The organism is Fictibacillus sp. 5RED26 (assembly GCF_015903895.1).
In the GTDB taxonomy this organism is placed as follows: domain Bacteria; phylum Bacillota; class Bacilli; order Bacillales; family Fictibacillaceae; genus Fictibacillus; species Fictibacillus phosphorivorans.
In genome coordinates, this window is the sequence record NZ_JACZDU010000001.1 from 860,735 (window position 1) to 917,120 (window position 56,386).

At 37.5% G+C, this 56,386-nt stretch carries 67 protein-coding genes and 1 other annotated feature (2 of these 68 cut by a window edge); of the genes, 42 read left to right on the forward strand and 25 right to left on the reverse strand.

What is annotated here, in order from left to right:
• A protein-coding gene (locus tag IHV10_RS04520) for an HNH endonuclease (RefSeq protein ID WP_197127514.1) crosses the window boundary here: on the reverse strand, positions 1-247 show its 5' portion. The gene continues 47 nt to the left of window position 1, outside the view; the window shows 247 of its 294 coding nt (coding positions 1-247); its start codon is at positions 245-247; its stop codon lies beyond the left edge, outside the window.
• 97 nt (positions 248-344) lie between these two features.
• On the opposite strand from IHV10_RS04520, the gene IHV10_RS04525 reads away from it, so the two are divergent.
• Positions 345-668: a hypothetical protein gene (locus IHV10_RS04525; RefSeq protein WP_197127515.1), complete on the forward strand. Its 324-nt coding sequence runs from the start codon at positions 345-347 to the stop codon at positions 666-668.
• A gap of 90 nt (positions 669-758) precedes the next feature.
• A complete protein-coding gene (locus IHV10_RS04530; RefSeq protein ID WP_137789873.1) occupies positions 759-938 on the forward strand; it encodes a YjzC family protein in 180 nt (59 codons plus the stop codon).
• 38 nt (positions 939-976) lie between these two features.
• On the opposite strand, the gene IHV10_RS04535 is transcribed toward IHV10_RS04530, so the two are convergent.
• A complete protein-coding gene (locus IHV10_RS04535; protein ID WP_197127516.1) occupies positions 977-1,156 on the reverse strand; it encodes a YjzD family protein in 180 nt (59 codons plus the stop codon).
• Positions 1,157-1,549: 393 nt separating this feature from the next.
• Here IHV10_RS04535 and IHV10_RS04540 point away from each other — a divergent pair, with 393 nt between their 5' ends.
• The 3 genes from IHV10_RS04540 (at position 1,550) to IHV10_RS04550 (ending at position 3,859) form a co-directional block, all read left to right on the forward strand.
• Positions 1,550-2,287 (forward strand): alpha/beta hydrolase, encoded by a 738-nt coding sequence (locus IHV10_RS04540; RefSeq protein WP_197127517.1) that lies wholly within the window; start codon positions 1,550-1,552, stop codon positions 2,285-2,287.
• 113 nt (positions 2,288-2,400) lie between these two features.
• Positions 2,401-3,312 carry an NAD-dependent epimerase/dehydratase family protein gene (locus IHV10_RS04545; protein ID WP_197127518.1) on the forward strand — a complete coding sequence of 304 codons (912 nt, stop codon included), beginning with the start codon at positions 2,401-2,403 and terminating at the stop codon, positions 3,310-3,312.
• Between the two features lie 367 nt (positions 3,313-3,679).
• Entirely contained in the window at positions 3,680-3,859 is a 180-nt protein-coding gene (locus tag IHV10_RS04550; protein WP_197127519.1) for a ComZ family protein, read from the forward strand.
• A 35-nt stretch (positions 3,860-3,894) separates the two neighbouring features.
• Here the strand turns inward: IHV10_RS04550 and IHV10_RS04555 are convergent, their stop codons facing one another.
• Entirely contained in the window at positions 3,895-4,197 is a 303-nt protein-coding gene (locus IHV10_RS04555; RefSeq protein WP_197127520.1) for a YppG family protein, read from the reverse strand.
• Positions 4,198-4,477: 280 nt separating this feature from the next.
• On the opposite strand from IHV10_RS04555, the gene IHV10_RS04560 reads away from it, so the two are divergent.
• From IHV10_RS04560 to IHV10_RS04570, 3 genes are all read left to right on the forward strand, one after another.
• Entirely contained in the window at positions 4,478-5,410 is a 933-nt protein-coding gene (locus IHV10_RS04560) for a beta-ketoacyl-ACP synthase III (protein ID WP_197127521.1), read from the forward strand.
• 44 nt (positions 5,411-5,454) lie between these two features.
• Positions 5,455-6,693, forward strand: a complete 1,239-nt coding sequence (gene fabF / locus IHV10_RS04565) for a beta-ketoacyl-ACP synthase II (protein ID WP_144701151.1) — start codon at positions 5,455-5,457, stop codon at positions 6,691-6,693.
• A 137-nt stretch (positions 6,694-6,830) separates the two neighbouring features.
• A complete protein-coding gene (locus IHV10_RS04570) occupies positions 6,831-7,577 on the forward strand; it encodes a YjbA family protein (protein WP_197127522.1) in 747 nt (248 codons plus the stop codon).
• Positions 7,578-7,680: 103 nt separating this feature from the next.
• Here the strand turns inward: IHV10_RS04570 and trpS are convergent, their stop codons facing one another.
• Together trpS and IHV10_RS04580 are read right to left on the reverse strand one after the other, a co-directional pair.
• A complete protein-coding gene (gene trpS / locus IHV10_RS04575) occupies positions 7,681-8,670 on the reverse strand; it encodes a tryptophan--tRNA ligase (RefSeq protein WP_197127523.1) in 990 nt (329 codons plus the stop codon).
• A 58-nt stretch (positions 8,671-8,728) separates the two neighbouring features.
• Positions 8,729-8,979, reverse strand: a binding site (T-box leader).
• A 26-nt stretch (positions 8,980-9,005) separates the two neighbouring features.
• Positions 9,006-9,377, reverse strand: a complete 372-nt coding sequence (locus IHV10_RS04580) for a DUF3899 domain-containing protein (RefSeq protein ID WP_197127524.1) — start codon at positions 9,375-9,377, stop codon at positions 9,006-9,008.
• 431 nt (positions 9,378-9,808) lie between these two features.
• On the opposite strand from IHV10_RS04580, the gene IHV10_RS04585 reads away from it, so the two are divergent.
• The 6 genes from IHV10_RS04585 (at position 9,809) to IHV10_RS04610 (ending at position 16,699) form a co-directional block, all read left to right on the forward strand.
• Positions 9,809-11,491 carry a peptide ABC transporter substrate-binding protein gene (locus IHV10_RS04585; RefSeq protein ID WP_197127525.1) on the forward strand — a complete coding sequence of 561 codons (1,683 nt, stop codon included), beginning with the start codon at positions 9,809-9,811 and terminating at the stop codon, positions 11,489-11,491.
• Positions 11,492-11,731: 240 nt separating this feature from the next.
• Positions 11,732-12,661, forward strand: coding sequence for an oligopeptide ABC transporter permease (gene opp3b, locus IHV10_RS04590; protein WP_197127526.1), 930 nt, complete (start codon positions 11,732-11,734; stop codon positions 12,659-12,661).
• Entirely contained in the window at positions 12,661-13,683 is a 1,023-nt protein-coding gene (gene opp3C / locus IHV10_RS04595; RefSeq protein ID WP_197127527.1) for an oligopeptide ABC transporter permease, read from the forward strand. Before opp3b ends, opp3C begins: the two co-directional genes overlap by 1 nt.
• 16 nt (positions 13,684-13,699) lie before the next feature.
• On the forward strand, positions 13,700-14,719 hold the full coding sequence (locus tag IHV10_RS04600; RefSeq protein WP_197127528.1) for an ABC transporter ATP-binding protein: 1,020 nt from the start codon (positions 13,700-13,702) through the stop codon (positions 14,717-14,719).
• The gene (locus IHV10_RS04605) at positions 14,719-15,717 is read left to right on the forward strand and encodes an ABC transporter ATP-binding protein (RefSeq protein ID WP_197127529.1); all 999 of its coding nucleotides are present in this window, start codon (positions 14,719-14,721) and stop codon (positions 15,715-15,717) included. The genes IHV10_RS04600 and IHV10_RS04605 overlap by 1 nt, the downstream gene beginning before the upstream one ends.
• 130 nt (positions 15,718-15,847) lie before the next feature.
• The gene (locus tag IHV10_RS04610) at positions 15,848-16,699 is read left to right on the forward strand and encodes a DegV family protein (protein ID WP_197127530.1); all 852 of its coding nucleotides are present in this window, start codon (positions 15,848-15,850) and stop codon (positions 16,697-16,699) included.
• A gap of 39 nt (positions 16,700-16,738) precedes the next feature.
• Here the strand turns inward: IHV10_RS04610 and IHV10_RS04615 are convergent, their stop codons facing one another.
• The 3 genes from IHV10_RS04615 to IHV10_RS04625 all read right to left on the reverse strand — a co-directional run bounded on the left by IHV10_RS04615 (position 16,739) and on the right by IHV10_RS04625 (position 19,443).
• A complete protein-coding gene (locus IHV10_RS04615; protein ID WP_197127531.1) occupies positions 16,739-17,278 on the reverse strand; it encodes an HD domain-containing protein in 540 nt (179 codons plus the stop codon).
• A gap of 129 nt (positions 17,279-17,407) precedes the next feature.
• Positions 17,408-19,168 (reverse strand): UbiD family decarboxylase, encoded by a 1,761-nt coding sequence (locus IHV10_RS04620; RefSeq protein WP_197127532.1) that lies wholly within the window; start codon positions 19,166-19,168, stop codon positions 17,408-17,410.
• 95 nt (positions 19,169-19,263) lie between these two features.
• Positions 19,264-19,443, reverse strand: coding sequence for a hypothetical protein (locus IHV10_RS04625; RefSeq protein WP_144701128.1), 180 nt, complete (start codon positions 19,441-19,443; stop codon positions 19,264-19,266).
• Between the two features lie 130 nt (positions 19,444-19,573).
• Here IHV10_RS04625 and IHV10_RS04630 point away from each other — a divergent pair, with 130 nt between their 5' ends.
• From IHV10_RS04630 to spxA, 3 genes are all read left to right on the forward strand, one after another.
• Entirely contained in the window at positions 19,574-20,188 is a 615-nt protein-coding gene (locus IHV10_RS04630) for a GNAT family N-acetyltransferase (protein ID WP_197127533.1), read from the forward strand.
• Positions 20,189-20,222: 34 nt separating this feature from the next.
• On the forward strand, positions 20,223-20,357 hold the full coding sequence (locus IHV10_RS22925) for a hypothetical protein (protein ID WP_255520066.1): 135 nt from the start codon (positions 20,223-20,225) through the stop codon (positions 20,355-20,357).
• A 381-nt stretch (positions 20,358-20,738) separates the two neighbouring features.
• Positions 20,739-21,137 carry a transcriptional regulator SpxA gene (spxA, locus tag IHV10_RS04635; RefSeq protein WP_066245987.1) on the forward strand — a complete coding sequence of 133 codons (399 nt, stop codon included), beginning with the start codon at positions 20,739-20,741 and terminating at the stop codon, positions 21,135-21,137.
• A gap of 93 nt (positions 21,138-21,230) precedes the next feature.
• Here spxA and IHV10_RS04640 read toward each other — a convergent pair whose 3' ends face one another.
• Positions 21,231-21,899, reverse strand: coding sequence for a TerC family protein (locus tag IHV10_RS04640; protein ID WP_197127534.1), 669 nt, complete (start codon positions 21,897-21,899; stop codon positions 21,231-21,233).
• A gap of 323 nt (positions 21,900-22,222) precedes the next feature.
• Between IHV10_RS04640 and mecA the strand changes: the two genes are divergently transcribed.
• From mecA to pepF, 3 genes are all read left to right on the forward strand, one after another.
• Positions 22,223-22,891, forward strand: a complete 669-nt coding sequence (gene mecA, locus IHV10_RS04645; RefSeq protein ID WP_197127535.1) for an adaptor protein MecA — start codon at positions 22,223-22,225, stop codon at positions 22,889-22,891.
• Positions 22,892-23,047: 156 nt separating this feature from the next.
• Positions 23,048-24,220 (forward strand): competence protein CoiA, encoded by a 1,173-nt coding sequence (locus tag IHV10_RS04650; RefSeq protein ID WP_197127536.1) that lies wholly within the window; start codon positions 23,048-23,050, stop codon positions 24,218-24,220.
• Positions 24,221-24,316: 96 nt separating this feature from the next.
• Positions 24,317-26,134: an oligoendopeptidase F gene (pepF, locus tag IHV10_RS04655; RefSeq protein WP_197127537.1), complete on the forward strand. Its 1,818-nt coding sequence runs from the start codon at positions 24,317-24,319 to the stop codon at positions 26,132-26,134.
• Between the two features lie 50 nt (positions 26,135-26,184).
• Here pepF and IHV10_RS04660 read toward each other — a convergent pair whose 3' ends face one another.
• The 5 genes from IHV10_RS04660 to IHV10_RS04680 all read right to left on the reverse strand — a co-directional run bounded on the left by IHV10_RS04660 (position 26,185) and on the right by IHV10_RS04680 (position 29,363).
• The gene (locus tag IHV10_RS04660; protein ID WP_197127538.1) at positions 26,185-26,361 is read right to left on the reverse strand and encodes a hypothetical protein; all 177 of its coding nucleotides are present in this window, start codon (positions 26,359-26,361) and stop codon (positions 26,185-26,187) included.
• Between the two features lie 254 nt (positions 26,362-26,615).
• Positions 26,616-27,518 carry a ClpXP adapter SpxH family protein gene (locus tag IHV10_RS04665; RefSeq protein WP_197127539.1) on the reverse strand — a complete coding sequence of 301 codons (903 nt, stop codon included), beginning with the start codon at positions 27,516-27,518 and terminating at the stop codon, positions 26,616-26,618.
• Positions 27,502-27,915 carry a globin gene (locus IHV10_RS04670; RefSeq protein WP_197127540.1) on the reverse strand — a complete coding sequence of 138 codons (414 nt, stop codon included), beginning with the start codon at positions 27,913-27,915 and terminating at the stop codon, positions 27,502-27,504. The genes IHV10_RS04665 and IHV10_RS04670 overlap by 17 nt, the downstream gene beginning before the upstream one ends.
• A gap of 166 nt (positions 27,916-28,081) precedes the next feature.
• A complete protein-coding gene (locus IHV10_RS22930; protein ID WP_255550942.1) occupies positions 28,082-28,753 on the reverse strand; it encodes a lytic transglycosylase domain-containing protein in 672 nt (223 codons plus the stop codon).
• A 28-nt stretch (positions 28,754-28,781) separates the two neighbouring features.
• Positions 28,782-29,363, reverse strand: a complete 582-nt coding sequence (locus tag IHV10_RS04680; RefSeq protein ID WP_197127541.1) for a CYTH domain-containing protein — start codon at positions 29,361-29,363, stop codon at positions 28,782-28,784.
• 126 nt (positions 29,364-29,489) lie between these two features.
• Between IHV10_RS04680 and IHV10_RS04685 the strand changes: the two genes are divergently transcribed.
• Genes IHV10_RS04685 through IHV10_RS04700 form a run of 4 tightly spaced genes read left to right on the forward strand, consistent with a single transcriptional unit; the run spans position 29,490 to position 32,239 of the window.
• Positions 29,490-29,888 (forward strand): hypothetical protein, encoded by a 399-nt coding sequence (locus tag IHV10_RS04685; RefSeq protein ID WP_197127542.1) that lies wholly within the window; start codon positions 29,490-29,492, stop codon positions 29,886-29,888.
• A 2-nt stretch (positions 29,889-29,890) separates the two neighbouring features.
• Positions 29,891-30,532, forward strand: a complete 642-nt coding sequence (locus IHV10_RS04690; RefSeq protein WP_197128202.1) for a GTP pyrophosphokinase — start codon at positions 29,891-29,893, stop codon at positions 30,530-30,532.
• Between the two features lie 14 nt (positions 30,533-30,546).
• Complete coding sequence (locus IHV10_RS04695) at positions 30,547-31,341, forward strand: NAD kinase (RefSeq protein WP_197127543.1); 795 nt, start codon at positions 30,547-30,549, stop codon at positions 31,339-31,341.
• Between the two features lies 1 nt (position 31,342).
• Complete coding sequence (locus IHV10_RS04700) at positions 31,343-32,239, forward strand: RluA family pseudouridine synthase (protein WP_197127544.1); 897 nt, start codon at positions 31,343-31,345, stop codon at positions 32,237-32,239.
• A gap of 60 nt (positions 32,240-32,299) precedes the next feature.
• Here IHV10_RS04700 and prpE read toward each other — a convergent pair whose 3' ends face one another.
• Positions 32,300-33,040 (reverse strand): bis(5'-nucleosyl)-tetraphosphatase PrpE, encoded by a 741-nt coding sequence (gene prpE, locus IHV10_RS04705; protein WP_197127545.1) that lies wholly within the window; start codon positions 33,038-33,040, stop codon positions 32,300-32,302.
• A gap of 67 nt (positions 33,041-33,107) precedes the next feature.
• Positions 33,108-34,265, reverse strand: coding sequence for an FtsW/RodA/SpoVE family cell cycle protein (locus tag IHV10_RS04710; RefSeq protein WP_197127546.1), 1,158 nt, complete (start codon positions 34,263-34,265; stop codon positions 33,108-33,110).
• 149 nt (positions 34,266-34,414) lie between these two features.
• On the opposite strand from IHV10_RS04710, the gene IHV10_RS04715 reads away from it, so the two are divergent.
• The 3 genes from IHV10_RS04715 to fabI all read left to right on the forward strand — a co-directional run bounded on the left by IHV10_RS04715 (position 34,415) and on the right by fabI (position 37,406).
• Positions 34,415-36,259 (forward strand): monovalent cation:proton antiporter family protein, encoded by a 1,845-nt coding sequence (locus IHV10_RS04715; RefSeq protein ID WP_197127547.1) that lies wholly within the window; start codon positions 34,415-34,417, stop codon positions 36,257-36,259.
• Positions 36,260-36,378: 119 nt separating this feature from the next.
• A complete protein-coding gene (locus tag IHV10_RS04720; protein ID WP_197127548.1) occupies positions 36,379-36,525 on the forward strand; it encodes a hypothetical protein in 147 nt (48 codons plus the stop codon).
• A gap of 101 nt (positions 36,526-36,626) precedes the next feature.
• Positions 36,627-37,406: an enoyl-ACP reductase FabI gene (gene fabI / locus IHV10_RS04725; protein ID WP_066393169.1), complete on the forward strand. Its 780-nt coding sequence runs from the start codon at positions 36,627-36,629 to the stop codon at positions 37,404-37,406.
• Between the two features lie 113 nt (positions 37,407-37,519).
• Here fabI and IHV10_RS04730 read toward each other — a convergent pair whose 3' ends face one another.
• On the reverse strand, positions 37,520-37,897 hold the full coding sequence (locus IHV10_RS04730; protein ID WP_197127549.1) for a hypothetical protein: 378 nt from the start codon (positions 37,895-37,897) through the stop codon (positions 37,520-37,522).
• A gap of 275 nt (positions 37,898-38,172) precedes the next feature.
• Here IHV10_RS04730 and IHV10_RS04735 point away from each other — a divergent pair, with 275 nt between their 5' ends.
• From IHV10_RS04735 to IHV10_RS04750, 4 genes are read left to right on the forward strand one after another with little or no spacing between them, the layout of a single operon-like run.
• Entirely contained in the window at positions 38,173-38,406 is a 234-nt protein-coding gene (locus IHV10_RS04735) for a hypothetical protein (RefSeq protein ID WP_197127550.1), read from the forward strand.
• A gap of 28 nt (positions 38,407-38,434) precedes the next feature.
• The gene (locus tag IHV10_RS04740; protein WP_197127551.1) at positions 38,435-38,644 is read left to right on the forward strand and encodes a hypothetical protein; all 210 of its coding nucleotides are present in this window, start codon (positions 38,435-38,437) and stop codon (positions 38,642-38,644) included.
• A 60-nt stretch (positions 38,645-38,704) separates the two neighbouring features.
• The gene (locus tag IHV10_RS04745) at positions 38,705-39,637 is read left to right on the forward strand and encodes a glycosyltransferase (RefSeq protein WP_197127552.1); all 933 of its coding nucleotides are present in this window, start codon (positions 38,705-38,707) and stop codon (positions 39,635-39,637) included.
• On the forward strand, positions 39,638-40,357 hold the full coding sequence (locus tag IHV10_RS04750) for a glycosyltransferase (RefSeq protein ID WP_197127553.1): 720 nt from the start codon (positions 39,638-39,640) through the stop codon (positions 40,355-40,357).
• A 52-nt stretch (positions 40,358-40,409) separates the two neighbouring features.
• On the opposite strand, the gene IHV10_RS04755 is transcribed toward IHV10_RS04750, so the two are convergent.
• On the reverse strand, positions 40,410-41,468 hold the full coding sequence (locus IHV10_RS04755; RefSeq protein WP_197127554.1) for a glycosyltransferase family 4 protein: 1,059 nt from the start codon (positions 41,466-41,468) through the stop codon (positions 40,410-40,412).
• A 179-nt stretch (positions 41,469-41,647) separates the two neighbouring features.
• On the opposite strand from IHV10_RS04755, the gene wecB reads away from it, so the two are divergent.
• The 4 genes from wecB to IHV10_RS04775 are packed head-to-tail and all read left to right on the forward strand — an operon-like array spanning position 41,648 to position 45,396.
• Positions 41,648-42,739, forward strand: coding sequence for a non-hydrolyzing UDP-N-acetylglucosamine 2-epimerase (wecB, locus tag IHV10_RS04760; protein ID WP_197127555.1), 1,092 nt, complete (start codon positions 41,648-41,650; stop codon positions 42,737-42,739).
• Positions 42,732-43,718, forward strand: coding sequence for a polysaccharide biosynthesis protein (locus tag IHV10_RS04765; RefSeq protein ID WP_197127556.1), 987 nt, complete (start codon positions 42,732-42,734; stop codon positions 43,716-43,718). The genes wecB and IHV10_RS04765 overlap by 8 nt, the downstream gene beginning before the upstream one ends.
• Before the next feature lie 5 nt (positions 43,719-43,723).
• Positions 43,724-44,530, forward strand: a complete 807-nt coding sequence (locus IHV10_RS04770) for a dTDP-4-dehydrorhamnose reductase family protein (RefSeq protein ID WP_370629656.1) — start codon at positions 43,724-43,726, stop codon at positions 44,528-44,530.
• Positions 44,527-45,396 (forward strand): NAD-dependent epimerase/dehydratase family protein, encoded by an 870-nt coding sequence (locus IHV10_RS04775; protein WP_197127558.1) that lies wholly within the window; start codon positions 44,527-44,529, stop codon positions 45,394-45,396. The genes IHV10_RS04770 and IHV10_RS04775 overlap by 4 nt, the downstream gene beginning before the upstream one ends.
• Positions 45,397-45,449: 53 nt before the next feature.
• Here the strand turns inward: IHV10_RS04775 and IHV10_RS04780 are convergent, their stop codons facing one another.
• On the reverse strand, positions 45,450-46,778 hold the full coding sequence (locus IHV10_RS04780) for a glycosyltransferase family 2 protein (RefSeq protein WP_197127559.1): 1,329 nt from the start codon (positions 46,776-46,778) through the stop codon (positions 45,450-45,452).
• Between the two features lie 356 nt (positions 46,779-47,134).
• On the opposite strand from IHV10_RS04780, the gene sat reads away from it, so the two are divergent.
• Positions 47,135-48,265 (forward strand): sulfate adenylyltransferase, encoded by a 1,131-nt coding sequence (gene sat, locus IHV10_RS04785; protein WP_197127560.1) that lies wholly within the window; start codon positions 47,135-47,137, stop codon positions 48,263-48,265.
• A 21-nt stretch (positions 48,266-48,286) separates the two neighbouring features.
• Positions 48,287-48,892, forward strand: coding sequence for an adenylyl-sulfate kinase (gene cysC, locus IHV10_RS04790; protein ID WP_255550949.1), 606 nt, complete (start codon positions 48,287-48,289; stop codon positions 48,890-48,892).
• Positions 48,893-48,924: 32 nt separating this feature from the next.
• Here cysC and IHV10_RS04795 read toward each other — a convergent pair whose 3' ends face one another.
• Together IHV10_RS04795 and IHV10_RS04800 are read right to left on the reverse strand one after the other, a co-directional pair.
• Positions 48,925-49,077 carry a hypothetical protein gene (locus IHV10_RS04795; RefSeq protein WP_153238649.1) on the reverse strand — a complete coding sequence of 51 codons (153 nt, stop codon included), beginning with the start codon at positions 49,075-49,077 and terminating at the stop codon, positions 48,925-48,927.
• Positions 49,078-49,127: 50 nt separating this feature from the next.
• On the reverse strand, positions 49,128-50,102 hold the full coding sequence (locus IHV10_RS04800; RefSeq protein WP_197127562.1) for a hypothetical protein: 975 nt from the start codon (positions 50,100-50,102) through the stop codon (positions 49,128-49,130).
• Between the two features lie 120 nt (positions 50,103-50,222).
• Between IHV10_RS04800 and IHV10_RS04805 the strand changes: the two genes are divergently transcribed.
• The 5 genes from IHV10_RS04805 (at position 50,223) to IHV10_RS04825 (ending at position 54,105) form a co-directional block, all read left to right on the forward strand.
• Positions 50,223-51,341, forward strand: a complete 1,119-nt coding sequence (locus IHV10_RS04805) for a hypothetical protein (protein WP_197127563.1) — start codon at positions 50,223-50,225, stop codon at positions 51,339-51,341.
• A 135-nt stretch (positions 51,342-51,476) separates the two neighbouring features.
• A complete protein-coding gene (locus IHV10_RS04810) occupies positions 51,477-52,367 on the forward strand; it encodes a hypothetical protein (RefSeq protein WP_197127564.1) in 891 nt (296 codons plus the stop codon).
• Positions 52,368-52,430: 63 nt separating this feature from the next.
• Complete coding sequence (locus IHV10_RS04815) at positions 52,431-52,790, forward strand: hypothetical protein (RefSeq protein ID WP_197127565.1); 360 nt, start codon at positions 52,431-52,433, stop codon at positions 52,788-52,790.
• 128 nt (positions 52,791-52,918) lie between these two features.
• On the forward strand, positions 52,919-53,146 hold the full coding sequence (locus IHV10_RS04820) for a hypothetical protein (protein ID WP_197127566.1): 228 nt from the start codon (positions 52,919-52,921) through the stop codon (positions 53,144-53,146).
• Positions 53,147-53,190: 44 nt separating this feature from the next.
• Positions 53,191-54,105 carry an MBL fold metallo-hydrolase gene (locus IHV10_RS04825; protein WP_197127567.1) on the forward strand — a complete coding sequence of 305 codons (915 nt, stop codon included), beginning with the start codon at positions 53,191-53,193 and terminating at the stop codon, positions 54,103-54,105.
• Here the strand turns inward: IHV10_RS04825 and IHV10_RS04830 are convergent.
• The 4 genes from IHV10_RS04830 to IHV10_RS04845 form a co-directional block, all read right to left on the reverse strand.
• Positions 54,077-54,772, reverse strand: a complete 696-nt coding sequence (locus IHV10_RS04830) for a YetF domain-containing protein (protein WP_197127568.1) — start codon at positions 54,770-54,772, stop codon at positions 54,077-54,079. The two genes, IHV10_RS04825 and IHV10_RS04830, sit on opposite strands and share 29 nt — an antisense overlap.
• An 82-nt stretch (positions 54,773-54,854) precedes the next feature.
• Positions 54,855-55,289: a GNAT family N-acetyltransferase gene (locus tag IHV10_RS04835; RefSeq protein ID WP_197127569.1), complete on the reverse strand. Its 435-nt coding sequence runs from the start codon at positions 55,287-55,289 to the stop codon at positions 54,855-54,857.
• 5 nt (positions 55,290-55,294) lie between these two features.
• Positions 55,295-55,810, reverse strand: coding sequence for a YjcG family protein (locus IHV10_RS04840; protein ID WP_197127570.1), 516 nt, complete (start codon positions 55,808-55,810; stop codon positions 55,295-55,297).
• 59 nt (positions 55,811-55,869) lie between these two features.
• A protein-coding gene (locus IHV10_RS04845) for an alpha/beta hydrolase (protein ID WP_197127571.1) crosses the window boundary here: on the reverse strand, positions 55,870-56,386 show its 3' portion. The gene runs 215 nt beyond the window's last position; 517 of the gene's 732 nt are visible here — the last part of the coding sequence; its start codon lies off the right edge, out of view — the gene reads right to left on this strand; it ends in the stop codon at positions 55,870-55,872.

Consider the following 56,386-nt stretch of genomic DNA (forward strand, 5'->3'; position numbering starts at 1 on the left):
CTGATGAGGGCTGTTTACGTAGCCATTTTAAGAATTTTTTTAGTTCTGGCGCATCTCTTAACTTTTCAACCGTGTTGTAAAGTAACGCTAGCTCAGAATTTGTATACAAAAAGTGAATCTGCTTATGACAAGGGATACATAGGTTTGCGGTGGCAGAGAATCTGCCGCCTTCTTCTTTAGGTATTAGGTGATGAACGGTTAATTCGAGTGGTTCTCTTCTACAAAGCTCACATGTACCTTTCTCCAAGGTTTTTCACAATCCCTTCAACTTAGAATATCTGTCTATAGATATATGTACCATCTTCTTTTCCTTTGAATAGGATGTGGTAGAAGGAGGGGGTAATATGTATCCGCAACCATATCCGTATGGAGGATCACAAAATTTTGGTGGGCAATCGGCGGGAATGGGTCGATCCCCATTTAAAAAAATGTATAAAACATGCTTAAAAAACAGAAATCAGCATGTGCAATTAATGTTGATGGATGGTGCAACTTATACAGGATTTATTGAATATGTCGACCAACAAAACGTTTATTTTGCTATCCCTTATGTAGAAGAAGCTCAAGAAAATCGCAACTCAGAAGCGCAATATGATGTAAGAGGATATCAGATCTATCGATGTATGTTTCCGCTTCATGCTGTGGCAGGAGTAAACGGAGCGTTTTAAGGGAAATTTTGATGGAATCCTTCTTTTTTTAGCAAGAGTTATCAGTGTAAGCGCGGGTAACCTATAGAAGAAAGGAGGGTACATCAACGTATGGGGCAAAATAAACATTTTAAACATGGCCAGAAAGCACCAAATAACGGGATGTATGTAGAAATTGGTGAAACAGGAAGTATGGTAAATGATCCGCAACAGGTCCATTTATCAGCCGGTGACCGATTTCCAGAGACAACGAATCATAATAGAGTTTGGACATATAAAAGAAAGCCATAGCAAAAATAAAAACCCGGTAACTAACCCGGGTTTTTATTTTATATTTCTTCGCTTTTTGCTGGTAATAACTCACCAAGAATAGAAATAATGACTGTAAATACTACTCCAAAAATACAAGCTGTTACGAAATCGAATGTTCCGCCTTGCATTGAAACGAGCACATAAAAAATCATATTACTTAATAATAAAGACCATATTAACGTCCAAATATAACGCATGCCACATTCACCTCTTTATGTAAACGAATTCTTTACCCTTCTGTATAGTAACAAAAGTTGAGATAAAGGGAAAGATTCTTTGTGTAAATAATCGATCAATAATCCATAAATGTTAGAAATTTTCATAAATTGTTCAAGCTTAACAGGATAAGGAATGAGTACGAAGAAGAAAGTACATATAAAACAGACATTAATATTCGGAGGGATGAAAGATGGAAGAAAAGTTGGATGAATTGAAAGCGTTAGAAGAACAAGAAGAAAAGAATTTGACTTCTGAAGGAAAACAAACGTTAGAACAATTGAAAAAAGAACTTAATTCTTAGGCAGATAACTTTAGCTAATTTGTTTCCCCTGCATACATTGGTTAAGAAAAGCGAATTCGAGGGGAGAAATGTGAGTATCGACAAACGCACTTTCCAGATAGACAATCAATGGAATATTATACACCTACCGAAGCAGCCGAACGGTTTTGGCGTCATGATCATCGGCGATTGCAGTCATTATGTTGATGAGCATACAAGTCTTTGGAAACAAAACACTGAACGTGCAAATCTCATTCAAGCCCTCAAGAATCAAGGATATACCATCTTTTATTCTAACTTATACGGAAGACATTGGGGCAGTCCGAGAGCAGTCATTCTTGCAAAGCGACTATACCACTATGTTATGAAGCATGAAATATTAAACCCGAATATTCATTTGATCGCAGAGGGTATGGGATCACTTGTTGCACTGCAGCTTATGGAGGATATGGAAAAAAATATTCGCTCCGCCTTATTTATAAACCCTTGTATAGACCTGCAGCATCATTTTAATCATGAAAGACAGAACCGGTTATTTTTTAAACGGCTGAAAAGAGAAATTATTTCTGCTTACAACTCGGAAGAAGATATTGATTCATTTATAGATAAACTACCTCAAACAGAACAACTTACAGCGAAAACTCCTGTTCAGATATGGCATGCGGCACGCGGTGTTGCATTTAATTTTAAAGAACACAGCAGGCCATATGAGAAGAGAAGACAAGAGATTGATGCGCCTATATCATTATCTATTCATGTACCTGAAGCTACGTTTAATCCGGCAAGGGCCTTTCAAGAATATTTTAAAAACCATGAAAAAGTGTTATAGAAACTCCATTACCGTAGTACGTGATGGGGTTTTTGTGTGCAAAAAAAGTATCGTATTCTCTCGAGTATCACCATAGGATAGTAAGAGGAGAAAAATGGACTGGAGGCTCTTACATGAAAAAGGCATTTGTAACAGGAGCGGCAGGGTTTATCGGTTACCATTTGTGCAGCCGTTTGTTGGATGAAGAAGTGGACGTCGTCGGCATTGATATGGCAGAATCTCCAGACCGGATTGATTTTATTGCACGTCATGCCGGATTTCAATATCTTCCTTATGATATTAATGAAACGGATCTTCAACCACATTCAAACGGCTGCGATGTTATTTTCCACCTAGCTTGCTCAGTCAAACCAACAGCACCGTGGGCGAATATTGAAGATGAAGTGCAAAGAAACGTATCCGTTCTTAAAAAAGTCGCTTCATTAGCTAATAGTGAAACAAAATTAATTTATGTATCTTCCTATGATGTATATGGTAAAAGACAGGGTGATGTTTTGGAGACTTCACCAAAAAATCCAGAATCCCTTTTTGGTCTAATAAAGCTAACGGAAGAAAATATTGTAAAACAACTTGCTGAACAGCATGATTTTCCGTTTGTAATCATGAGACTTCCTACTGTCTATGGACCCGGACAGCCCGAACATCATACGTACCAACAGGTGATTTCAATAGAGGACCAAGACCAGAATAGGAATGATTCGATCTCCAAAGATTCTGTTACAGAAGACGTATTGTTCGTTGATGACGCAGCTGAGGCATTATTCTTGGCAGGTAAATCAACCGCGAAAAATGAGATCTATAACATATCTAGTGGCAACCAGAACCAATGGCTAGAAGGATTAACAGAATTAAAAGCAGATCAATTAACATTTAAAGAAAAAAGAAAGATGCGGATTAAAGGCGAAAAAGCGGAGACTGAGCTCGGGTTTCGTGCGAAAACGAAAATAAAAGAAGGCATCATGAAACAAATAATGCATTTTAGAAATAGAAACAAAAAATCAAAGCCGAATTCTAAAGAGATTTAGATAAAAAAGGTGGTCCTGAAGATTTTTGGGAGCACCTTTTTAGATGTTTAGGGAAGTTTACGGACTAAATGAATGGTAGTGGAGGACAGGGTATTTTGTAGTTTATCAATGTCGAGGTATGTCGCCTCGCAAGTAAATGAGAAAAGCTCGCTAAATTATTGCAAAAACTCGCCGGAATAAGTTTCACATTTCTAGGATTATTTCAAAAATTTCTTGAATTAATTGTATGGATACCCTAGCCAGTATAATCGAAATCATAGTTGGCTTGAAAATTAATCACAAAACGTTTTATCCACCGAACATTTTTCTTTATAATAGAAAATGGGTTAAAAACCGTTTACATAATGTAAGGGAGGAACTTAAGAAGATGGATACAGAACGCAATATGAAATTTATGCAGATCGCTATGTCACATCTGCCAGAAGCACAAGCTTTTTTAGAGAAAAAAGGAATTGAGCTTGGCATGGAGGATGTGCAGCCGATGCTTCAGCTTTTGATGAACGTAATGAACGATGCATACGAACTTGGAAAAGAAGAGGGTAAGTAAACAAAGAAAAGCCAACCAGCTCGGGTTGGCTTTTTTTACTTCTTCTTAAACGCAGAAAAGATAGGTGAGATCTGTTGTGCGACTTTTACTGATTGGTCGATAACAGCAAAAATTTTATTATAGTCTAGAGAACCTTCCTGCGTTCGAAAAGAATGTAGAAATGGTCGAGGCATCGGTTGATGAAACGGTGGTGCCGGCATGCCTCTGAATCCAGGGCCGCCAAAATGTTGAGGTGGTGGAAACCCTTGCTGCATATGCTGCTGGTTTTGGCCCATTGGAAAACGTCCAGGAAACTGCGGAGGATACATTGGTTGCTGTCTAGCTTGAGGATTATGCATGTTGAACCACTCCTAATATCAATTTCACTAAACTTACATTTTTCTTCCATACAGGATATGCCCTACGGCTTATATTGGTGAAAAGAAAAGAACTTTAACTAGACAAAATATAAGAGATATCATAAAATTAGTACCAGGTCATAATATTTGATTATAAAGATTCTACAATTACTTCTTTCCTTTTAGGAAGTAATAAATTGTAGTTGCAAGTTGCTCACCTAAACGGGAACGATGGAAAAGATTTTCATTGAAAATAAACTAAAGCCAAAGGGGTAATGTTATGAATGCAGGAATCATAGGGATGGGAAGTTATATCCCTGAAAAAATTCTAGCGAACTCCGACCTGGAAAAGATGGTTGATACAAGTGACGAGTGGATTCGAACTCGAACAGGGATCGTAGAACGCAGAATTGCAGACGAATCGGTAAAAACGTCTCATATGGCTAGATATGCAGCGGAAGAAGCAATAAAAGATGCTGGCATCTCTGCAGAAGAAATTGATCTAATCGTGGTCGCAACCGTTACACCAGACAATCCATTCCCATCAGTAGCATGCCAATTACAAGAATCACTAGGTGCGAAGAACGCCGTAGGTATGGATGTAAGTGCAGCATGTGCAGGATTTATTTATGGTTTGGTGGTAGGAAAGCAATTTATTGAAACGGGAACATATAAAAATGTTCTAGTCGTTGGTGCTGAAAAGCTATCTAAGATAACAGATTGGAAAGATCGTAATACAGCTGTGCTTTTCGGAGACGGAGCTGGAGCTGCTATCCTTTCAAATGTTAGTGAAGGTAGAGGCATCCTTTCATTTGAGCTTGGTTCAGACGGAACAGGAGCAAAACATTTGTACCAAGACGAATTTATCCATATGAACGGCAGAGAAGTTTTTAAATTTGCTGTGCGTCAGATGGGTGAGACTTCATTAAATGTCGTTCATAAAGCAGGTTTGACGAAAGAAGACGTTGATTTCTTAATTCCGCATCAAGCGAATATAAGAATCATGGAAGCTTCACGAGAACGTTTAGAGCTTCCGAAAGAAAAAATGGTCATGACGATTGACAAGTTTGGTAATACATCATCTGCTTCAATACCAATGGCATTAAAAGAAGCCCTGAAAGATGGTAGAATAAAAGAAGATCATACAATCGTACTTGTTGGATTTGGTGGAGGACTAACCTGGGGTGCTGTTGCGCTTCGTTGGGGACGATAAATCATCAATTACAACAATGTGTACAAAGGAGAGTTGGTTTTACAATGAAAAAGAGAGTAGTCGTAACCGGTCTAGGAGCCGTAACACCTCTTGGAAACAGCGTAGAAGAAACATGGAAAAAGATTGTTGAAGGTCAAAGTGGTGTAGGTCCACTTACAAGAAGAGATAAAGAAAAGTTTCCGGTTAAAGTTGCTGCAGAAGCAACAGAATTTAATCCGGAAGATTTTATGGATAAAAGAGAAGCACGCCGTATGGATCGTTTTACGCAGTTTGCGGTAGCAGCATCTATTATGGCTGTTAAAGATGCGAATTTAGATATCACGGAAGAAATTGCACCTCGCGTAGGAGTATGGATTGGTTCTGGTATTGGTGGAATGGATACTCATGAAGAACAATTCCGTATATTTGAAGCGAAAGGTGTAAGACGCGTTAGTCCATTTTTCGTACCGATGATGATTCCGGATATGGCATCTGGTCAAGTTTCAATTACAATTGGTGCTAAAGGTATGAACTCATGTACCGTAACGGCTTGTGCATCAGGAGCAAACTCAATCGGAGATGCATTCAAAGTGATCCAGCGCGGAGATGCAGATGTAATGGTTACAGGTGGAACAGAAGCACCGATCACAGACATGGCACTAGCAGGATTCTGCCAAGCAGGAGCACTATCAACGAATCCAGATCCAAAAACAGCTAGCCGTCCGTTCGATAAAGACAGAACTGGATTTATCATCGGTGAAGGAGCTGGGATTCTAGTTCTAGAAGAATACGAATTTGCGAAAAAACGCGGAGCTAAAATTTACGCAGAAATCGTAGGGTACGGAGCTACAGGTGATGCTTATCATATCACTCAACCTGCTCCAGGCGGTGAAGGCGGAGCACGTGCCATGAGACAAGCTGTTGAAGATAGCGGTCTAGCTCCAGAAGAAATCTCTTACATTAACGCGCATGGTACAAGTACGGATTACAACGATAAGTTTGAAACAGCTGCCATTAAAGCTGTGTTTAATGAGCATGCTTATAAGATTCCGGTCAGCTCTACAAAATCAATGACAGGCCACTTATTAGGAGCTGCAGGTGGAATTGAAGCAATCTTCTCTGTAAAAGCGATTCAGGAAAGTATTCTTCCTCCAACAATTAACTATGAAACACCAGATGAAGAGTGCGATCTAGATTATGTTCCAAATACGGCAAGACAGGCAGAAGTGAAAGCTGTTCTTAGTAACTCACTAGGTTTCGGTGGACATAATGCATCATTAGTCTTTAAAAAAATAGAAGAATAATTCGTTGTCAAACCCCGTTTTCTTTTGAAAGCGGGGTTTTGCATACTTCGAGTTAATTACCTTTATTTAGAATAAAAAGGACAACCTCTGACTATACTGATTTTAAATACAAATCGGCAAAGAAGTGAGGGGTACAGATGTTATATTTACGTGATGTTTGGGTCAACTGGTTTGAAGGAGAAGAGAACGGCTATAACGTTTGTGAGTTTCATGAATGGAGAAAAGACGACTATATTGAATTATTGGATCAAGTACCCATTATTAAAATAGAATCCACACTCTTTCATTATATCGAGAATGATTTGAATGATCTGCCGGATTCCCTACTTGAAGAGGTGCACCAGAAAGCTTACGTTAGAAAGAACAACCAAAGGGTGCAACTCGAACATTGCTTTATCATCACGGATGAAAAGAAATCTCTCATCATAGATACGATGGGTTATAGAATACCAATCCGTAAGAGCAGACTCATACCAAGACAAGAACAGCTAGTATTTGAGATGGCAGAGCAGACGGAGACAAACGTCTATACGTTCAGTGAAAAGCAGTTAAGTAAGGAATATCACATCCTATCTCCGAATCCAGACAGCATGCGAGGGTTAACTCGCAAAGAGAGACAGTTGAAGCAACTCTTATTCATGGCTTTAGATCAGCTTCATTCAACAAAAAATGTTGCTGAGATGAGATATTGGTGTACAGAGTGGATGCCAGAGCAATATGGAAGAATTCAGCGGATGGATTTTGACGAAGCATGGGATGCGTTATACTGTGAATTAAAAAGCGGATGGTCCAAACAACATGTGGATATGTGTGAGAGGCTAGTAAAAGGACAACCGTATTTTGAAAAGATCTGGGAGCTTGAGAACGGTACACAAGTGAACTAGGTATCGTTTCTAAAATAAGAAAAACCAGCAGTTGATCAAAGAATCAGTTCTGCTGGTTTTTTTGTGTGTTCAATTTTTTATAGAGTTCGAAAAATCGATAAAATTAAACACGTTTACGAGCTAATCCCATTGCTCGCTCCGCTTTGTTCAACGTTTTATTCGCCACACGATTTGCTTTTTCTGCACCAGAATCAAGAATGTCATCTAACTCAGTTGATGCTAAATATTCTTTATAACGGTCCTGGATAGGTTTAAGAGCATGAATGACAGCTTCTGCCACACCTTGTTTAAAGTCACCATACCCTTTGCCCTCATACTTTTCTACGAGCGATTTGATGCTTTCTCCTGATAACTGTGAATAGATCGTTAATAGGTTTGAAATGCCTGGCTTATTTTCTTTGTCATAAGCAACTACACCTTCTGAGTCAGTAGTAGCACGCTTAATCTTCTTTAAGATTACAGATTCGTCATCAAGCATAGAGATAAATGAATTTTGATTAGGATCAGACTTGCTCATCTTTTTCTCAGGATCCACAAGTGACATGATTCTTGCACCTTCCGAAGCAATACGAGGCTCTGGAACCACAAAGACTTCACGATACTTCTTATTAAAGCGTTCAGCGATATCTCGAGTTAACTCAAGATGCTGCTTTTGATCATCTCCAACTGGAACGATACTCGTGTTATAAAGAAGGATATCTGCTGCCATAAGAGGTGGATAGGTTAGTAACCCAGCAGATACAGCTTCTTTTCCAGTTGATTTATCTTTGAACTGTGTCATGCGCTCTAATTCACCAATATACGTAACACATTGCATCATCCATCCCATCTTCGTATGAGCTGGAACTTCAGATTGAATGAATATTGTCGATTTTTCAGGATTGATACCTGCTGCTAAATACAAAGCAGCTAAATTTCTGCTGTTTTTTTTCAATTCAACAGGATCTTGTGCCACCGTAATGGCGTGCTGATTAACAACGCAGAAATAACATTCGTGTTCATTTTGAAGTTCAACAAAATGCCTCATCGCTCCAATGTAGTTACCGATCGTTAAATTTCCGCTCGGCTGAATGCCTGAGAAGATTACAGACATGATTCATCTCTCCTTTGTTTTTAAAAATCAATATAAAAAGGCCCACTCGTCGCCTCATGCAAGGGACGAATGGACCGCGGTGCCACCCTTATAATTTTCATACATACCGAAAATCACTTTGACACGTACAGGTAAAGTACCGATACGCTGTCCATTATATCGTGCGGACATCTACACGCCTGAGCCTACTAGTAAGGTTCGGTCAGAATGCTCAAAAGCCCATTCCATCATGATTCACTACCTGTTCTCACCAACCACAGGCTCTCTGAGAGCTTCACATCATGTACTCTTCTTTCTCATCGCATATAACATTTATTTTTTGTAGTATACACAAATTATAGAAGATATGCAACGGCAATCGTGATGAAAGATAAAAGAAGGCCACTGAATAAAAACGACTTCATATATGAGACATTTATTCGTTCTGATACTTGAAAGTTTGTCTTAAATGAAACCACATCATCGATCTCTGGATGTCTTGATAATGATCGAGCTACTTTTTTAAAGCTGTACGTTATAAAATCAAAGAATCCCCCTTTTGCTACGTATAAAGCAATGCCAATAAGCGCAATCGACAATGAAAAATAAAATAAAGTATTTATATATTTTTCAAGGGTAAAAGGTCCGGAAGATATCAAACTAACACCAAATGCTATCACAATAGGGAACGCTGATATAATCAGGATTCTCTTAAAAAGTAAGTTCATCTTATGAAGCCTCCATCTAGTAATAATTACACCATAAACATAAAGAAATGTAACATATTTTTTGAATTATACCGTCAGACTTTACTCCTATTGTAACAAATGAAATATAAAAATGACGAATTATCTTACAAAGTGAAGCATGTCTTATCCTCACAAAAAATCGAGAATGTAATATTCATGCTAGTTTACACATAATTTTGGTAAAATTTGTAGAATTATCAGAAAATAAACCCTGTTCAGTAATAGGTAAATATACCTATTTTTTGTTAAGGAAAAGTAAATATAATAGGCTTTTTGTAAAACTCTTAAAAAAAATAAATGCACAATTGTTTGAAAACTTGTATAATCGAACTTGTAGATGAAAATGTCTGATAATTCTTGATGCTTTTATCTGCTAACAATTTAACAGGATAAAAAGGGGAGGTCGACTCATGAAGAAGTCAAAATGGTCATTGCTTCTTACATTAGTACTTGTACTAAGCATGTTCTTAGCTGCATGTAGTGGCGGAGACAAAGACAAGGCAAGCGATTCTAAAGGCGGCGAAGGCGAGAAAGCAACTGAAAAGCCAAATGAGCCACAAGTACTTAATCTTGTTGATTCAACGGAGATTCCATCAATGGATTCTTCACAAGCGACAGATGCAGTTTCATTTGAAGTAATGAACAACGTGTTCGAAGGATTATATCGTCTTGATAAAGACAATCAACCAACTGAAGGTGTTGCTGAAAGCCACGAAGTAAACGAAGATGGCACAGTTTACACGTTCAAATTAAATCCAGACGCTAAATGGAGCGATGGTTCTCAAGTAGTAGCGAAAGATTTCGTTTACGCTTGGCAAAAAGCATTACACCCAGATACTCTTTCTGAGTATGCTTACATCATGGGACCTGTTAAGAACGCAAACGCGATCCAAACTGATGGTGACCCATTATACGGTAAAGTAGAAGAGTTAGGTGTTAAAGCAGTTGATGAAACGACTCTTGAAGTAACTCTTGAAGCTCCAGCTCCTTATTTCCTAGGACTAACTGGATTTGCAACGTTCTACCCGCAAAAAGAAGAATATGTTAAATCTCAAGGTGATAAGTTCTCCCTTGAAGCTAACACAATGATCTACAATGGTCCTTTCGTTCTTTCTGAGTGGAAGCATAACGAAGGATGGCAAATGAAGAAGAACGATCAATATTGGGACAAAGACACTGTGAAGCTTGACGAAGTTAACGTAAAAATCGTTAAAGACGTAGCTACAGGTGTTAACTTATATGAAACAGGTCAAGTCGATACGGTTGGATTAAACTCTGAGTTTGTTGATCAGTTCCAAGGTAACGAAGATCTTTACACTCGTGGAGAAGCAACTGTGTTCTTCCTACGTATCAACCAAAAAAGAGAAGAACTTAAAAACGTAAATATCCGTAAGGCAATTGATATGGCTTACGATAAAAAAGCCCTAGTTGATGTATTACTTAACAACGGATCTACTCCAGCTTACTACTTAGTACCTGGTGAGTTCACGTTCAGCCCTGAAGGTAACGAAGATTTCCGTAAAACGAACGGAGACTTTGGTAAATTTGATCCTGAAGAAGCGAAAAAGCTTTGGGAAAAAGGACTTAAAGAAATTGGTAAGAAAGAAGTTGCTATTGAGTTCTTGAACTACGATTCTGATGGTGCTAAGAAAGACGGAGAATACATTAAGAACCAATTAGAAAAGAACCTACCTGGTTTGAAAGTTTCTATTAAAGCTCAACCGTTCAAGCAAAAACTTGAGCTAGAGTCTAAAGGTGAGTATGACATTTCTTATGCTGGTTGGGGTCCTGACTATCAAGATCCAATGACATTCATCGACATGTTCGTAACTGGTGGAGCTCATAACCAAATGGAATATTCTAACCCTAAGTATGACGAGCTAGTTAATAACGCGAAGAAAGAAACTGACGTTAACAAGCGTTGGGATATGATGCTTGAAGCAGAAAAAGTACTTTTTGAAGATCAAGCAATCTCTCCAATTTACCAAAGAGGTGTAACTGGACTTCGTAAACCTTATGTAAAAGGTGTAGTTAACCACTTATTTGGTGCAGATGTTTCTTACAAGTGGATCTATATCGATGGTAAACAGTAATAATTGTGCTATTGAAAAATAGTAAATAGTTTTTCTCAGGAGAGTACATGTGTTCCTGACATGTACTCTCTTTTTTGCCATGAAAAGGGCAGTTGGGAATTTTTATAATGTAAAAAGAAATCAGAAAATGTCGAAAAAAGAATATTTTCTATTGATATAAAATATTTTGTCCCTTAAGATAGATATTACAGAAAGATTTCAAAATATTAAGGCTTGAAACATTTGGGGGAGGTGTTTGTAATGTTGCGCTATATTACACAGCGAATTCTATATATGCTTTTAACTTTGCTGATCATTGCAACGATTACATTCTTTTTAATGAAGCTGTTACCGGGTTCTCCATTTAACAATCAAGATAAGTTAACGGAAACTCAAAGGTACGCATTAAATGAAAAATACGGGTTAAATGACCCGGTGCCTGTTCAGTACATCAACTATATTACGAAATTGGCACAGGGTGATTTAGGATATACGTTTCAGTTTGATGGACGTACCGTCAATTCATTGATTGTCAATGGTATGGGACCATCAGCTACTGTTGGTTTTGAAGCGTTATTGTTCGGGACTATTGTCGGACTGTTGCTGGGTATTTTGGCTGCGTTAAGGCATAATACATTCTTGGATTACGGGGCTATGGTTATAGCTGTATTCGGAATAGCAATACCATCGTTTGTATTTGCAGGACTTTTGCAATACTACGTAGGTGTTAAACTTGGATGGCTTCCAGTTGCATTCTGGAACGGTCCGGAATACCACATCATGCCAGCATTCTCTTTATCCGTTGGAGTTATTGCTACAGTAGCTCGTTTCATGCGTACTGAAATGCTAGAGATACTAGGAACAGATTACATCCTTATGGCACGTTCAAAAGGAGTAAGCAAATCCGCTGTAATATTTAAACACTCAGTAAGAAATAGTTTAATACCTATCGTAACAATTCTCGGGCCAATGGCAATCGGTCTAATTACAGGATCTTTAGTAATTGAAAATATTTTTGCGATACCTGGTATTGGAGAACAGTTTGTTAAAGCTATTACGGTAAATGATTACCCAGTAATTATGGGTACTACTATTTTTTATAGTTTCTTAATCGTTTCCATTATTTTAATTGTAGATATCTTATACGGCATCATTGATCCACGTATTCGTGTAGCAGGAGGTAAATCATAATGAGTATGTCAGAACGCAAACTAACACCAGATTTATTCCGCCCAGCGAATCTTAATTCAGACAAAGCAGAAGAAATTTCTAAACCAAGCTTAAGCTTTTGGCAAGATGCCTTTAGACGTCTTAAACAAAACAAAGGTGCAATGTTAGGCCTTTTCGCTATCGTGTTCATCATTGTGTTTTCATTGATTGCACCTACATTTACAAAGTATGGAATAGATGATCAAGAACTAATGAGATCTAACTTACCACCCAAAATTCCTGGGCTTGAAAAAATTGAGTTTCTTGGAGTAAATGGTGTAGACATTAGAGATGTGAATCAATATGAAATGAAGAATGTTCCGAAAGATGACTACTTCTGGTTCGGTACAGATAGCTTAGGACGAGATCAGTGGACTAGGGTTTGGAAAGGGACGCAGATTTCTTTATACATTGCATTTTTAGCATCAGCAATTGAATTAATTATCGGAGTTGTTTATGGTGGGGTTTCTGCATTTTACGGTGGAAGAACAGATGACATCATGCAGCGTATCGTAGAAATTTTATATGGTATTCCTAACTTGGTGGTAATCATCTTGTTCATCATCATACTAGACCCAGGGATACTCTCTATAACACTCGCATTAGTAATTACAGGTTGGATAGGTATGTCACGTATCGTACGGGCACAGATCATATCATTAAAGAATCGTGAGTTTGTTTTAGCATCCAGAACACTCGGATCAACTAATGGTAGATTAATTTCTAAGCATCTATTACCAAACACACTAGGTGCAATTATCGTTACAAGTACGTTCACTATTCCTGGGGCAATATTCTTTGAATCATTCTTAAGCTTTATCGGTTTAGGAATTCAGCCGCCGATCGCTTCCCTAGGATCGTTGATTGCGGATGGGTTTAGATCCATTAGAATCTATCCTCACTTAGCAATCTATCCTGCTTCAGTATTATGTATACTGATGATCAGCTTTAACCTTCTTGGTGATGGTCTTCGTGACGCGCTTGATCCTAAGATGAGAAGATAGGAAGGGGATTATATAAATGGAAAAACTATTAGAGTTAGAAAACATACATGTCTCCTTCCAGACGTATGGGGGAGAAGTTAAGGCCGTTCGTGGCGTTAGCTTTACATTAGATAAAGGTGAATCACTTGCTATCGTTGGTGAATCTGGTTCAGGTAAATCAGTAACATCTAAATCAATCATGAGACTTTTACCAAATAAAATTGGTTCGATCAAGCAAGGGTCGATTAAGTTTCAAGGGAAAGACCTTGCAAAAGCATCAGAACGTGAGATGGAAAAAATTCGTGGTGCTGAAATCTCGATGATCTTCCAAGATCCTATGACATCTCTTAACCCGACGATGACAATCGGTAAACAGATTATGGAAGGTCTACGTAAGCACCAAAACATGAGCAAGAGTGAAGCAAAAGAACGTTCTATCAACTTACTAAAACTTGTTGGTATTCCTAATCCTGAGCTTCGTGTGGATGAATATCCTCACCAATTTTCAGGTGGAATGCGTCAGCGTGTAGTTATCGCAATTGCACTATCTTGTAACCCAAAAGTATTAATCGCGGATGAACCGACAACAGCGCTAGACGTTACTATTCAAGCTCAGATTCTTGACTTGATGCGTGATCTACAAGATAAAACAGGTACAGCGATTATCTTGATCACACATGATCTTGGAGTTGTAGCTAACTTAGCTCAACGTGTAGCTGTAATGTACGGTGGTATGATCGTTGAAACTGGAACAGTTGATGAAATCTTTTATAAGCCGAAACACCCGTACACTTGGGGATTATTGGCTTCAATGCCGAAGATAAATGCAGAATCAAAAGAACTTTTAGCGATTCCAGGAACACCGCCTGATCTAATGAATCCTCCAAAGGGATGTCCGTTTGCAGCGCGTTGTCCATATGCAATGGAAGTTTGTTTGGAGAATATGCCTGAAGCTACAGATGTATCTTCTTCTCACAAAGCAGCTTGCTGGTTATTAGATGAGCGAGCGCCAAAAGTTAAACCGCCGGAAGAGGCATTAGTTGGGGGTGCTCGATAATGGCAGTAGTAGAAAGAGAAAAATTATTAGAAGTAAAAAATCTTAAAAAGTATTTCCCCGCTGGAAAAAAGGGCGTACTAAAAGCTGTAGATGATGTTTCCTTTGATATTTATAAAGGAGAAACACTTGGACTTGTAGGTGAGTCAGGTTGCGGTAAATCTACAACTGGACGTACAATTATTCGTCTATATGATGCTACTGATGGTGAAGTTTTTTACGAGGGCGATGATGTTCATGATAAAAAGTCTCGTTCTGAACTAAAGAAATTTAACCGCAAAATGCAAATGATCTTCCAAGATCCATACGCTTCTCTCAATCCGCGTATGACGGTTAAGGATATTATTGCTGAAGGTATCGATATCCACGGATTGGCGAAAACAAAGAAAGACCGTGAAAATCGAGTTTATGAACTACTTGAAACAGTAGGATTAAATAAAGAACACGCAAACCGCTACCCGCATGAATTCTCAGGTGGACAGCGTCAACGTATCGGAATTGCTCGTGCACTAGCCGTAGATCCGGACTTTATTATTGCCGATGAGCCGATTTCAGCTCTAGATGTATCCATTCAAGCGCAAGTTGTTAACTTAATGATGGAACTGCAAAAAGAACGTGGACTTACTTACCTATTTATTGCCCATGATCTATCTATGGTTAAACATATTTCTGATCGTGTAGGTGTAATGTACCTAGGTAATATCGTAGAGCTTACAACAAGTGATGAGCTTTATGAAGAGCCGCTTCACCCGTATACACAAGCTCTTTTATCAGCGATTCCAGTTCCGGATCCTGAACTTGAAAGAAGCCGTGAACGTATCATCTTAGAGGGAGATGTTCCGAGTCCGATCAATCCTCCAAGTGGCTGCCGTTTCCGTACTCGTTGCCCACATGCAATGGATGTGTGTGCAGCAGTTAAACCTAAATGGCAAGAAGCTAGAGAAGGTCATTGGGTAGCATGTCACCTTTATGATGAAGAAGCTGTAAAGCAACAGAATTAACACATTTAAAACGATCTCCTATAATACAGGAGGTCGTTTTTATGTTAAACTAATAGAAGTGTGTAAAGCGTATACAATGCTTTATACATCCCTAATAATTGATCGAGAAGCAGAAATGGGGTAGAACAATATGAACCTTAGTTTTATAGTAGATAGCGCAAGTGACCTTAAAATAGATCTTGAGAAACTGGATTACTCGTTAACCGTTGTACCATTGAATGTACAATTTGGAGAAGACCATTATTTAGATGGCGTGAATATTACTGAAGATGAATTTTATAAACGTATGAGTATGGAACCAGAATTACCAAAAACAAGTCAGCCCTCTCCACAATCTTTTTATGAAGCCTTTCAAAAAGAAGTGGATAAAGGCCATGATGTCCTATACATTGGCATCTCATCTAACTTAAGTGGAACGGTTCAAAGTGCTACGATCGGTAAGAGCATGTTAACTGAAGAAGAACAAGAAAAAGTGATCATTCTAGATTCCGGTATCGCTTCAGGTGGTGTGCAAATTTTACTAAATGAAGCAATTGAATTAGCACGTGAAGGAAAAGCTTTAACTGAAATCGTGAGTAACTTAGAGAAGACGAAGTCGGGCATTAAAGCGTATGTACTGCTTGAAACGTTAGAAAACTTGAAAAAAGGTGGAAGAATATCTGCTGTTCAAGGTGCTATAGCAGGAATGCTAAATATTAAACCGATGATATCAATCATTGATGGTGTTGTTGAAACGATTGGGAAGTTTAGAGGAAGTAAGAAGGGTCTTTCTAAGATGAAAGAATACATCACTGAATGGAAAGCAGAAAATCCTGAGAAAACACTTTACCTCATTCATAGTTTTCCTTCTACTGATGAAGTGATAAAGGAATTTGAAGAATTATTCTCATTATCTAGTTTCCCAAAAGTGATCTATACTCGATTTGGAAGCACGATCGGAACTTATTCGAGTGAAAAAGCCATTGGATTTGTAGCTTATTAAAAAAATAGGTAGAAATGTTAAAAACACTCTTTTCCTTTCTTAGGAAACAGAGTGTTTTACTTTTTCTTCTTCATGATATTCATCTACCATTTCATCTAATTTTTTGATCATGGTTATAGCTTTCATATCACTAATCGTACGATAGTGGTGGCTTCCGCCTGGTTCTTCATCTGATTCGTCAGCTAAAGCAACAACTTTTTGCAACGGATTAAGGTTTAGCGAGCCAGCAGGGAGATAGGAATCGGTGTGCAGTAAAATAGCAAGAGCAATTTCTTTTGCATTCTTACGGTCTTCACCGAGAGACACTAAAATTCGATGTGCACGTTCTGCACCTTTAATCGCATGAATATCATTTTCTTTGTACATGTCATAGTCCCAATGACCATTCTTATACCATGTATAGTGACCGATATCATGAAGAAAAGCAGCCTTTGTCGCTAAATCAGGATTCACACCATATTTTTGAGACAAACGGTATGCATGATAAGCTGTTGAGATGGCATGAACCATTCCTGACCGCTTTACATATTTTTGAACATGAGGATGGTTATATAGATCAAGTAAGCTAATATTTCGCATATGATTTCTCCTTTCTCTAAAAATGTATATTGTTATATACAATAACACCATTTGGACAATTTATCAACTAAAACAACCAAAAAAAGAAGCGAAATCGCTTCTTCTTTTGTTGCTAAGCTATAGAGAGGATTACTTTTTAAAGTACTCATCCCAACGATCTGTCACTAATTTATCAATATCTTCACGAGTTTCAACCACATCAGGATAGAATGGCTTCATTCGCGCATCAATAATAATTGTACCTTCATATTTAATACGATTTCTGTCTATCGTGCTTTTTGCATAAACATCATAAGCTGGATCAAATCGTGTAAAGGTTGTCCATAAGAATTCAGCCTGCGTTGCAGCAATGGATGCATCATCTACAAGGAAAACTAATGGCCAGTCTTTGAAAGAATCGTGACCATTAACAAGTAGTTTTTCTGCAAAGTCTGGTGCTTCACCAAACGATGGTCCACTTACCGTTAAACAGCCACCACAAAATACGCCTACGTCATCGATGCCTGAAATAGTTCCACCTTCATAGGTGCGTTTTAGTTCCCGCACAGGTTCTCCTAGCCCCGTCATAATTGCTTTTGAACCTGTATTGAACTTACGGCCGGTATAATCAAGAGTATCCATAGAAGTATCATGGATAATTAAGAGATCGCGTTCAGGAAGAAACCTCTCCAGTACCCCTTCTGCAAGTTCTGCAAAATTTTGAAGGTTTACAGGCTTATTTGTTACCATCAAGAATTTTGTAAGTGTTAGTTGTCCTTCACCCATAATACGAAACGCGTGAGCTAAACCTTCTTTATAATAAGATTCGCGCACGACAGCTCCTGCAAGTGCATGAAAGCCTGTTTCTGCATACGTCCAAAGATCTCGTACACCGTTCATAACAACAGGGAATAATGGACTCATCAATCTTTGCAGATATTCTCCGATAAAATAATCTTCTTGTTTTGGTTTTCCAACTACCGTTGCAGGATAGATGGCATCTTTTCGCTTCCACATCTTATCAACATTGAATACTGGAAAATCATGTGCCCATGAATAGTAGCCATAATGATCTCCGAATGGTCCTTCAGGTTCTCGAACATGTGGTGGAACAACTCCACCAAACGCAAACTCAGCCTCTGCAATTAAAGGATGCGGATGGCCATCAACATGCGCAAGACTTAACTTCTCTCCCATTAACATCGAAGAAAACATAAGTTCAGGAACTGCTTCAGGAAGTGGAGCGATGGCTGAAATCATTAGAGAAGGAGGTCCGCCTAGAAACAGTGTAACAGGTAATGCTTCGTTTTTTTGTTCAGCGGCATAATGATGGAAGCCTCCACCTTTATGAATCTGCCAGTGAATACCCGTTTTGTTTTTCTCTTTGATCTCAATTCTGTACATACCGAGATTATGCTCATGTTTATCGGGATGTTCCGTATACACGAGTGGCAGAGTTACGAACGGATTACTATCTAAATGCCAGCCAGTTAATGCAGGCAAGTCTTGCATGTTAACATTTGTCGTAAAAGTTTCTAATAAAGGAGCTTTATTTTTGTTCACTGCTTTCGTGCCAAGTGATAATACATCTTTGATCATGCCTTTTTTCTTCCATAAGACAGAAGGGGAGGGAGGCATTAACTCATCGATCGACCCTACTAGTTCTTTTACTAACTGCTCTGGTTTTGGACCAAAAGCCATGTCTACTCGTTTTATTGTTCCAAAAAGATTTGTTACAACAGGAATATTCTTACCTTTAACATTTGTGAACAGAAGAGCTGGTCCTTCTTCTGAGATCACACGTCTATGGATTTCAGGGATTTCTAAATAAGGATCAACTTCTGTGTGGATTTCTACAATTTCTTTTTCAGCTCTTAACTGGTTGATGAAAGTTCTAAGGTTTTTATGCATTTGAACACCTCTATTATGTATGCTACCCTTATATTATAAAGTAGTTCGGACTTGAAATGTAAAAAACAACCCAAAATTCACGGGTTGTTCGCATTTTATCTTCTTTTAACAGGTCTCCAGTTTTCTTGAAAAGACTTCGATTTATCCACAAAATGAAAAACTTTTTTACCGCCGAACAATTTTACAGCAATGAATTGGGAGATGCTTCCCATGAGTGCTGTGATTCCAACTACACAAAGTGCCAGCAACGTTAAATCGGTAAAGAATGAAATCAAATGAGGACTCCTCCTTTTCGCAACGAGTTCACCACGTACTTCTTTCTTTATTGTATCTCATGATAACAAAGGAAGAAAGAGGGAAAACTATATAATATCACCAAAAATTTAAGGAGCTGATGGGGAAAAAATGAACTGGTATGAGAAGTTAAATCAATATTTTCCGATTGAAGAGATGAAATCTAAAGAGCATATGGAATTATTATTAGACGAAAAGAGTGACATTTATCACAAAGATGAAGGTCAGTATCACGTATTGATGTATGTTGAATTAGCTGACTTTGTATTTATTGATTATTTATTTGTGTCAAAAGATGCTAGAGGGCAAGGGCTCGGTCATAAGCTCATTGAAATGTTAAAAGAAAAGGGAAAGCCAATCATTTTAGAAGTTGAGCCAGTCGATTATGAAGATACGGATACAGAAAAGAGATTGCGATTCTACACGCGTGAAGGATTTGAACATGCCTCTAGCATTGGATATAGAAGACGTTCACTTGCTACGAATGAAGTAAATGAGATGGAGATCCTTTATTGGACACCAACAGAAGAATCTGAAGAAACTATTTATGAAAACATGAAAAAGACGTATAATGAAATACACACGTACAAGGATAGTGAATTGTACGGTAAGTCCTATCAGCCTGCAAGTGAAGTGCTAACTTTAGATACAGAGAATTCAGTACCTAAACCTGAGATCGTTGATGATGAGTCATCAGATGTTTCAGGAAAACCTGCTTCCGAGTAATAATATTTTCCTTTTTGAAGGAGGATGAGGCGTTATGAAACAAAAGGACAAAAAGAAAAAAACAAAACGAGAACTATGGAAAGAAATGCTTAAGAAAAATCTTAAGAGATTCAAACCAAGCATTTCTAGAAAAGGCCCAGCATCACAAGTAAAAAAAACGATCGCATAAGATAGGGCTGTTAGAAAGAAGGTAAACTTTCTTCTAACAGCCCTCATTTTTTTATATGAATGATTATGTTTTTTCTATTTCTACTGAGATTAGTATTAAACTCATCTTAAGTAAACATTCGAAATATTAATTCATAAAACTTATTCTTTTTTTATGTTTTATGAAACTTATTCTTGGGTAATACGTCTATATATATGTTGAAACGGAAAAGTTGTGTAGAATATTTGTAGATGTATTACATTTGTATGACAAATTCGTAAAAATGTACAAAAGTCTGTATAACCTCTACCGAAAATGTAAAATGTGTAGTATACTATTAATGATGATTTAATAACTTTTTTAAAGTACCTAAATCAGAGAGAGGGGAAGGAGAGTTCCACTATGGTCACACTATTTACTTCGCCGAGCTGTACATCATGCCGTAAAGCAAAAGCATGGTTAAAAGAGAATGACATTCCTTATCAAGAAAGAAATATCTTTTCAGAACCTTTATCAATAGAAGAAGTTAAACAAATCTTGAGAATGACAGAGGACGGTACTGACGAGATTATTTCTACTCGTTCTAAAACGTTCCAGGAACTTAACATCAATCTCGAATCCATGCCTTTGCAAGACTTATACCAATTGATTGCAGATCATCCTGGGTTATTACGCAGACCTATTATCTTGGATGAAAAACGTTTGCAAGTTGGATATAACGAAGACGAAATTCGTCGTTTCTTACCAAGACGTGTACGTACTTTTCAGCTTATGGAAGCACAGCGTCTTGTTAATGAATAATAGAAAAACTTCCACTATCTTATAGTGGAAGTTTTTTATTGTTACGTTCAAAAAAAGGAAGTCCGTGCGCTATCGCAAGGACTTCCTTTTTACCTATCTTGCACGTTTCTTTTTAAACGTATTCGTCAGAATTCCTGCAAGAATTACTCCAACAACTAAAAATACGTATAAGCCGTATTTCAATATATTATTTCCTTCAAATACAGAATGAATCATCCGTTCTTCTACGATCATTCCTGCTGATGTAAAGGCAAGTACTCCAGCACCAATGTAAATTAAAACAGGGAATCTTTCCATAAAGTGCAATATTATTTTACTTCCCCATATAATAATAGGAACAGATACTAACAGACCGATTACAACCAAAACGATATTCCCATGTGCAGCACCTGCAACGGCTAGTACATTATCAAGACCCATTGCAATATCAGCAAAAACGATGGTTTTTACAGCGTCAGATAAGTTCTTGCCGGCTTTGACATCAAGCTCATCATCTTCTTCTAGGATTAGCTTATAAGCAATAATTAGAAGTAAAATTCCTCCTGCTAAATATAAGAAAGGAATATTTAATAAATAAACAGCTACAATGGTTAGTACTACACGAACAACAATAGCAAGTCCAGTCCCTAAGAAAATAGCTTTATTTCTTTGAGCTTCTGGTAAGTTTCTACTGGCAAGGGCAATTACTATAGCGTTGTCTCCGCCAAGAAGGATATCAATTGCGATAATCTGCAACAGTGATATCAGAAATTCTGTTTCCAAACGTAAACCCCCCGTAAATAATGAAATTTCACTTGTGTTATGGTACAATATGTTAACCTTAAAGACCTTTGAATTATAGTCCAGCTTGACCTGCTCCGTCAAGTTGAGAGCTTGAGATTCATCGCGTGAACAGGTTCAAAAAAGGGCAGTTTATACAGGCCTTTTTTATTTCCATATTTTCCGTTTTGTCATAGAATAAGGTACAAGAGGTTTAATTGTGATTGATGTAATTTTCGACGGAGAACATTTGGAAATAAGATTTGCTTTTTTCTAGGGGTATTTATCCCTTCACGAACAAACCGGAGAGAAGGGAGAGAAGCAGGATGGAAATTGAAAGAGTGAATGAGTTCACCATTAAATTTTTCATTACGTACAGAGATATTGAAGATCGCGGTTTCGATCGTGAAGAAATATGGTCTGATCGCGAAAGAGGAGAAGAACTCTTTTGGGAAATGATGGACGAAGCACATCAGCAAGAGCAGTTTCCATTAGAAGGTCCACTGTGGATTCAAGTTCAGGCTCTGGATAAAGGTCTCGAAATTATTGTAACTCGTGCTCAAATGTCCAAAGACGGTAAAAAAATTGAGCTTCCTATAGGCGATGATAAATTGGATTTACCGGTTGATCAAAATATTGAACAAATATTGGATCAACAGTTTCAAGCGGAAGAAGACTTTGATGAATTAGAAGAAACAGAAGAAGACTATTTATCCTTCCTCATTTCTTTTGGAGATTTTGAAGATGTTATCTCTTTAAGTCATACCATTGATTCTTCGTCTTTTGAGAATTCGCTGTTTCATTTCGAGGGTAAATATTATTTGTATGTGACATTTAATGTAGAAACTTCAGATCGCGAACAAGACGATTTATTAGCGCAACTATTGGAATACGGTAACGACTCTGATCTATCTGTTTACCGCATACAAGAGTATGGAAAGACGATTGTTGCAGAAGAGGCATTAGATCACGTACAACAATATTTTAAATTATAAGAGATCACCGATTTCAGCTATTTTGAAATCGGTTTTTGTTTTTTTAATAGGAAGTTTTGAACAAAAATGATAGAGATTCATAACCGATTAGAGAAAATGAAGATGTGAAGTTTCTACAATCTTCGTTCATCATGATGATTGTGGAGGTGAGACGGATTGTTAGTCGCTCTTTTTAATGATCAGTATGTTGATATGGTTGGAGAAACGACGAAGGAAGAATGGTATCAAAAAAATAAGTCTGGAAATTTACGCTGTCCAGTCTGTCAAAATAAAGTCATACCGAAATGTGGAACCAAAAAGACATGGCATTTTGCTCATCATTCTTTTAGAGAATGTAACGGATATCATGAAGGAGAAACCGATTATCATCTGCTAGGAAAAAAAGGATTATATAAATGGCTTATTAATGTAGATGAAGAACCAATTCTTGAATATTATTTACGGGATATTCATCAGCGTCCAGATTTGTTTCTCGAAAAATATCAGCACGCTATTGAGTTTCAATGTGCAACAGTCACAGGCAATGATCTGAGAAAAAGAATAACAGGATTTGAGTCTCTAAACATGGAATCCGACTGGATTTTTGGTATGAAACGTATAAAGCAAAAAGGACCAAATTTATTCTATATTCAAAGCTCTGATCTATCCGCAGCAAAAAAGGATGACAATGGCCACTTATATCTCAATTACTATTGTCCCCTTAAAGAACAATTTCTGCTGCTTAGAAATATAATTCCTCTTTCACAAACAAAAACTGCTGCTCATGCACATGCGTTCTCAACGAAAAATTTCACGGATATACAATGTTTATCAAAAACATTTACGAATTTAAAACAGGATAACTTAAATTATAACGCTTTATGGAATAAACAAAAAACGACATGGAGAATGACGGCTTTTAAGAATAATTCTCCTGGTGTTATGTATTTTAAAAAAGTTTTATATTTTAATCACCGTTCCTTAACTTTGTTTCCCTCTATTGCGGGTATCCCTTCAAAAGATTACTATCACATCGAAACATCATCTTACTTGTGGCAAACGTATATGCTGTTCTTGATTGAACAGTTGCCGACTTCACTATTCTCCTTAAACTTTATACACTTGGAATTTCAAAGATTGCTGCATAAACGAATTCTGCAAAATAGAGATTTTCCTTATCTTAATGAATCTTGGAAAGATGCAATCCATGGCTACCTAGATTTTTTAGTCAACCACCTACTCATAGAAAAAGTGTCAGAAGGAACATTTAGAAAGCTGCAGCGTGTTCATTATCCTAAAACTTTGGATGAGGCGTTTAAACTAGACGAAATTTTCAGTGAAAAGTCGTAATTTTTGACTTTGCTTAAGCATTTTCTGGTAATATGTAGATATACATAAGGAGAAAGTATTCCTACTATTCTCTTTAATTTACTTGGAGGTGTATGTATGTCTCAAACTAAAACGAAATCATTGCCAAAACGTAATGAAGTCCCTGTTTCAGATACGTGGGATTTAGAAGCAATATATGCGTCGGATGATGTATGGGAAAAAGAATTCAATGAAACGAAAAACCTGTTGCCTGAACTAAAATCTTTTCAAGGAAAACTTGGAGAATCGGCGGAAACCCTTTTTTCATATCTTCAAAAACAAGACGAAGTAACGAAAAAGCTTGGTAAACTTTATACATATGCTCATATGAGATACGATCAAGATACAACGAACTCCATGTACCAAGGTTTGAATGACCGTGCTTCGAACTTAGCAACTCAAGTAAGCAGTACAGTCTCATTTGCAGTACCAGAAATTCTATCTCTATCTGAGGACACGTTGGTTCAATTCTTACAAAGTCACGAACCATTAAAGTTATATAAACAAGCGTTAGATGAGATTAATCGTCAGCGTCCTCACGTCCTTTCGAAAGAAGAAGAAGCACTCTTAGCAGATGTAAGAGAAGTAGCTAATACTTCTAGCAATACATTTGGTATGCTGAATAACGCTGACCTTAAATTCCCAGTTATTAGAGACGAGAACGGGGAAGAAATCGAAGTAACACATGGACGTTATATCCGCTTTTTAGAAAGCTCAGATCGTAGAGTAAGAGAAGATGCTTTCAAAGCTGTATATGGCACATATGATTCTTACAAAAATACATTTGCAAGCACTCTTGCAGGAACGGTAAAGCGAGATAATTTCTTTGCAAAAACTAGAAAGTTTAGTTCAGCTCGTGAAGCAGCATTGAACAACAATAACATCCCTGAAGCAGTTTATGATAATTTAGTAAAGACAGTAAATGATAACCTTGGATTATTGCATCGTTATGTTCGTTTGCGTAAAAAAGCGCTTGGACTTGATGAACTTCATATGTATGATCTTTATACGCCACTTGTAAAAGATGCAAAGATGGAAGTGAGCTTTAAAGAGGCTCAGCAGCTTGTATTAGACAGTTTAGATCCGATGGGCGATGAGTATAAAGAGATCGTAAAAGAGGGCTATGAGAAGCGTTGGATCGATGTACATGAGAACGCAGGTAAACGAAGTGGTGCCTACTCATCTGGTGCTTATGGAACAATGCCATATATCCTAATGAACTGGCAAGATAACGTAAACAACTTGTTCACACTCACGCATGAGATCGGACATTCTGTTCATAGTTACTACACACGTGAGAATCAACCTTATCCTTATGCGGATTACTCAATCTTTGTTGCAGAGGTTGCGTCTACTTGTAATGAAGCTTTGTTGAATCATTATATGTTAGAGAAAACATCTGATAAAAAAGAAAAGTTGTACTTGTTGAACCACCATTTAGAAGGCTTTAGAGGTACTGTTTTCCGTCAGACGATGTTTGCAGAATTCGAACAAGAGATTCATGTTCGTGCAGCGAATGGAGAGCCGCTAACGCCAGAACTATTAACGAAAATCTATTACGATCTAAATGTTAAATATTTCGGTGATGATCTAGTGATTGATAAAGAGATTGGTCTAGAGTGGGCTAGAATTCCTCATTTCTATTACAATTTCTATGTTTATCAATACGCAACTGGATTTAGCGCGGCAGCTTCCTTGTCTAAACAGATACTAGATGAAGGAAAACCAGCTGTTGATCGTTACCTAGATTTCTTAAAAGCAGGAAGCTCTGATTATCCGATCGAAGTATTGAAAAAAGCTGGTGTGGATATGACTACACCAGAACCAATTGAAAATGCTCTTAAAGTTTTTGAATCCATTCTTGATGAGATGGAAGAACTGCTTTTTGAGAAGTAAACACAAAAAATCCTGTCCAGAACTCTGGGCAGGATTTTGTTATGTTTGTTCTAGCCTATTCTTCTTAGTTTTGATCGGTAGTTATAACACAGTGTTGTTAAAAGTACGGCGATAAAGAGTCCCGGAATCGCTAAAATTTTTGGTGCCATGTTTAACAGAGAGAGCACAAAGAAATAAAAACTCCCTGCAAGTGAAAGTAAACTCACCAAAATCATAATCAAATACATAAAATTCTCCCTCCCTTTGTACATGTTTATTCATGTAGGGGAAGGATATGCAAAGCGTGTCCGAATATTAAAGGCTCATCTCCACAAACTGTTGCTATCCTCTAGGTATTTTTCATTTCTCTTCCTATGCAAGTTGATTAAAGCGCAAGGTTGCCGACTCCTATATGGATCGAGCGATCGGTCTGAAATGAGGAAGTGGCTCGTTCAGTCTCGACAAGCAAGAGTAACTCAAATAAAAAAACCGCTGAACATGATCAGCGGTTGGGAAGGTATCTCCAAAATGTTCCGTACTTTACAGGGACTCGTTCAACTTTTTGCTGCAGTACGAGACGTTTTAATCTCTTTTCTGCTTCTTCACAACTAATCTGATATACAACTGAAACCTCTTTTGTAGCTACAAATGAGTAAGAAGAAAGAAAGTCTTCTAATTCAGGAAGCGGTGAAGGCTCCAATGGAACCTCAGTCATTTCTTTAAGGATCTGCACATAAACATCATAGGAATAACAGCCAGATATTTTAATTCCATCATCATCTGTTTTGTCATTAAAAACAATGAGTGTTGGGATTTGAGTAACATCCATTTCTTGTGAAAATTTTAAATCACAGCGAAGAGCTTTAATCGTAGCTTCAGATGAAAGATCACTTAAAAATTCATCTTCGTCTAAGTTAACAGAGCGAGCTATATCTAATAATACGTCATCGTTTCCAATGTTTTGTTTGTTTAAGAATAAGTTTTCTCTGAGCTTTCTTAAGAACTTCATTCCTTGCTGCTTTCCTTGTAACTCAGCAGCTTTTATAGCTAGCGTTGCTTTATGAGGGGCAGAAATGGGGTTTTCCAACCATACATCTCCATCACAGCTCATACCAGAAAGGGAAGCTGTTTTTTCCCACTTCTCAGCAATTTGTTCAGCGGTATTAATCCCCTTTTTTCGAGGTACGTACGTATTGAGTGATTCCAGGCTGCCACTAACAAAATGGCGTAATGTGAAATAGTGGCCGTATTGGACTTGTAATTTTTTAATAACAGGCTCTAATGACCAGCATTCTGGGCATAGCGGATCGATGACAGAATAGATTTCCAATGGCTTTTGACAGGCATGGTTTTTGTTGTTCTCTTGTTCGTCATAAAAGGAATTGGAATTATACAGTGTCAGCATTCTCGCCCCTTTCTGAATCCTCCGTATTAACCATATGAAAAGCAGTCATTTTTAATCGGCTTAACAGTATGTTTTGCAATTCAGGTTCTATTTTTTGAATCGTCATCGCTTTTTCCATACAGGCTATCCATGCTTTTGCGTGCACATTTGTTATGGGAAAAGGCATGTGACGCGCTCTAAGCATAGGATGTCCATGTTCCTCAGTATATAGTGGCGGCCCGCCAAAAAACTGGCTTAAAAATTGTGTTTGTTTATAGGCAGTCTCTGTTAAGTCGTCAGGAAAAAGTGGAGAAAGCAATGAATCTTGACTGACTAGATTGTAAAAAGTAGTAACAAGTTTTTCAATACCTTCCTTTTCTCCTAACAGATCATATGGTGTTTTTGATTCGTCAAACATGGTCCAAAAGCTCCTTGCGTCAATTTGTAATTTTATTGTAGCAAGGTTCATGAATAGTAAGCAAACAATATGAATAGAGAAGGATGTTCGTAAGTTTGTAAATCTCCGTAATGCCGCTATAAAATGGAGTATGGAACCCAATAAAAAAACCCTCAGAATTTGAGGGTTATACGAGTGATTGATACGTATTCATAATTTTATTAACATAAGAAATCGTTTCTTTAAAAGGGGGAATACCATTATATTTTGCTACGTTTCCAGGACCAGCATTATAAGCGGCAAGTGCAAGTTTCTGATTGCCATCATATTTATCAAGCATCATCTTTAAATACTTTGTTCCGGCTTCCACGTTTTGTATAGGGTCGAATGGTTTAGTAACTCCTAAAGACCTTGCCGTTGCAGGCATCAGTTGCATCAGCCCTTGAGCACCTGCATGGCTTTCTGCAGTTGTTTTAAAATTAGATTCGTGTTTAATGACTGAACGAATAAGGTTAGGATCCACTTCAAATTTCCTAGCTGTGTTTTCAATCAGCTCATCTAGGTTTTTAGAAGGTATGCTTAACTTTTCACTTGAAGTCGGTAATGCTGGTGTTACTGGTAATGAGTAAGGTGTACTTGTATACGCAGTGAAAGGATGAAGCGTTTGTCCAAAGTTGGGCTTAACATTAGTTTCCAGATCACTTGTGCCTCCAACATGTGTATAGGCTTCTTGCAACAATGCTGCAAAAGGACTTGCTGATGTATTTTGCATACTAGAGAAAGAAGAAGACGAAGCATTTACATTCAACTGCTGAAGTGCTTGAATTTCCATAAGTGCCTTATATGACTGAATATTCAAGAGATATCCTCCTAAATGGAATAACGTTTTACTTATTTCTACGGCTCTCATTAAAGAATCGTGCAATTTTGCTTTCTGTATCTCTAACAGGAATCTGTTTAATAGAAAGCAATTCATTAAAAGTATTTAGTCCACTAGTATAATCGGCAGATTCGTATTCTATTTCATAGTCGATTTTACCTAAATAATGATTTTCATCTAAAACAAGAAGGCCATCTTTATACGGAAACTCAACACGAAATGTAGTGAGCTCTCCTAAATATGTAATTTTCTTTGCATCGATTTTCATTTTACTAATTTGATCAGAGACTTCTCCTGAGGGCAGCGGTTCTCCTTTTAATAATTCATCAAAAATATGCTTAGAAACATTTTGGTGGGTTTCAAGAATATGTTTGTCTAATTTTTGTTTAAGCGTTAGCGTGTTTTCATTATTTTTTGTTCGAACTCGTAAAGCACTTTTCTGGTGTTTAAGTTCAAAGTATTGGGTATCAAAATAATAGTTGGTCTGTTTATGAAAATCTTCTTGCTGAACATCAAACTCATCGATAAGTTTTAAGAATTCAAGCTGTGTTAGCAAATTCTTAAACTCAATTTCAATTTCTTGAGACACTTGGTTTATCCCCCTATAGCTATACTTAAGTTAACTTATTATCTCATAGCGATTACTGCATCTCAATTTCTTATTAAACTCCTATTTTGTGTTACACTAAACAAGAAGAAACAGGAGGTTGTTAACATGATGCCACGACGATTGAATGTGCAGTCAACTGCATGGAATGAAAATAAGCTGATTCTGCTTATTCAAAATGAATCAAACAAAGGAATTTCTGATTGGAAAGACAGTGAAAGAATGCTAGTAGATTCTGATGGGTTAGCATTCATCTATGTTCTTGAGGATGAAGAAGGATTCATTTATATCTCAATTGATAATAATCATTGGAACGAAGTGAAGAGTGCACTCCAAAAAGATGCGGTTTTCGTTGTTCAAAATGAAAAGAGAGAAGAGCTTGAACTTACTGCTTTCTCTAGAGAAATGGACTTTTTGACAGACAATATACAAGGAAATGCTAACTATGGTCAACAGATGGAAGACGAAGTGATCAAGATTTTTGGAACTGAGGAAAAAGCCCAATGAACATGGACTGGGAAGCGCTATTAATTCCGTACAAGCAAGCAGTTGATGAGCTTAAAATAAAATTTAGAGGTATGCGGGAGCAATTTGAAAAGTCAAATCAGCATTGTCCGATTGAGTTCGTTACGGGAAGAGTGAAACCCATTAAGTCAATCGTGAACAAAGCTTATCAAAAAAACATTCCCGATCAACATCTAGAAACGGAAATTCAAGATTTAGCGGGACTTAGGATCATGTGTCAGTTCACCGACGATATTACCACAGTGATTAACTTGTTACGTCAACGCAATGATTTTACTATTGTTGAAGAACGAGACTATATCACACATAAGAAGCCAAGTGGATATCGGTCGTATCATATCGTTATCGAATACCCTGTTCAAGTACTAGATGGGGAAAAAAAGATTCTTGTAGAAGTTCAAGTCCGCACACTGGCTATGAATTTTTGGGCTACAATCGAACACTCTATGAACTATAAGTATCAGGGACAAATTCCTGAAGATATCCGTCAAAGGTTGCAAAGGGCTGCAGAAGCTGCAAATAGACTAGATGAAGAGATGTCTCAAATCAAAGGGGAAATTCAAGAAGCTCAGCTTGTGTTTTTGGAACGCAATGATAAATCCAATGAAACTAATTTAGGATCATAAAGGATGGAGAGAGAATGAAATTTGCCATCGTATCAAAAGGAGATAACAAATCAAATATTTTAACGGAAAAAATCCGGGCATATTTGGAAGAATTTGAATTGGTTTATGAAGAAAAAGAACCAGAGATTGTAATAACAGTTGGTGGAGACGGTACTTTGCTTCATGCATTCCATCATTATGTGCATCGCATTGACAAGACTGCTTTTGTTGGTGTTCATACCGGTCACCTTGGCTTTTTTGCAGACTGGCTGCCTGAAGAGGTGGAAAAGCTCGTTATACATATCGCAAAAACACCTTTTCAAATTGTTGAATATCCATTACTTGAGGTTACAGTAAGATATATTGATGGTTTAGATGAAAAAAGATATCTAGCTGTTAACGAATGTACGGTGAAAAGTGTTGAAGGATCCCTCGTTATGGATGTTGAGATCAAAGGAGAAAAATTTGAAACGTTCAGAGGCGATGGTCTTTGTATTTCAACTCCTTCAGGAAGTACGGCTTACAATAAAGCATTAGGTGGAGCGATCATCCACCCGTCTCTTGCATCTATTCAATTATCAGAAATGGCTTCTATCAACAATCGTGTATTCCGAACGATAGGCTCGCCGCTTGTTCTTCCGCAGCATCATACTTGTATATTGAAACCAGTAAACGATGTAGATTTTCATATAACGATTGACCATCGATTCTTAGTTCAGAAAAAAGTGAAGTCGATACAATATCGAGTAGCTGAAGAGAAAATTCGTTTTGCTCGTTTTCGTCCTTTTCCATTCTGGAAAAGAGTTAAAGAATCATTCGTCGGAGAATAATATGAATAAATTTACAATTACATGGTATGTGCAAAATGAAGAAGCTCCCATTCTTTTACGGGAGTATTTAAAAAACAAACAGATTTCCAAAGCAGCGCTGACCGATATTAAGTTTCACGGCGGCGCTCTTTTTGTTAACAAAAAAGAAGTAACAGTCAGAACCGCTCTTAATGGTGGTGATGAGGTCACAGTAAGGTTTCCTCCAGAAACAAAAAGCTCTTCAATGGAAGCGGAAGATATACCATTAGACATTATTTTTGAAGATCAACATTTTATTGCTGTTCATAAACCAGCTGGAATGCCAACGATTCCTTCGCTTTATCAGCCAAACGGGTCTCTAGCTTCAGCCGTTTTATACTATTATCAGCAACATGATATCCCGGGTACATTTCATGCGGTAAACCGCTTAGACAAAGATACATCAGGTATTGTATTAATAGCGAAACACCGATTCGCCCATTCGCTCATGTCTAAACAGCAAAAAGATAAAGTGATAAAGAGGGAATATATTGCATTTGTTCACGGAGAGTTAAAGGATGAAAGAGGAACGGTGGATCGTCCGATCGCAAGAAATCCAGAGAGTATTATTGAAAGAATGGTAAGTGGAGATGGCCAGCGATCAATCACTCATTATGAAACAATAGATTATGTGGAAGAAACAAACTTTACCGTTGTCTCATTACGATTAGAAACAGGCAGAACACACCAAATCAGAGTACATATGTCTTCAATCGGTCACCCTCTACTTGGAGATGACTTATATGGTGGTTCATTAGAACTGATTCAACGACAGGCTTTACATAGTGAGAAAACCTCATTTATCCATCCATTTTCAGAGAAGCTCATTACGTTAAAAGCTGATTTACCTTTAGACATGAAAAATCTTTGGAATCAATGATAAATACGTGCTAAAACGTTAAAAGAGGAGTGTTGCCCATAGGCTCAGCACTCCTCTTTTTTAATCGTGAAAAGACCGAAACTTTTCAGGAACATATGGCATGGCTGACGGTACGCTAATTGTCTCCATTTCAGGATAACGAAGGGCGCTAAGCTTACCACCGAAGACGCATCCTGTATCAATATTCCACGTATTTTGAATATGACGCACTTCTTCAACAGGTGTATGTCCATAAACGATGGTGATTTTTCCAGAGTGATTTCTTGCCCAATCTCTTCTTACGGGGGTTCCATCAGGGTTTGACTTCCCTGTTATATCTCCATATAGAACGAATGTTTTTACTTTATCATGAGTTTGACCAACATAATCTTCTCGTATTCCTGCATGAGCAACGACTAACTTACCGTGATCGAGATGCAGATAAAGAGGAGCACTTTCGTAAAGGGTACAAAAATGATCTCTGACTTTTTGTCTTTCAACAGGATTGAGCGCGTTAAGTTCCGCAACAGTTGTTTCGAGTCCATGTTTAATCTGAACGTTGCGTCCTAAAAAGTATCGATACAGCTTGTTACAATGATTGCCTGGTGAGTATAGGGCTAGATCATTTTGTACAAGTTCATATACATGTTCCATTACTTTTATTGATTTTGGGCCACGATCCATCAAGTCACCTAAAAATACGAGTTTTCGGTTGTCTTTATGTACAGGAAGGTTGTTATTCCATTGATATCCCAGCTTCGTTACAAGTTCTTCGTATTCCTTAAAACATCCATGAATGTCACCGATAATATCATATTTCATGTCCATCACCTCATAAACATTAGGATACTTCAAAGTCAAAAGAAAAACACCTGATAAATATCAGGTGCTATTCAAACATATATTTAGTCGTTCTCGATCGAACGTTTAATACGAGCCCAAAGGCAATCATGTATGCGAGTATCGAACTTCCTCCATAACTGATGAAAGGTAGGGGAATACCTGTGATCGGCATAACTTGAATGTTCATTCCAATGTTCTGGAACACTTGGAAAGTAAGCATACCAATTACTCCTGCACATAAGTAACTTCCAAAAGCTTCATTGCTCTCAAGAGCGGTATTGATCATTCTGTAAACCATCAAGAAGAATAGAGAAATAACGATACTTGTTCCGAAGAAACCAAATTCTTCACCGATGATCGAGAAAATAAAATCAGTTTGAGCTTCTGGCAGATAAACAGAACCTTCTGTGAAACCTTTACCAAAAAGCATTCCGCTGCCGATCGCGAGTAGTGCGTTTCTTGTATGATATCCCGCATCTTTATGTTCATACGGTTCAAGCCAAGCGTAGAAGCGATTAAGCTGATACTGATCGAGAATATGATCCACAAAAAATTGTGGAAAGGTAAAATATATCCAAACTAGGATTGATATGAACAAGATAAAGGAAAGAATAAGGATAACAATAATTCTCCATCTAATTCCGGATACTAATAAAAGACTTCCTGTGATCGCCATAAATACAAGACTCGTACCTAGGTCAGGCTGCATAAGGACAAGTAGTGTAGGGAAACCAGCAATTAACGCAATTTTACCAAGCAATAACAGGTCTTCATGCAATGTGCGAACAATATACTTTTCATTGTGAGTAGCAATTGTATTGGCGATGGCTATAACTAGAGCCACTTTTACAAGTTCTGAAGGCTGCAAGGCGAAAGGACCAAATCTGTACCAGCTCTGCGCACCATTGATATTTGGAACGATGCTCTCAGGAGCGACTAGAATACCAAGCAGTAACAGGATACCGAACCCATATACGTACCAAGATAATTTTCTAAACTGATCAAAATCTAATACCATAACACCGACTACAGCAATTCCACCGATAACGTACCAAACGAGCTGCTTTATGACGAAGTTGCTGCCGTATTGATCCATCATCTGCGCGCTATAGATGGCAACACAGCTCGTGATGACCATTAAGAACAAAAGAAACAAAAGATTGTAATCGAGTTGCTGCCATGGTGACTTGTGGTTATTCTGCATGTGGATCGACTCCTTAAAGTAAAACAATAACATGTATTATCTTACCTAAAAATAAAGTGTTTGCAAATCATTTTGAGTATAATCGTTTGACATTTCTTTTTCTGCTTTACTATAGTAAACCAATAATATAAAGAAACGACGGAGGTTTTATGGAAGAACATGCATCGTTTACTTCATTAGTATTAGTCATTCTTACAGCATTTTTCGTTCCTATTCTGCTAAACAAATTTAGGCTGCGAGTAATACCTGTTGTTGTAGCGGAAATCATTGTAGGTATTATTCTAGGAAAGAGCGGCTTTGATGTCGTCCATTCTGACGCATGGCTTGAGATCTTATCCGTACTCGGTTTTATTTTCTTAATGTTTTTAAGTGGCCTAGAAATTGATTTTAGTATCTTTGCAGGCGAGTCCAATTCTAAGAAAAAGAAAGCAGAGAAGAAAGAACCGAATCGTATATTCGTTTCAAGCATCATTTTTCTTTTCATACTGATCCTGTCATACGGATTATCTCTTCTTTTTGTTTGGGGTGGCTTTACAGAAAGTGCGTTCTTTATGACGCTTGTTATCTCAACCATCTCACTAGGCGTAGTTGTCCCAACATTAAAAGAAGAAAAGTTATCAAAGACAACCATTGGTCAAATCATCTTATTAGTTGCGGTAATTGCTGATCTTGTAACCATGATTTTACTTGCTCTTTTTGTTTCAATGGAATCAGGAGATCCAAGCAGAATGTGGCTGTTACTTATCCTTTTTGCCGCAGGAGTTCTATTATATTTTGTCGGGAAACAAATGAGACATAGATCATTTCTCGACACGATGTCAAAAGGAACGATACAGCTAGATACACGGGCTGTCTTTACATTAATCATCGTTTTGGTCGGACTTTCTGAATCGGTTGGGGCAGAGAACATATTAGGCGCTTTCTTAGCAGGGGTTCTCGTTTCTCTCCTTTCACCCAATAAACAACTGGTTCATAAACTCGATTCTTTTGGATATGGATTTCTAATACCTATCTTTTTTGTAATGGTAGGGGTTGAACTGGATATTCGTTCGATATTTGCTGATCCTAAAGCATTAGCACTGATACCGTTATTATTGATCGCGTTGCTTATTTCTAAGTTTTTGCCTATTTTGTACCTTCGAAAGTGGTATGACTGGAAAACGGTAACGGCTGCAGGGTTCTTATTAACTTCTACACTGTCGTTGGTGATCGCTGCTGCTAAAATTGGAGAACGAATCAATGTAATTGATGCTCGAACATCATCAGCATTAATCTTAACGGCTGTTATTAGCGCAATCATTACACCTATATTCTTTAAAAAACTGTTTCCGAAAAAAGAGGAAGCGGAAGCGGGTAAAGAACAACTTGTATTTGTTGGTGCCAATCAATTTACACTGCCGTTAACGACAGAGCTTGATCAAACTCGTTTTGAATATCGACTGTATCACACGAAACAAGAAGAAAAAGACCAAAAACAACTGGATAGCTTTAAAATACAAGAGCTTGATGATTACGAAACAACAACATTAATGCAGGCAAATGTTTTTGATACAGATATTATTGTATTAGCAACAGGAAGCGATGAAACAAATGAAAACCTTGCTCTGATTGCAAAAGAGGAAGGGGTGGAACGAGTTGTTGCTCGTATTGAGAATCCACTAAAGAGGGATGCACTTAAATACAAAGGGATTGAAGTATATTCTGTTTACTTTTCTTCTCAAGTGTTACTAAAAGCGTTAATCGAAAATCCTGCGGTAGTGGATATCCTTACAACGTCAGATAATAGTCTGAATGAAATTCTTGTCGAAAACAGTGCTTACCACAGAACAGCTTTAAGAAACTTTCCTTTTCTTGGGGATAGCATTATCGTTCGTATCTACCGAGGAAAAGAGTCAATCGTTCCGCACGGTGATACCGAGATTTTATTAGGAGATAAAATGGTTGTGACGGGCAGTAAGCAACAAGTGCTGCAGATGAGACAAATATTAGGTTAATTCAAAAAGCACTGGCTTTTAAGTCAGTGCTTTTTGTTGCCTATAAAAAGATAAGTCCTAAATTACTATAAAAATGAGCATGCTAAGCGTAACGATAAAATATAGGGAGTTGAAATGATATGATGCCAGTTGTTCATTGTCCAAAATGCGGAAAAGAACATGCTCTTAATGGAGAGGTCTTAATCGCTCAATCGAATCAAAATGTGATTTATCGCTGTGATTCATGCGGTTTTGAAGTGAAAGATATTCAGACGAGTAAAGGTTAATAGTGAAAATCCTCTCTACTTCTGTTATACTAATTAGGACTTGGTACTAATAACAATTACTAATAAATAAAATGAACAGATTGATGGGGAGGAAGCTTTATATGTATCAGCTATCATTAGAAAACAAAACGTTTGTAGTAATGGGTGTTGCAAATAAGAGAAGTATTGCTTGGGGAATTGCACAATCTCTTTCAAACGCAGGTGCCCGCCTAGTATTTACATATGCAGGCGAAAGATTAGAGAAGAATGTTCGAGATCTAGCAGAGTCACTAGGAAGAAACGATTCAATCGTACTTCCATGTGATATTACGAATGATGAAGAAATTAAAAAGACTTTTGCTACATTAAAAGAAGAAGTTGGCGTAATTCATGGACTTGCTCATTGTATCGCTTTTGCGAACACAGAAGAATTAAAAGGCGAGTATTTAAACACAACTCGCGAAGGGTTCCTTCTTGCTCATAATATTTCATCGTATTCCTTGACTGCTGTAGTTAAAGAAGCTCGTCCACTAATGACAGAAGGCGGTAGCATCGTTACGCTAACGTATCTTGGAGGAGAAAGAGTAGTTTCTAACTACAACGTTATGGGTGTGGCGAAAGCATCATTAGACGCAAGTGTGAAGTATCTTGCAAGTGACGTAGGTAAAGACGGAATTCGCGTGAACGCCATTTCAGCTGGACCGATTCGTACCCTTGCTGCTAAAGGAATCGGCGACTTTAACTCTGTACTAAAAGAGATCGAAGAAAAATCACCACTTCGTAAAGCAAATACACAAGAAGAAGTAGGCGATGCTGCACTGTTCTTGATGAGTGACTTGGCTCGTGGAATCACGGGAGAAATTCTTCACGTGGATAGTGGTTATAACACAATCGCTAGATAATTAAATGATAATAAAAACCCCTTCGAAGGCTCACAATGGGCTCCGAAGGGGTTTTTTGACGTTTTACCTTGCTCTCAATGGGAAGGTAAACCGTTTGGTAATTGCAGTCTCTATTAACCTAGAGCTCCTGCGCCGTTTCCTGTAGTTTGTGGTACGCATACGATACCACAAATGCAGCGACAGTCGATTACAAACGTTTGGTTTAACGCAGTCGTTGCATCCAAGTAAGAGAATACTGCACAGCTGCTGTCGTCGTCAAAACGAACTAATGTAAAGATAGTAGGTGTAGTTTCTCCACCAAGAGAAAGAGGTGTAGAAGCACCTTTCAATACGATTAGAAGTCTTTGCTGAGCAGCCATGCTGCAGAAATTACCGTTTGTGTTTGCGATGTTGTTTAACAACTCACATACACAAGACTTGTTTCTTGACCGTGATCCACCTGCAGCTTCTCCATTTCCGCCACAGCAAGATCCTTTAAATAGGCTAGACATTAAATTGCCTCCTTATAGATTAGATACATGTACCTGAACGTTTCATCAGGGTTAATATACTATATTAAAGCAGGCTATTATTTGCATGAGACATGTACCTAGTTAATGCCCAATCTTCTATAAATAGGTTTTAGCCCTTTCTTCTAAACTTCTTAAATTTCCGCTCATATACTAGTCGATTCATCTATGCACAAGTTGTAATTTTTCATATCTATATATAAAGCTAGTACAAATTTTAGCTAGCTTGTTTTATTCCTGAAGGGAGAAAGATTTATATGGCGATTTTTGGAACACAAAACTTAAGAGCGAGATTAATTCAAAATGCAAGATTGGCTACAAATATTGATGTTATTTATGTACCATCAACACAAGTTGTGGCTGCTCCTGCTTTAGAGGCAGTTACAATTACTGAAGTACAAGCAGATTTTATTATCGTTAATGATGGTACTACAAATTACCTTGTACCAATTGACAAGATTATCACAATCCAAGACACAGCAGTAATCTAATTTAGAAAATAAGAAAGGAGTTGGAATAGTGGGATTATTATTTAGAAGCATGTTAAGAAACATGCAGGGACAGAATACAGTTATCACACAAGTGTTTACATCATGTGAAGAGACAAACCTTTTTGGAGTAACTGTCGTATCTGTACAAGAAAATTTTGTGATTTTTGCAGGTGCGGGTTCAGGTGCCGGATCTGTTTATTATATTCGTCTTAACGATATTCTTGGTATCGAAATTTAATTCAACGAAGACTTCATGTTTACATGAAGTCTTTTCAATTTATTTAGAAAGGGTTAATAGATGAGCAAGTTAAATATACTCTTTATATCAAAAAACACTAGCCAATTTATTGATAAATCAAGTCATTATTTATACCAAGAACTTCAAAAACATGTGAATGTTGAAGTGTGGAGCGAACATGCTTCTATTCAATATATTCTTTCACGTGTTCAAAGGAAACCTGATTTCATATTATTTAATGATATTCACAAAAACTATAGTCCGTTTATAAATGGACTGGAGACATTGAACGTACCATCTGGGATGATCGTTCACGATCTGCATTACAACCCAAAATTACGTGAGAGGATTATGAAATTAAGTTGTATTAAAGTTTTATTTCCTCATTATAAAGAAGCTTTTATCCAAACTTTTCCTTCACTATCAGATAAGGTACATTGGTTCCCTCATCATGTGAACGAAAATGTTTTCAAAGATTACCAGATTACAAAAGAAACAGACGTTTTAATGGTAGGTGCAAACTATCCGCATCTTTATCCTCTTAGAGCCAAGATCATGCAAGAGATGCAAACTTTTAGTGGTTTTAAAACCTTCAAGCATCCAGGATATCGTGATATAAAAGCGCATGAGAAAGAAATTATCTCAGGCGCAGAATATGCAAAAGAAATGAATGCTGCCAAGTTATTTATTACATGTGATTCGATCTATCAATATCCACTTTTGAAGTATTTCGAAGTATTAGCCTCAAATACATTGTTGCTAGCTCCAGGTTCACCAGAATTAAATGAACTTGGATTTATTGATGGTCAAACATTCGTACAAATTGATCTCAATAATTATAAAGAAAAGATAACTTATTACCTTGCTAACGAAATAGAACGGAATGTTATCGCTAGACAAGGATATGAGATGGTTCACGAGAGACATACCTCAAGCAAAAGAGCTCTTGAAATGATACACAAAATACAAACAATTATTGAAAGGAAACTTTGAATGGATAAAGTATCTATTATTATCCCATTTTACAACTGTACTTATGTCACACACGCCATACAAAGTGCGTTGAATCAAACGTACAAACATATTGAAATTATTGTCGTAAATGATGGATCGTTTCAACATAACGAGAAATTAGAACCTTATAGAGATCAGGTAACGATTCTCTCAAAACCAAACGGTGGAACGGCAAGTGCATTGAATACAGGCATTAAAGCTGCAAGTGGTGACTTTATTTGCTGGCTAAGTTCTGATGACATGTTTCTTCCAAACAAAGTAGAACGTCAGGTTGCTTTTATGAATGAAGTAGGCGCGCTGATAAGCAGTACGAACTTCAGACTTATGAATGAGGATAATGTTCTTACAAGTTCAACACTCGGTTTCGATAACACTGATTATTTGGCATTTCTAAAAGTTATGAGAAGAAGCTGTGTGATCAATGGATGTACAGTTATGATGGATAAAAAACTCATTCAGCAAATAGGATACTTTGATGAAGAGCTTCCGAGTACGCAAGATTATGATTATTGGTTACGAGTAATCTGTTCGGACATCCTATTTTTTCACTACAATCAGCCGTTAACCCATTATCGCGTGCACAGTGAAATGGGTTCACAGGTACGTAAACCGTCGATAGGAAAAGAAGTTAAGCTTGTCTCTAAAAGATATAAAAGAATGATGACTCAACAGATCGTTAAACGAATTAAAGGCACATAAAAAAGCCCTCTTTAGGAGCTTTTTTTGTGAACAAACTTAGGATATCTGTATTTTATTTTAAAATATTCATAAATTCTTGGGCATACGTATCCAGGTTAAATACATCTAAGTGATTGTATGCTTGATCTATAATACTAGAACGTAACACCACATTGTTAACCAGTTCTAATGCTTCCGGAACAGCCGTTTCAATTCTAGCATTCGTGTAAAATTTACCAGTTTGATTATGAGCGATGAATGCTTTTACACCATCTGAATCAGAAGAGAGAACAGGGCATCTGCAGCTCATCGCCTCAATGACTGCGTACCCGAATCCTTCTACTTTAGAAGTCGATAATAAGAATCCTCCAGAATCCCCGATCATGGAAAAGTAGTTGGCCATCTGTTTATGAGGGATGTTGGCATGCAGCTTTAATGAAGTGCTTAACCCCATCTGAGTCACCAGTCTATTAAATTTCATCCGCTCCTTTTGATCGCCTAGTGTATCGTCTATGAACATCCAAAATTGAGTGTCAGGTCTATGCTTTAAGAAGCGAAAGGAAAACTCTAAATAATCTTTCCAATTTTTATTCTCTTCAATTCTCCCAACCCAGCCAACGATCGGAAAGCTCGGTTTTTCCATTGAAACATAACAAAATTCATCTTTATCAAAACAATTATGAAAGCAATATTTAGGTGTGGAAGGATAGTAGGCTTGAATCAAGTTGATTAGATGAGGTGTATTAGGAAAAAGGATTCCGTTAGAATATGTTTCCACGTTCGGCTTTGCCTGAAGCAAAATTTTTTCAGCGTTTTGGTAACTACCTAACCCTTGCACCTCATATATAAGTTTACCTGTAAACCCAAGCTTTCTTATACGGTGAAGTAAGTTAATGTCTGAGCAAACGAAGATGGCATCAAAATCATCCATTATTATTCTTTTAATCTCTTCATCATTATTTGTGATATAAGTAGTAATCTCAGAAATGTTTTGCATGCCTGTACCATTCTGAAGGTAGAGAAGATGACAGTCGATGCCGTGGTTCTTAAGGGCTTTACAGCGTTGACGGTTCAATGTTTCCATGCCGCCGCTAGGTAAATAAAAAACAAACAAAATTTTAGCTGTGATCATACGGTAGCTCCTTTTAAATTCTATAAGCCATTGTATGAATTCATAGAAAAGATGTTCTAAACACTCACTCTGAAGGGGTGCCTTTTTTTGTTTGTACAGGGTAGGGGTCTAGTCCACATTGGGAATACAATCATAGTTTAATATAAAGTTTTAATTTTAATTATGGAAGGAGAGTTTCATTGAAAATAGTAACTATTCTTGGAACACGTCCTGAGATCATACGGCTGAGTTTGATCATCAAAAAACTAGATCAATTAGCAGATCAACATGTTTTGATTCACACAGGTCAAAACTTCACACCTTCATTAAATGACGTGTTTTTCCAAGAGTTTCAACTTAGAAAGCCAGACTATATTTTAATGAGACAACAATTTTCTTTCGGAAATCAAATTGCACATCTGTTTTCAGAGCTAGAGAAAATATTGCTACACGAGAAGCCGGATAAAGTTTTGGTCCTAGGTGATACGAACAGTGCTCTTTCTTCTATTGTTACAGAAAGGTTAAACATACCAGTTGTGCATATGGAAGCGGGTAACAGATGTTTTGACCTAAATGTACCAGAAGAGAAAAACAGAAAAGTAATTGACGCCATCTCTACCTTTAATCTGCCATATACCAAATACAGCAGAGAGAACTTAATAAGAGAAGGTGTTCCTGTTAACCGAATCATGGTTTCAGGTAACCCGATCTATGAAGTGTTAACTCAATTTGCAGAACAGATTGATAATAGCAGAATTCTAGAAAAATTAAATGTTTCAAAAGGAAAGTATATGTTAGTCACAGCCCATCGTGCTGAGAACGTGGACAATCACGTTCATTTAAAAGAGATTTTAACAGGTTTAAATTTAGTTGCAGAACATTTTAAAATGCCGATCATCTGCTCTATTCACCCACGCACAAAATCAAGGATTCTAGAAAGCAGCACGGTACAGATGAACCCATTCGTACAATTTCATGAACCATTTGGATTCTTTGACTTTGTAAAGTTAGAAAAGCACGCATTTTGTGCACTAACAGATAGTGGGACCGTTCAAGAGGAATGTTGTTTATTCCAAGTGCCGACTGTAACGATGAGAAATAGTACCGAGCGGCCAGAAACCGTTGAGTGTGGCAGCAATTGTGTTTCAGGTGTTTCAGCCACACAAATTTTAGCTTCAGTAAAAGTAATGACAAATCAGAAGAAGCAATGGTCCATTCCCGAAGGCTATGGAGATTTAGATGTTTCAGATCGAGTCGTAAAGTTTATTTTAGGAGGAAATAGTATTGTTTAATAAAAGAATTTTAATTACGGGGGGCACGGGATCTTGGGGTCATGAGCTAGTCAAACAGCTTCTGCCAAAAGAACCGAAAGAAATAATCGTTCTCTCGCGTAATGAAGCAAGTCAAGTAGCTATGCAAAGACAGTTTGATTATAATCCCAAGCTTACCTTTATGATTGGTGATATCAGAGATAAAGATTCCTTAATGAGAGCGAGCGAAGGCATCGATTATATCTATCATCTTGCAGCATTAAAGCATGTACCCATCTGTGAGCTCCAACCTTATGAAGCATTGAAAAGCAATATTCAAGGAACACAAAACGTAATCGAAACAGCCATTCATCATAAGGTGACGAAAGTGATCTATATTTCAACTGACAAAGCAGCGAACCCTTCTAATCTTTACGGAATGACGAAAGCGATCGGTGAAAAGTTAATCATTCATGCAAACCTATTAAGTAAGCATACACGATTTGTCTGCGTAAGAGGCGGTAATGTTTTAGGCACAAATGGTAGTGTTATTCACGTGTTTAAAAGTCAGATTAAGAATAAAGGTCAAGTAGGTATAACTGATTTTGAGATGACGCGGTTCTTCTTAACTTTAGAAGAAGCGATCAGTCTATTATTTAAAGCCACTTATGAGAGTGTAGGCGGTGAGATCTTTGTTATGAAGATGCCTACGTGCAAGATTACAGATCTAGCACAAGTTCTTATTGATGCTTCAGGAGAAAAAGGGGTAAAGATGATCGAACTTGGAAAACGTCCAGGAGAGAAGCTTCATGAAATCCTATTATCTGAATATGAAAGTACAACGACAGTCCTTTTTGATAATGAATACTTTGTAATTCTACCTACTATTGATATAGATGGATTGAATGAACACTATGCATCTTTCGATAAAGTAGAGCTTGAAAGCTATAGTTCTGAGACGGATTTAATGACGAAAAAAGAGATTCATCAGATGCTCGTTGAAGGTGGATTTCTGTCTTGAAGATCATGATTTTAGGGGCGAATGGGATGGCTGGTCATATGATCGCCTCCTATTTCAAAACAAAGACAACACATGAGCTCCTTCTGACTTCTAGAGATGGAACGGAGGGCCATATCCTGCTGGATGCAACGAATTTAACGCAGATTGCAGAAGTTGTTCAGCATCATAAACCAGATCTTATTATTAATGGCATCGGTCTATTAAACGAATATGCTGCCATCCATCAAAGAGACGCAATCCTTGTAAACAGCTTACTTCCACACGAATTAGCTAAACAACTCAATGGATATGGAGGCAAGTTGATCCACATTAGTACAGATTGCGTGTTTAGTGGACATCAAGGTAATTACAATGAAGAATCGGTACCAGATGGATTATCGATGTATGCTAAAACTAAACAGCTTGGAGAAATAAAAACAGAACCTCATCTAACGATTCGAACATCTATTATTGGTCCTGAGTTAAAAAATGGTATCGGCCTTTTTAATTGGTTTATTCAGCAAAAGGGAATCATTAAAGGTTTTACTCATGTGAAATGGAACGGTGTTACAACATTAGAACTTGCTAAATTTATTGATCATACCACCACTAATCCAATAACAGGTCTTTATCATTTAACCGCTCCAGAAGTTCTTTCAAAGTATGAACTTTTAAAGATTATCAAGGATATCTATCAGAAGGATGACGTTGATATTATCCCGCATACCGAGCCACGATTAGATCGAACACTCTTTAACACAAGGACAGATTCTACATTTAAGGTCGCATCTTATGAAAAACAGGTACAAGATTTAAAAGATTGGTCGAAATGAAAAAAAAGATCGTAATAACAGGTGCAACAGGATTTACAGGGCTTCATGCTTGTCAGTACTTTGTGGATAAAGGATATGAAGTAATAGGCATTTCAAGAAGTTCCTTTTCTATTTTGAAGGTGCATGCAGAAACATGTGATCTTTTAAACAAAGCAAGTATTTCGGAAATTCTAAACAAGCATAAACCTAACTTCTGCCTTCATTTGGCAGGTGTGAATTCTGTACCTCATTCATGGGAAGACCCTATCTCGACAATTGAAGCAAATGTTCTAGGAACACTTTATTTACTTGAAGCTATTCGTTCATCAGTCCCATCGTGCCGAACAGTAATTGTTACCTCAGCACTTTCGGGAAAGGATCATCCGTATGGAGTGAGTAAACAGCTTCAACAAAACCTAGTGATGAACTGGACGCATCTGTTTGATCTTCAAGTTATGGTAGCAAAACCATGTAATTTAATCGGACCAGGCACATCACCTGGTTTCGTTTCTTTTTTAGCAAAGCGTATTATCCACATGGAGAATACTGGTGATGTAAGTGCTATTAATATCAGTCATCTTGGAAACAAGCGAGAGTTCTTAGATGTAAGAGATGCGATATCTGCTTATGAAGTTCTGTTGAAGAAAGGCCATCATAATAAGACCTACGAAATAGGATCAGGAAAGATGACAACACTGTTAGAGATAGCTGATATCTTTCAAACGTTTACGAAAGAAAAACTGACTTTGTTAGAGACAGCCGCTTCTCCAGAAAAAAGTCCCAATGTCATGGATTCAAAACTCTTACAAGAACTCCATTGGCAGAAAAAATACCCATTAGAAATTTCGATACAGCAAACTCTTACATTTTACAGATCAATCAGGTAATGTAACAAGTTAATACACTAAAAAAGCGTCCCTCATTCATGGGGACGCTCTATTTATTTCATTCGCTTATGGTATAGAGCCATATTCATCCAATGTGTATTTCCAGGCTTAATATGCTGGCTATAAAAGTGAGTCTCAACTTGATTGTTTGAGACGCCACTCAAACTTTTATGAAGAGATCTTAATCGATACAAAACGGCGTATGGTTGAATGGTTTTGTTTAACGAGGATTTAACATACCGAGTCCCTCTTATAATTGGTCCTGAAGTCAAACGTCCTCGACGGTCGTACCAAATTTTATGATTCGTTACCAACAGATCTGTTTCTGACGGTAAGGATTCCATTTTTAACACCATCTGCTCTAGCGCTTGTGGATCAAGCCAGTCTTCACCTGTCATAAAAAGAACATACTCTCCGATGCAATAATCAAGAGCAATTTCAATGGTTTCCGCTTTTCCGCGATGATTTAGCAACAATGGAATCATTCTAAAGTCGTGTGTTCGATGAATTGAATCAGGAGTAAAATCGGTCGAACCATCATCCACAATAACAATCTGAAAATCGCTCAACGTTTGTTGAAGAATGCTGTTCAATGCAAGATCGATTGTTTTTACATGATTGTGTGAATAGAGGACAACACTTACTTTTGGTAGCTTTCCGATACTTTTTTGTATATCGATACTGCTAGCCATACTTTCCATCGTCAGCTGTTCGGGTGGGATGTTTGTTGTAAGTGCAAATCGTCCATTAAAACGATATTCCATAATATATTCCCGGAGCAGTACAAAATCGCCATGCTGAAGCAAACGAATCCAAAAATCATGGTCTTGTACGTTAGGGAAATCTACCCGATAGCCTCCAGCTTTTGCAAAAGCTTCACTCGTAAACATGAAAGATGCTCCAATAAAACAATTCTGGAATATCTCTTCTCGTTTCCTCGTCATAAAATGCTCAACATATTCGTACCATGCTTTTGTATAAGTGATCGGTGTACCATGTTGATCAATCCGCCTATAAAATGAATACACCAATACGGTTTCCTTTGAGGCTTGATCCATCGTATCGACTAACCGCTCTAAAAAGTTTGGATCATGTCTGTTATCACTCGAGATCCATGTCAGATAAGGACAATCTTTAACAAGTTCAAAGCCCTCATTTAAAGTAGGAGAAATTCCAAGATTCACCTTTCGATCAACGATCTCATATGGAATGGTTAAAAGTTTACTAGCTTCTTTTATTGCGGTGACCGTTTCATCATTAGGTCCATCAAGAACGATTACAAGTTTATAATCACGAAAAGTTTGTCTTTCCATCGATTGTATACATTCAAAAATATACTCCCTTTCCTGGTGATATACGGGGAGTACTACGCCTACTTTCACTAAAGTTCCTCCTAAGTTCAATTTCTCTATGATTGATAATGTCATAGTGCGATACAAGTATTCTATTCATTTATACAAGAATGGGACTGGTTATTTTGGTAAAAAAATTTTCTGTTTAGACTGCTTCTTAAATAAATGCTGTCTACATGCTGAAGTGCTCTTGAATGTAGTTGCTTTCCGTTTCAGGAGTCTCGCACCTTACACGTCAATCAACTTATCAGGGAAGTAAAAAAATTAAGGCGGTATTGAGAAATTTCATTTGCAGTGTAAATGATTTTACTCACAGAACTTGTCTAACCTTCATACACTAGTAATGATTAGCAATGGCTAATGAATGAATAGTTGAGGTGAAATCGATGCTCCTTCTTCCTCATGGTGGAAGTTTAGTCAATCGACAGTTTACTAACGTCGATTACAATCAAAACCTAATTAAAATTGAATTAGATCCAATCAGTTTATCTGATTTAGAATGTCTTGCTAACGGTGCATTTAGTCCTCTTGATTCTTTTATGAACAAAGCGGAATACGAAGCTGTAGTACGTCATATGAGGCTAACTAACGGACTTCCTTGGAGTGTTCCAATAACGTTACCTGTTACTGAAGACAAAGCTAAACAATTAAAAAAACAACATGAAGCTTTACTGAAATATGAAGATACGATATATGGAAAAATAGAAATCACAGATATCTTTAAACCTGACAAACTTCTAGAAGTGAGGCATGTCTATCGTACGGAGGATCAAACGCATCCAGGGGTACGCAATGTGATGAATAGAGGAAGCTGGTACGTAGGGGGAAGAGTTACTTTGGTGAACAAACCTCCTCGAAAAGTTGGTTCATCTTATTATTTAGATCCTAAAGAGACAAGGGAACAATTTAATAAGAATGGTTGGGAAAAGATCGTTGGTTTCCAAACGAGAAATCCCATTCATCGTGCACACGAATATTTACAAAAAACAGCACTTGAACAGATGGACGGGCTCTTATTACATCCTTTAGTAGGGGAGACAAAACAGGATGACATACCTGCAGAAGTTAGGATGGAGTCTTATGAAACGCTTCTCCAACATTATTACCCGAAAAATCGTGTCCTGTTGAGTGCGTTTCCTGGATCGATGAGATATGCGGGTCCACGTGAGGCGATCTTTCATTCCATCATAAGAAAGAATTATGGATGCAGCCACATTATAATAGGAAGAGATCATGCTGGTGTCGGAAATTTTTATGGTCCTTATGATGCGCAGCATATTTTTGCAGAGTTTGATCTGGAGGAGATAGGAATAACACCTATCTTCTTCGAGAATAGTTTTTATTGCACGAAATGTGGAGCTATGGCCACGATTAAAACGTGTCCACATGACGAAATGGACAGACTTACTTTATCAGGAACGAAAGTAAGAGAAATGCTAAAAAATAACGAGCCGATTCCAACTAATTTTAGCAGGAGTGAAGTCATTTCAATATTACGCGATTATTATGCTAAATAAAAAGGTATGGAGGCTAAAGATTTGAGTCAAGAAGATAAGAATATAACATGGCAACAGCATAATGTGACCAAGGAAATGAGACAGAAACTTCATGGTCATAAGAGCTTTGTGCTTTGGTTTACAGGTCTATCGGGTTCTGGAAAATCAACGATAGCTTCCGAAGTTGAGAAAATGTTATACCAAAGACAGTACAGCACCATGTTGCTTGATGGAGATAATGTAAGACACGGATTAAATCGAGATCTAACTTTCTCAAAAGAAGCAAGAACAGAAAACATCAGAAGAGTCGGAGAAGTTACAAAGTTATTTGTAGAAGGCGGATCGATTGTTTTAGTTGCAGCTATTTCTCCTATTGCTGCAGATCGAGATGCTGTTAGAAGTTTGTTGTCGAGAGAAGAGTTTGTTGAAGTCTATATAGATTGCAGTCTTATAGAATGTGAGAAACGAGATCCAAAAGGGCTATATAAGAAGGTAAGAGAAGGATTGATTACTAATTTTACGGGTATCTCAGATCCTTATGAAGCACCAGTTTCTCCTGAAATTACTGTAAAAACAGATCACCTGGAAGTAAAAGAATGTGCCGAACAAATCATAAAATATTTGGAGGCAAATCAATATATTTCTTAAAGGCAAAAGCTGCACCCTAGGGTGACAGCTTTTTAGTTAGATTTATTAGGTTTCCATGTTACTTTGCCGCAAGAACTGCAGCCTTTTTTTACAGGGGGGTTAATTAGAGATTGGTTCTTCCCTGCATTGTTCAGTTTCTTTGTTTTGATCTCAGCATAAAGCTTTTGTAAATCCTCTTTATTCACTTCTAATCTCTCCTCTTAATTAAATATCTTGGCGCAATGCCATTATATTCTCAATCTGAGGACGGGGTGTTCTTATTTGGTTGAAATGGACGAATGACTGAAGTTCTCTTTGATTCAGCAGTATTCTTATTAAAAGGTTGGATCGTTTTTTCAGTAGGACTGTTTGATTTAAAAGGACTGATTGGACTTGCATTTCTTGATAAAACCTTACTTTGCTCATAGGGTTTTGGAATCTGGTTGGTGATGAGCGAACCAGCAGATGAAAAGGGTCGAATTTGGGGAACAGTCGCTTTAGGTGCATCTAATCTTCTATTAACAGGCTTCTGTTCATTTGCCTCATAAAAAAGATCTTCCCTCTTGTTTTGTACAGGAGAAGAAGGGGAGGACTTTAGCTTAACTTCTACATTTGGTCTTTCTTCAATTTCGTCTACTAACGGGATTTGAGCGGCTGCAAAATAAGGATTAATAGGCTTTAAGATTTTATTCGCGCAAGAAAAGAAAGTTGATTCTGAAACGGAAGAAAGAGATTCAAAAGAAACACGCAGAAAGGTTTGAATGACTAAATAACTGATCCACTCTACAACTTTACCTTCATAAGAAGGCTGCACGGCTAAGAAGAGAGGTCCGTCTTTTCTTTTTAATGTGATACCTTTATGAATGCCAGCTTGAACGGGTAACCTGAAAGTGGGAGAAGGGTTCAAGTAATATAATTGTTTCTCAGGTGTATTCAGAGCAAGTGGCATTGGATGACCACTATGGAAATCTACATAAAAACGATGGTCACATTTCACATGATCATCTGTTGTCACTCTGATTCCTGTATGGCTTAAAAGCTGATCTAGTTCTTTAACTTTCTTTTGTGGTAGCCCTTGGATACCAAACATAAATGTAGAAAGAGCTCCTGAAATTGTTTCTCCGTCATCAGAGATCTGCAATCCCCAATAAGGCAATAAAAGACATAAAGCCTCATATTCTATGGATGATAACTCACACACTTTCTGATTTTGATACGAGATTGGTCTCATGATAGCTTCCTCCTTAACGCTTATCTATAAAAATAGGCTTTCGTTCTTGTGTCATAACCCACTCTATTTCCATAGTATGTATGGAATCTTCAGATCATGATGAGGAAAGGAAGGGAAACAATGGGAAATAATCATAAACACTTGCAGGATGAGTGTATCCGCGTTCAGAAAGTTTACGACTGGGTGACTGATACACTAAACGTAAGAAAGACCGTTTCTTTTACTCCTGAACAAATCGCAGCTATAGAAGAAGCATTGGATGATCCTTCACGCCGACCGTTAAGATTGGTTACGAAAGTACCTAAAACTCCTCCAGCATTCCCGCTAACAGGTGAAACAACTGAAGCGGCAGCATGCCCTGAACTATATCTATGCGAGCAAGTTGGAGATAAGAGAGATGTTACAGTAGCGCTTAACGGAGGTTTTGCTGAAGCACAGCTTGTAGAGCTACTCTTTACAACAGATATCAAAGTTCAAGTTGTAGACCGTAACGGAGCAATCGTTGTAGAACAGTTGGTTAATGCATCAGTATTTGAATCTTTCGTCTTGTGTTATCCAGATGGAACTGACTTATACTGCCGAATCACTAAAATCTTTGCCCGCATCCCAACAGGGACTGTGTTGTTGAATAGTCCATCACCAACTTCATTCGTTGTAGACATTACATTCTGCGTTGATATCCAAGTTGAAGCAGAAGTTAAACTAGAGGTATTGGCGAAGTTCTGCTCGCCTCGTGAAAATGACCTAAATGCAGAGGAAAGCGAGGGAGAAATGTGTCCAGAGGTAGTGTTCCCACAACAATGCCCGGACATATATCCCAGGCCAGGCTGCCTGTGTAGATCACGAGGAACTGCTAGCGGATTAACGTGTGAAGAGGATGGAGCAACAGAAACTGGCAGGGCAACGATTTCCGTTGAAATCTGTCCGAATTACAACCTGTCAGGAAGCAGATTCCAATTATCTCTAAACGATACAGGATATACAGCTACAGAATTCACACAAGAAACACTTAGCTGTGATGAGTATGCTGGTGGACTAAGATTGACTGTTTCAGGAAGAGGAATAATGGACGCTTCAGGAGAACAGTATCAGTTTAACCTGGCTATTGTTGAGACAGAGCATGGAAATCAATTTGAGGTAGAACTTATTGACAGAGCAGGAACTAAAGTATTTACTACAGGTGTTGTAAAAGCAGATTCTGGAGAAATCGCTATAGAAAACTGCCTTCAACACCAATAATTAAGGGATCTGAAGAACAGAAAGACCTGAGGCGATTTGCCTGCAGGTCTTTCTTGTTTATGAAAAAAAGGTGAACGAATAATTGTAGCTTACATACAATAGGGAAAGAGCCTAATTATGCAGGGGGGAAGATGCATGGGGACGAAGGATAAATTAAGTTATGAGCGGCTCGTTTCTAGGGTGGACTATTACAAGGACAAAGCACTTGATCTTGAGAAAAAGCTCGTCTTTGCTGAAGAAACCATTGAACGACTCGAAAATGAGACGAACAATGATCGATCGCTTAAAATAATAGAAGAGAATGAAAAAGAACTTCAAGGACTAAGAAAACAAGTCGAAGAACTCACAAGGAAATTAAAACGGCTAGAAGAGCATGAGATGGAAAAGAGGATGCAGAGTTACGAAGAATTGTTGAAGAGCATACAAGATGAAATGAATGATAAAGACCAACAGATCGATCTGTATCAACAGCGCATAAAAAGTATGGAAAAGCGAATCAACATTAATCGCACTTCTGAACCGGTTTTTGAAGAGCTTGATTCAGATAATAGTAAATCAGAACCACAGAAAAAAGAAGGCTTGAATAGTGCATGTTATTTCGACTATTCGGTAATTTTCACAAAAGATAAGAAGGGCTTTATTAGAGGTTCTTTTTTTATCGAAAACACTGGAACAGAAACGTTGGAGAATCCTTATATTTGTTTCAGATTCCAACCTGCTGAAGCTTGTTCATTAAAAGGAAAAATTATATCGTTGATCGCGTCACCCTCACAGGAAGAGATGACGCAGTCTATTTGGATGTATATGGATAATGAGTGGGCGGAAAAAGCAAAAGAACGGGGAGAGATGTGGATCTGTCCACTACGTGAAACCACATTTAAAAGTGGTGACAAACTCTCTTTGGATGATTTCCAGATTCCATTTAAGAGTGGTATTGATGAAAACATTACGGTAGAAGCGTTCGTTTATTTTCATAAACAAAACTATCGAACAAAAGCAGTTAATCATATAGCTATTAATTTTTAGTGAGACAGCCTATAACCAACTCGTCAGACTTGCATATGATGTACTATACGAGGAGGTTGTAACATGGAAGATTGTTATTATTGTAAAAGGAAGAAGAAGCATAAAAAACATAAGAAGGTTTATGCTGATAAAGTAATCATTAAAGCAGATAAAGTTATTATTCATGAAAAGAAGGTAGAGTGCGAATCAAGCTCTAGCAAATGGGAGTCTAGTCATAAACATGAGTCTAGCCACAAACATGAGTCATCTTCTAAACATGAATCTAGTCATAAACATGAATCTAGCCATAAACATGAATCTAGCCATAAACATGAATCTAGCTCAAAGCATGAATCTTCTTCAAAACATGAATCTTCTTCTAGCTCAAGCTCAAGTTCCAGCTCAAGCTCAAGCAATAGCTGCCACTATGATCCTTGGGTGTAAGCAATCCAAATGTTTCTTTAGAGTACTCTCAACAGAGTGCTCTTTTTTTTAGTATTACACTTAGAAAACATAGAATTAAAAGGAATAGGGTAAGAAATATAGAAGTAATGATAAAGGAGAGGATATCGATGGGGTATATCTTGCCGTACCTACCAATTCAGCAGCTGCAATATGCTAGTCGGATGGAAAAAGCTGAGAGAGGATTGCCTGTTGTTGCTAGTGTTCCTCCAATTCAAAATGATGATGTACGTTCATTTCAGCACAAGAAGAGATTGACATTTGAAGAAAAGCGTTCTTTTGATCAGATTTTAAGTGAAATGGAAGGCAAAGGGAATATAATTAACGAAACCATCTGATGGTTTCTTTTTTTGTTCATAACATATGACTTGGAGGTTTTATAGTGGAATTTATTGAACTTTCGACTGACTGTTATTACTTCAAGGGTGCTGTTAACATAGGGTATATTGTAAATAATGATAAAAGCAAAGGAATGTTAATAGATGCTGGTCTGGAAACATCAGCAGCCAAAAAAGTGATAAAGCAACTTCAAAATGAAAAGCTTCCGTTAACTCATCTATTTATTACTCATGCACATGCAGACCATTTTGGAGGAGCTTTGTACATACAACAAAATTATGATGTACATACAATCGCCCCTGCTCTAGAAGAAGCAATTATGAGGAATCCTGTACTAGAACCGATCTACTTATCTCATGGAAATTACCCGTTAAAGGAAATGCGGAATAAATTTTTAGAAGCACCAGCTATACGTGTTGATGAAATTTGCTCGGAAGGATATATAGAACGATTTCCAGAAGTTCACTTTATTCATCTTCCAGGTCATAGTTATAATCAACATGGCATCTTATTCCGCGGTATTTTATATGCTGCAGATGCTTTTTTAGGTATAGATGTACTTGCAAAGCATAAGATTCCTTTTATAGTTGACGCACGTCAGAATATAGAGACATTACGAAAACTTAAAGAAATTGAAGTGGAAGGTATGGTCCCTGGACATGGAAGTTTTGTTACCAGATACCAGGAAGTTATTAAAGACAACTTACTTATACACGAAACCATCACTGCGAAAGTACATGAGGAGATCAAACAATCAAGCAGATCTGGAATATCATTAGAGAATTTAGTTGCTGTCATGCTAACAAATTATGAAGTGGCCCCCCCTAACTTAGGAGCTTATTCATTGTTTCGAACGGCCATCTCTGCACATATTATTCAATTGCTAGAGGAGGGAAGTGTAGCATATAAGATTACAAACGGACGGCCAGTTATTTTTTCGGCTTCGTACATGGCATGACTAACAGTTCACCTTCTGAGAATTCTGCATAAACAATACCTTTCACATTGGAGTAGCCTTGTTGCTGTAGCAGCTCATAAAGTTCGCTTTTTGAGAGTCCCGCTGTTGAAAGGTTATCATGGTTAAGCTCACCGTCTAGTATGAGAGTTACAGGGAGTTCAGGCTGTTCTTCAGATCGCAGGTTCAAATCCTGTCTGTTTGGTGGCCCATATTGATACTTAGGCAATATGCTTAAAGATCCATTAGATTCTAATATGGCATATTCAACTTCTCTTAAACCGAAAAATCCTTTTTGTCTAACTAAGTTTTGAAGTTGGTTGATATCGAGCTTGCTCTTTTTGAGCATGTCTCGATCGATTAGTCCGTTACGAATGACGATAGTGGGTGCGCCTTCCAGAAATTTTCGCGTTCCTTTAAATTTCTGAGATATAATTTCAACTACATAGACCATAGAACCCCAGATTACAATGGCATACAAAATAACGAATATAGAAGTCTCATCATCATACATAGCATTACCAACTAATTCACCCAAGAAAATAGACGAGATAAAATCAAAAGGTGTTATCTGTGAAATTTGCGTTTTTCCTAATACTTTTGTTAACAAAAAGAGGGCGATAAACCCTATGATTAATTCAGTTGTCAATTGTCCAACATGAATGTTCATTAACCTTAGTCTCCTCAACGTACGTTTTATTGTACAGTTTTGACGAGATTAGATCGTAATAAACAAAAAAGCATTGAAATCGTCATGACGATTTCAATGCTTTTTTCATAGCGACATGCGGTATATTAGCATCCAGGAAGGGTTCCTTTGATGTTGTAAGGTACCCTAGTTTTTTGTAAAAGTCTTCTGCTTGTGTTTGTGCATATAATATAAGGCTCGGTAAAGAACGTTCGATGGCTGCTGTTTCCATAGCGTTCATGAGTTCTTCACCTAATCCTTTTTTACGATGTGAAGACAATATACAGACTCGTTCTACTTTTCCCTCTCCGTTCACTTCACGAAGCCTTGCTGCACCTATTGGTTTATCACCTTCGTAAAGAACGAAATGCAGGGAGACATCTTCGTTGTTGTCGATTTCTTCTTTTTCATCAATCTGCTGCTCGCGAACAAAAACATCTTTTCTTACAGCTAATGCATCTTGAAATCCTTGTTCGCTCGTTGTATACGTCTTAATCAATCTAATTAAACTCCTTTTCCAAGTCGAAATGTTTCATAGACTGTCCATGAGCCATTATCAAGTTGATAGAGCAGTTGAAAACGATCGATACGTTCTTCATGTTCAATATCAATCATACGCAAACGTTCTAAAACGTCTGAATGCTCTTCATCCGACAGCTTTTGTCCGAGTGTTAAGTGCGGTACAAAGTTGTATGGCTGCTGATGTTCAAGTGGACCGGAATATAACTGCTCATGCAGCGACTTTATCTCTTCAGCTTCATTCACCTTTAAAAAGATAACATTATTAACAGGATGGAAAGATCCTACTTTATTAATCATGATTGAAAACGGATCTATGTTCTTTGCAACAGAAGAAATATAAGAGATATGTTCTTGAATTTCTTCCTCGGTTGCTTCATAAGGCTCCTTAAGTGTGATATGAGGTGCGATAAGGGCATAATGCGGATCATAACGCTTTCGGTAGGAATTCACTTTATCTTGTAGATTTTTTGATGGAAAAATTGCAATGCCGTATTTCATATTTCTTCCTCCCTCATATTTTAAACTAGTATACCAAATATTCTATTTATTTCCCACAGTTACAGGTCGCTGTAAAGAAACCTTAAAGCGGGAATTAAGTCTTTCTGCCAATTTACCCAGAGATGATTTCCTTGAAACTCAGCGTATTCATAATCGAGAGCTAAATTGTTTAAAAGCTTACTCAGCTGTCTGTTTGGAGTTAAGAAATCTTTGGTAATTCCTTCAGGATTCGTAAACTGTTCTTCTTCATCACCTATAGAGTGATAGATGGTCAACGTTTGCATATGTTCTATGGATTCAACGGTATCAATAAGGCTTTCAGGAACATAAGGAGATTGTACAATCACTTTTCCGAACGTATTAGGATACAGAATACTCAGCTTAAATGCTATGTAACCACCTAGAGAATCTCCGATTAAGCCCATGCCTGCACCAAGTTGGAGCGTGTTAAACTTCTCATTAAGATAAGAGGTAAGTTCAAAAGTCATGAATCGAATGTAATTCTCGTGCTTCTCTCCTGTGGGGTCATATTTTGCTTTTCGATCTTCAATTCCTTTATGATTTACACCAACAATG

What these genes read in the sequence shown, in the direction of transcription:
- IHV10_RS04695 (WP_197127543.1), top strand. Translation starts at nt 30,547, where the DNA reads ATGAAATTTGCCATCGTATCAAAAGGAGATAACAAATCAAATATTTTA.
- IHV10_RS04830 (WP_197127568.1), bottom strand. Translation starts at nt 54,772, where the DNA reads ATGAACATTCATGTTGGACAATTGACAACTGAATTAATCATAGGGTTT.
- IHV10_RS22925 (WP_255520066.1), top strand. Translation starts at nt 20,223, where the DNA reads ATGAAACAAAAGGACAAAAAGAAAAAAACAAAACGAGAACTATGGAAA.
- IHV10_RS04530 (WP_137789873.1), top strand. Translation starts at nt 759, where the DNA reads ATGGGGCAAAATAAACATTTTAAACATGGCCAGAAAGCACCAAATAAC.
- IHV10_RS04685 (WP_197127542.1), top strand. Translation starts at nt 29,490, where the DNA reads ATGATGCCACGACGATTGAATGTGCAGTCAACTGCATGGAATGAAAAT.
- IHV10_RS04605 (WP_197127529.1), top strand. Translation starts at nt 14,719, where the DNA reads ATGGCAGTAGTAGAAAGAGAAAAATTATTAGAAGTAAAAAATCTTAAA.
- IHV10_RS04755 (WP_197127554.1), bottom strand. Translation starts at nt 41,468, where the DNA reads ATGATCACAGCTAAAATTTTGTTTGTTTTTTATTTACCTAGCGGCGGC.
- IHV10_RS04715 (WP_197127547.1), top strand. Translation starts at nt 34,415, where the DNA reads ATGGAAGAACATGCATCGTTTACTTCATTAGTATTAGTCATTCTTACA.
- IHV10_RS04745 (WP_197127552.1), top strand. Translation starts at nt 38,705, where the DNA reads ATGAGCAAGTTAAATATACTCTTTATATCAAAAAACACTAGCCAATTT.
- IHV10_RS04630 (WP_197127533.1), top strand. Translation starts at nt 19,574, where the DNA reads ATGAACTGGTATGAGAAGTTAAATCAATATTTTCCGATTGAAGAGATG.
- IHV10_RS04700 (WP_197127544.1), top strand. Translation starts at nt 31,343, where the DNA reads ATGAATAAATTTACAATTACATGGTATGTGCAAAATGAAGAAGCTCCC.
- IHV10_RS04820 (WP_197127566.1), top strand. Translation starts at nt 52,919, where the DNA reads ATGGGGTATATCTTGCCGTACCTACCAATTCAGCAGCTGCAATATGCT.
- IHV10_RS04750 (WP_197127553.1), top strand. Translation starts at nt 39,638, where the DNA reads ATGGATAAAGTATCTATTATTATCCCATTTTACAACTGTACTTATGTC.
- IHV10_RS04610 (WP_197127530.1), top strand. Translation starts at nt 15,848, where the DNA reads ATGAACCTTAGTTTTATAGTAGATAGCGCAAGTGACCTTAAAATAGAT.
- opp3C (WP_197127527.1), top strand. Translation starts at nt 12,661, where the DNA reads ATGAGTATGTCAGAACGCAAACTAACACCAGATTTATTCCGCCCAGCG.
- IHV10_RS04550 (WP_197127519.1), top strand. Translation starts at nt 3,680, where the DNA reads ATGGATACAGAACGCAATATGAAATTTATGCAGATCGCTATGTCACAT.
- IHV10_RS04555 (WP_197127520.1), bottom strand. Translation starts at nt 4,197, where the DNA reads ATGCATAATCCTCAAGCTAGACAGCAACCAATGTATCCTCCGCAGTTT.
- IHV10_RS04805 (WP_197127563.1), top strand. Translation starts at nt 50,223, where the DNA reads ATGGGAAATAATCATAAACACTTGCAGGATGAGTGTATCCGCGTTCAG.
- opp3b (WP_197127526.1), top strand. Translation starts at nt 11,732, where the DNA reads ATGTTGCGCTATATTACACAGCGAATTCTATATATGCTTTTAACTTTG.
- IHV10_RS04815 (WP_197127565.1), top strand. Translation starts at nt 52,431, where the DNA reads ATGGAAGATTGTTATTATTGTAAAAGGAAGAAGAAGCATAAAAAACAT.
- IHV10_RS04800 (WP_197127562.1), bottom strand. Translation starts at nt 50,102, where the DNA reads ATGAGACCAATCTCGTATCAAAATCAGAAAGTGTGTGAGTTATCATCC.
- mecA (WP_197127535.1), top strand. Translation starts at nt 22,223, where the DNA reads ATGGAAATTGAAAGAGTGAATGAGTTCACCATTAAATTTTTCATTACG.
- IHV10_RS04545 (WP_197127518.1), top strand. Translation starts at nt 2,401, where the DNA reads ATGAAAAAGGCATTTGTAACAGGAGCGGCAGGGTTTATCGGTTACCAT.
- sat (WP_197127560.1), top strand. Translation starts at nt 47,135, where the DNA reads ATGCTCCTTCTTCCTCATGGTGGAAGTTTAGTCAATCGACAGTTTACT.
- pepF (WP_197127537.1), top strand. Translation starts at nt 24,317, where the DNA reads ATGTCTCAAACTAAAACGAAATCATTGCCAAAACGTAATGAAGTCCCT.
- IHV10_RS04710 (WP_197127546.1), bottom strand. Translation starts at nt 34,265, where the DNA reads ATGCAGAATAACCACAAGTCACCATGGCAGCAACTCGATTACAATCTT.
- IHV10_RS04660 (WP_197127538.1), bottom strand. Translation starts at nt 26,361, where the DNA reads ATGTATTTGATTATGATTTTGGTGAGTTTACTTTCACTTGCAGGGAGT.
- trpS (WP_197127523.1), bottom strand. Translation starts at nt 8,670, where the DNA reads ATGTCTGTAATCTTCTCAGGCATTCAGCCGAGCGGAAATTTAACGATC.
- IHV10_RS04525 (WP_197127515.1), top strand. Translation starts at nt 345, where the DNA reads ATGTATCCGCAACCATATCCGTATGGAGGATCACAAAATTTTGGTGGG.
- IHV10_RS04580 (WP_197127524.1), bottom strand. Translation starts at nt 9,377, where the DNA reads ATGAACTTACTTTTTAAGAGAATCCTGATTATATCAGCGTTCCCTATT.
- IHV10_RS04570 (WP_197127522.1), top strand. Translation starts at nt 6,831, where the DNA reads ATGTTATATTTACGTGATGTTTGGGTCAACTGGTTTGAAGGAGAAGAG.
- IHV10_RS04770 (WP_370629656.1), top strand. Translation starts at nt 43,724, where the DNA reads ATGATTTTAGGGGCGAATGGGATGGCTGGTCATATGATCGCCTCCTAT.
- IHV10_RS04670 (WP_197127540.1), bottom strand. Translation starts at nt 27,915, where the DNA reads ATGTTTGACGAATCAAAAACACCATATGATCTGTTAGGAGAAAAGGAA.
- IHV10_RS04600 (WP_197127528.1), top strand. Translation starts at nt 13,700, where the DNA reads ATGGAAAAACTATTAGAGTTAGAAAACATACATGTCTCCTTCCAGACG.
- IHV10_RS04585 (WP_197127525.1), top strand. Translation starts at nt 9,809, where the DNA reads ATGAAGAAGTCAAAATGGTCATTGCTTCTTACATTAGTACTTGTACTA.
- prpE (WP_197127545.1), bottom strand. Translation starts at nt 33,040, where the DNA reads ATGAAATATGATATTATCGGTGACATTCATGGATGTTTTAAGGAATAC.
- spxA (WP_066245987.1), top strand. Translation starts at nt 20,739, where the DNA reads ATGGTCACACTATTTACTTCGCCGAGCTGTACATCATGCCGTAAAGCA.
- IHV10_RS04665 (WP_197127539.1), bottom strand. Translation starts at nt 27,518, where the DNA reads ATGCTGACACTGTATAATTCCAATTCCTTTTATGACGAACAAGAGAAC.
- fabI (WP_066393169.1), top strand. Translation starts at nt 36,627, where the DNA reads ATGTATCAGCTATCATTAGAAAACAAAACGTTTGTAGTAATGGGTGTT.
- fabF (WP_144701151.1), top strand. Translation starts at nt 5,455, where the DNA reads ATGAAAAAGAGAGTAGTCGTAACCGGTCTAGGAGCCGTAACACCTCTT.
- IHV10_RS04620 (WP_197127532.1), bottom strand. Translation starts at nt 19,168, where the DNA reads ATGCATAAAAACCTTAGAACTTTCATCAACCAGTTAAGAGCTGAAAAA.
- IHV10_RS04775 (WP_197127558.1), top strand. Translation starts at nt 44,527, where the DNA reads ATGAAAAAAAAGATCGTAATAACAGGTGCAACAGGATTTACAGGGCTT.
- IHV10_RS04730 (WP_197127549.1), bottom strand. Translation starts at nt 37,897, where the DNA reads ATGTCTAGCCTATTTAAAGGATCTTGCTGTGGCGGAAATGGAGAAGCT.
- IHV10_RS04840 (WP_197127570.1), bottom strand. Translation starts at nt 55,810, where the DNA reads ATGAAATACGGCATTGCAATTTTTCCATCAAAAAATCTACAAGATAAA.
- IHV10_RS04810 (WP_197127564.1), top strand. Translation starts at nt 51,477, where the DNA reads ATGGGGACGAAGGATAAATTAAGTTATGAGCGGCTCGTTTCTAGGGTG.
- IHV10_RS04735 (WP_197127550.1), top strand. Translation starts at nt 38,173, where the DNA reads ATGGCGATTTTTGGAACACAAAACTTAAGAGCGAGATTAATTCAAAAT.
- IHV10_RS04720 (WP_197127548.1), top strand. Translation starts at nt 36,379, where the DNA reads ATGATGCCAGTTGTTCATTGTCCAAAATGCGGAAAAGAACATGCTCTT.
- IHV10_RS04535 (WP_197127516.1), bottom strand. Translation starts at nt 1,156, where the DNA reads ATGCGTTATATTTGGACGTTAATATGGTCTTTATTATTAAGTAATATG.
- IHV10_RS04560 (WP_197127521.1), top strand. Translation starts at nt 4,478, where the DNA reads ATGAATGCAGGAATCATAGGGATGGGAAGTTATATCCCTGAAAAAATT.
- IHV10_RS04615 (WP_197127531.1), bottom strand. Translation starts at nt 17,278, where the DNA reads ATGCGAAATATTAGCTTACTTGATCTATATAACCATCCTCATGTTCAA.
- IHV10_RS04690 (WP_197128202.1), top strand. Translation starts at nt 29,891, where the DNA reads ATGGACTGGGAAGCGCTATTAATTCCGTACAAGCAAGCAGTTGATGAG.